Origin of the sequence: Methylobacterium sp. GC_Met_2, from assembly GCF_026540795.1 — a bacterium.
Classification (GTDB): Bacteria; Pseudomonadota; Alphaproteobacteria; order Rhizobiales; family Beijerinckiaceae; genus Methylobacterium.
On sequence record NZ_JALNUM010000037.1, the window covers coordinates 1 to 49,204 of the forward strand.

Annotated in this window: 50 protein-coding genes and 1 tRNA gene; 24 read left to right on the forward strand and 27 right to left on the reverse strand. The window is 69.2% G+C overall.

The window, feature by feature from the left end; genetic code table 11:
- Positions 1-136: 136 nt before the first annotated feature.
- Positions 137-973 (reverse strand): alpha/beta hydrolase, encoded by an 837-nt coding sequence (locus OXS49_RS14515; protein WP_267425149.1) that lies wholly within the window; start codon positions 971-973, stop codon positions 137-139.
- Between the two features lie 72 nt (positions 974-1,045).
- Complete coding sequence (locus OXS49_RS14520; protein WP_243998161.1) at positions 1,046-2,056, reverse strand: SDR family oxidoreductase; 1,011 nt, start codon at positions 2,054-2,056, stop codon at positions 1,046-1,048.
- 328 nt (positions 2,057-2,384) lie between these two features.
- Between OXS49_RS14520 and OXS49_RS14525 the strand changes: the two genes are divergently transcribed.
- Both OXS49_RS14525 and OXS49_RS14530 read left to right on the forward strand, forming a co-directional pair.
- On the forward strand, positions 2,385-2,936 hold the full coding sequence (locus OXS49_RS14525) for a sigma-70 family RNA polymerase sigma factor (protein WP_243998159.1): 552 nt from the start codon (positions 2,385-2,387) through the stop codon (positions 2,934-2,936).
- On the forward strand, positions 2,933-3,634 hold the full coding sequence (locus OXS49_RS14530) for an anti-sigma factor (RefSeq protein WP_267425150.1): 702 nt from the start codon (positions 2,933-2,935) through the stop codon (positions 3,632-3,634). The genes OXS49_RS14525 and OXS49_RS14530 overlap by 4 nt, the downstream gene beginning before the upstream one ends.
- Before the next feature lie 61 nt (positions 3,635-3,695).
- Here the strand turns inward: OXS49_RS14530 and OXS49_RS14535 are convergent, their stop codons facing one another.
- Together OXS49_RS14535 and OXS49_RS14540 are read right to left on the reverse strand one after the other, a co-directional pair.
- Positions 3,696-4,262: a fasciclin domain-containing protein gene (locus OXS49_RS14535; protein WP_267425151.1), complete on the reverse strand. Its 567-nt coding sequence runs from the start codon at positions 4,260-4,262 to the stop codon at positions 3,696-3,698.
- A gap of 148 nt (positions 4,263-4,410) precedes the next feature.
- Positions 4,411-5,841 (reverse strand): mannose-1-phosphate guanylyltransferase/mannose-6-phosphate isomerase, encoded by a 1,431-nt coding sequence (locus tag OXS49_RS14540; RefSeq protein ID WP_267425152.1) that lies wholly within the window; start codon positions 5,839-5,841, stop codon positions 4,411-4,413.
- A gap of 197 nt (positions 5,842-6,038) precedes the next feature.
- Between OXS49_RS14540 and selA the strand changes: the two genes are divergently transcribed.
- The gene (gene selA, locus OXS49_RS14545; RefSeq protein ID WP_267425154.1) at positions 6,039-7,478 is read left to right on the forward strand and encodes an L-seryl-tRNA(Sec) selenium transferase; all 1,440 of its coding nucleotides are present in this window, start codon (positions 6,039-6,041) and stop codon (positions 7,476-7,478) included.
- Between the two features lie 132 nt (positions 7,479-7,610).
- Positions 7,611-8,081, forward strand: coding sequence for a MarR family transcriptional regulator (locus OXS49_RS14550; RefSeq protein WP_243998149.1), 471 nt, complete (start codon positions 7,611-7,613; stop codon positions 8,079-8,081).
- Positions 8,082-8,291: 210 nt separating this feature from the next.
- Here the strand turns inward: OXS49_RS14550 and OXS49_RS14555 are convergent, their stop codons facing one another.
- The 6 genes from OXS49_RS14555 to OXS49_RS14580 all read right to left on the reverse strand — a co-directional run bounded on the left by OXS49_RS14555 (position 8,292) and on the right by OXS49_RS14580 (position 15,063).
- The gene (locus OXS49_RS14555; RefSeq protein WP_243998147.1) at positions 8,292-9,665 is read right to left on the reverse strand and encodes a pentapeptide repeat-containing protein; all 1,374 of its coding nucleotides are present in this window, start codon (positions 9,663-9,665) and stop codon (positions 8,292-8,294) included.
- Positions 9,666-9,715: 50 nt separating this feature from the next.
- Positions 9,716-12,034, reverse strand: coding sequence for an FdhF/YdeP family oxidoreductase (locus tag OXS49_RS14560; protein WP_267425157.1), 2,319 nt, complete (start codon positions 12,032-12,034; stop codon positions 9,716-9,718).
- Positions 12,035-12,137: 103 nt separating this feature from the next.
- On the reverse strand, positions 12,138-12,425 hold the full coding sequence (locus OXS49_RS14565; protein WP_243916216.1) for an MTH1187 family thiamine-binding protein: 288 nt from the start codon (positions 12,423-12,425) through the stop codon (positions 12,138-12,140).
- A gap of 84 nt (positions 12,426-12,509) precedes the next feature.
- Positions 12,510-12,839, reverse strand: coding sequence for a CsbD family protein (locus tag OXS49_RS14570; RefSeq protein ID WP_243998140.1), 330 nt, complete (start codon positions 12,837-12,839; stop codon positions 12,510-12,512).
- A 116-nt stretch (positions 12,840-12,955) separates the two neighbouring features.
- A complete protein-coding gene (locus OXS49_RS14575) occupies positions 12,956-14,314 on the reverse strand; it encodes a CHASE3 domain-containing protein (protein WP_267425159.1) in 1,359 nt (452 codons plus the stop codon).
- Positions 14,315-14,448: 134 nt separating this feature from the next.
- Positions 14,449-15,063, reverse strand: coding sequence for a hypothetical protein (locus OXS49_RS14580; protein ID WP_267425160.1), 615 nt, complete (start codon positions 15,061-15,063; stop codon positions 14,449-14,451).
- A 305-nt stretch (positions 15,064-15,368) separates the two neighbouring features.
- On the opposite strand from OXS49_RS14580, the gene OXS49_RS14585 reads away from it, so the two are divergent.
- Together OXS49_RS14585 and OXS49_RS14590 are read left to right on the forward strand one after the other, a co-directional pair.
- Positions 15,369-16,010, forward strand: coding sequence for a DUF47 family protein (locus OXS49_RS14585; protein WP_243998134.1), 642 nt, complete (start codon positions 15,369-15,371; stop codon positions 16,008-16,010).
- Positions 16,011-16,027: 17 nt separating this feature from the next.
- Positions 16,028-17,017 carry an inorganic phosphate transporter gene (locus OXS49_RS14590; protein ID WP_243998132.1) on the forward strand — a complete coding sequence of 330 codons (990 nt, stop codon included), beginning with the start codon at positions 16,028-16,030 and terminating at the stop codon, positions 17,015-17,017.
- 43 nt (positions 17,018-17,060) lie between these two features.
- On the opposite strand, the gene OXS49_RS14595 is transcribed toward OXS49_RS14590, so the two are convergent.
- From OXS49_RS14595 to OXS49_RS14605, 3 genes are all read right to left on the reverse strand, one after another.
- Positions 17,061-17,279: a hypothetical protein gene (locus OXS49_RS14595; RefSeq protein ID WP_267425163.1), complete on the reverse strand. Its 219-nt coding sequence runs from the start codon at positions 17,277-17,279 to the stop codon at positions 17,061-17,063.
- A gap of 100 nt (positions 17,280-17,379) precedes the next feature.
- Entirely contained in the window at positions 17,380-17,766 is a 387-nt protein-coding gene (locus OXS49_RS14600; RefSeq protein ID WP_267425165.1) for a tautomerase family protein, read from the reverse strand.
- A 159-nt stretch (positions 17,767-17,925) separates the two neighbouring features.
- On the reverse strand, positions 17,926-18,810 hold the full coding sequence (locus OXS49_RS14605) for a LysR substrate-binding domain-containing protein (RefSeq protein ID WP_267425166.1): 885 nt from the start codon (positions 18,808-18,810) through the stop codon (positions 17,926-17,928).
- A 123-nt stretch (positions 18,811-18,933) separates the two neighbouring features.
- On the opposite strand from OXS49_RS14605, the gene OXS49_RS14610 reads away from it, so the two are divergent.
- The 4 genes from OXS49_RS14610 (at position 18,934) to OXS49_RS14625 (ending at position 22,657) form a co-directional block, all read left to right on the forward strand.
- The gene (locus OXS49_RS14610) at positions 18,934-19,329 is read left to right on the forward strand and encodes a tautomerase family protein (protein WP_243998124.1); all 396 of its coding nucleotides are present in this window, start codon (positions 18,934-18,936) and stop codon (positions 19,327-19,329) included.
- A 27-nt stretch (positions 19,330-19,356) separates the two neighbouring features.
- On the forward strand, positions 19,357-20,112 hold the full coding sequence (locus OXS49_RS14615; protein ID WP_267425171.1) for an SDR family NAD(P)-dependent oxidoreductase: 756 nt from the start codon (positions 19,357-19,359) through the stop codon (positions 20,110-20,112).
- Between the two features lie 32 nt (positions 20,113-20,144).
- Entirely contained in the window at positions 20,145-21,428 is a 1,284-nt protein-coding gene (locus OXS49_RS14620; RefSeq protein WP_267425174.1) for a D-serine ammonia-lyase, read from the forward strand.
- A gap of 110 nt (positions 21,429-21,538) precedes the next feature.
- Positions 21,539-22,657 (forward strand): metallophosphoesterase, encoded by a 1,119-nt coding sequence (locus tag OXS49_RS14625; RefSeq protein ID WP_267425175.1) that lies wholly within the window; start codon positions 21,539-21,541, stop codon positions 22,655-22,657.
- Between the two features lie 46 nt (positions 22,658-22,703).
- Here the strand turns inward: OXS49_RS14625 and OXS49_RS14630 are convergent, their stop codons facing one another.
- Positions 22,704-23,351, reverse strand: coding sequence for a TetR/AcrR family transcriptional regulator (locus tag OXS49_RS14630; protein WP_243998116.1), 648 nt, complete (start codon positions 23,349-23,351; stop codon positions 22,704-22,706).
- Positions 23,352-23,406: 55 nt separating this feature from the next.
- On the reverse strand, positions 23,407-24,063 hold the full coding sequence (locus OXS49_RS33640) for a hypothetical protein (protein ID WP_267425176.1): 657 nt from the start codon (positions 24,061-24,063) through the stop codon (positions 23,407-23,409).
- On the opposite strand from OXS49_RS33640, the gene OXS49_RS14640 reads away from it, so the two are divergent.
- From OXS49_RS14640 to OXS49_RS14650, 3 genes are read left to right on the forward strand one after another with little or no spacing between them, the layout of a single operon-like run.
- Complete coding sequence (locus OXS49_RS14640) at positions 24,028-24,900, forward strand: HlyD family secretion protein (RefSeq protein WP_267425177.1); 873 nt, start codon at positions 24,028-24,030, stop codon at positions 24,898-24,900. The two genes, OXS49_RS33640 and OXS49_RS14640, sit on opposite strands and share 36 nt — an antisense overlap.
- Positions 24,897-26,471, forward strand: a complete 1,575-nt coding sequence (locus OXS49_RS14645; RefSeq protein WP_267425178.1) for a DHA2 family efflux MFS transporter permease subunit — start codon at positions 24,897-24,899, stop codon at positions 26,469-26,471. Before OXS49_RS14640 ends, OXS49_RS14645 begins: the two co-directional genes overlap by 4 nt.
- A 1-nt stretch (position 26,472) precedes the next feature.
- On the forward strand, positions 26,473-28,071 hold the full coding sequence (locus OXS49_RS14650; protein ID WP_267425179.1) for an efflux transporter outer membrane subunit: 1,599 nt from the start codon (positions 26,473-26,475) through the stop codon (positions 28,069-28,071).
- A 32-nt stretch (positions 28,072-28,103) separates the two neighbouring features.
- Here OXS49_RS14650 and OXS49_RS14655 read toward each other — a convergent pair whose 3' ends face one another.
- From OXS49_RS14655 to OXS49_RS14665, 3 genes are all read right to left on the reverse strand, one after another.
- The gene (locus OXS49_RS14655) at positions 28,104-28,367 is read right to left on the reverse strand and encodes a hypothetical protein (protein ID WP_346016947.1); all 264 of its coding nucleotides are present in this window, start codon (positions 28,365-28,367) and stop codon (positions 28,104-28,106) included.
- Positions 28,368-28,671: 304 nt separating this feature from the next.
- Positions 28,672-28,745, reverse strand: a tRNA-Gly gene (locus tag OXS49_RS14660).
- A gap of 44 nt (positions 28,746-28,789) precedes the next feature.
- Entirely contained in the window at positions 28,790-29,632 is an 843-nt protein-coding gene (locus tag OXS49_RS14665) for a 3-keto-5-aminohexanoate cleavage protein (RefSeq protein ID WP_243998107.1), read from the reverse strand.
- A 173-nt stretch (positions 29,633-29,805) separates the two neighbouring features.
- Between OXS49_RS14665 and aroQ the strand changes: the two genes are divergently transcribed.
- From aroQ to pyrC, 3 genes are all read left to right on the forward strand, one after another.
- Positions 29,806-30,255: a type II 3-dehydroquinate dehydratase gene (aroQ, locus tag OXS49_RS14670; RefSeq protein ID WP_243998105.1), complete on the forward strand. Its 450-nt coding sequence runs from the start codon at positions 29,806-29,808 to the stop codon at positions 30,253-30,255.
- A gap of 140 nt (positions 30,256-30,395) precedes the next feature.
- The gene (locus OXS49_RS14675) at positions 30,396-31,097 is read left to right on the forward strand and encodes an orotate phosphoribosyltransferase (protein ID WP_243998103.1); all 702 of its coding nucleotides are present in this window, start codon (positions 30,396-30,398) and stop codon (positions 31,095-31,097) included.
- Positions 31,098-31,107: 10 nt separating this feature from the next.
- On the forward strand, positions 31,108-32,187 hold the full coding sequence (gene pyrC / locus OXS49_RS14680; protein WP_267425180.1) for a dihydroorotase: 1,080 nt from the start codon (positions 31,108-31,110) through the stop codon (positions 32,185-32,187).
- A 163-nt stretch (positions 32,188-32,350) separates the two neighbouring features.
- Here the strand turns inward: pyrC and OXS49_RS14685 are convergent, their stop codons facing one another.
- Positions 32,351-33,595 carry a cellulase family glycosylhydrolase gene (locus OXS49_RS14685; protein WP_267425181.1) on the reverse strand — a complete coding sequence of 415 codons (1,245 nt, stop codon included), beginning with the start codon at positions 33,593-33,595 and terminating at the stop codon, positions 32,351-32,353.
- Complete coding sequence (locus OXS49_RS14690; RefSeq protein ID WP_267425182.1) at positions 33,592-34,770, reverse strand: DUF1972 domain-containing protein; 1,179 nt, start codon at positions 34,768-34,770, stop codon at positions 33,592-33,594. The genes OXS49_RS14685 and OXS49_RS14690 overlap by 4 nt, the downstream gene beginning before the upstream one ends.
- A 124-nt stretch (positions 34,771-34,894) precedes the next feature.
- Here OXS49_RS14690 and OXS49_RS14695 point away from each other — a divergent pair, with 124 nt between their 5' ends.
- The 3 genes from OXS49_RS14695 (at position 34,895) to OXS49_RS14705 (ending at position 38,477) form a co-directional block, all read left to right on the forward strand.
- Entirely contained in the window at positions 34,895-36,121 is a 1,227-nt protein-coding gene (locus tag OXS49_RS14695; protein ID WP_267425184.1) for a glycosyltransferase family 4 protein, read from the forward strand.
- A gap of 233 nt (positions 36,122-36,354) precedes the next feature.
- Entirely contained in the window at positions 36,355-37,344 is a 990-nt protein-coding gene (locus OXS49_RS14700; protein WP_267425186.1) for a sterol desaturase family protein, read from the forward strand.
- Between the two features lie 2 nt (positions 37,345-37,346).
- Positions 37,347-38,477 carry a GNAT family N-acetyltransferase gene (locus OXS49_RS14705; RefSeq protein ID WP_267425188.1) on the forward strand — a complete coding sequence of 377 codons (1,131 nt, stop codon included), beginning with the start codon at positions 37,347-37,349 and terminating at the stop codon, positions 38,475-38,477.
- An 8-nt stretch (positions 38,478-38,485) separates the two neighbouring features.
- Here the strand turns inward: OXS49_RS14705 and OXS49_RS14710 are convergent, their stop codons facing one another.
- Complete coding sequence (locus tag OXS49_RS14710) at positions 38,486-39,640, reverse strand: aminotransferase class V-fold PLP-dependent enzyme (RefSeq protein WP_267425189.1); 1,155 nt, start codon at positions 39,638-39,640, stop codon at positions 38,486-38,488.
- A gap of 157 nt (positions 39,641-39,797) precedes the next feature.
- Between OXS49_RS14710 and glp the strand changes: the two genes are divergently transcribed.
- Together glp and OXS49_RS14720 are read left to right on the forward strand one after the other, a co-directional pair.
- On the forward strand, positions 39,798-41,033 hold the full coding sequence (glp, locus tag OXS49_RS14715) for a gephyrin-like molybdotransferase Glp (protein ID WP_267425191.1): 1,236 nt from the start codon (positions 39,798-39,800) through the stop codon (positions 41,031-41,033).
- A 66-nt stretch (positions 41,034-41,099) separates the two neighbouring features.
- The gene (locus OXS49_RS14720; protein ID WP_243998086.1) at positions 41,100-41,972 is read left to right on the forward strand and encodes a 4-(cytidine 5'-diphospho)-2-C-methyl-D-erythritol kinase; all 873 of its coding nucleotides are present in this window, start codon (positions 41,100-41,102) and stop codon (positions 41,970-41,972) included.
- A gap of 12 nt (positions 41,973-41,984) precedes the next feature.
- On the opposite strand, the gene OXS49_RS14725 is transcribed toward OXS49_RS14720, so the two are convergent.
- The gene (locus OXS49_RS14725; protein ID WP_243998084.1) at positions 41,985-42,464 is read right to left on the reverse strand and encodes a hypothetical protein; all 480 of its coding nucleotides are present in this window, start codon (positions 42,462-42,464) and stop codon (positions 41,985-41,987) included.
- Entirely contained in the window at positions 42,461-44,278 is a 1,818-nt protein-coding gene (locus OXS49_RS14730) for a chloride channel protein (RefSeq protein ID WP_267425194.1), read from the reverse strand. The genes OXS49_RS14725 and OXS49_RS14730 overlap by 4 nt, the downstream gene beginning before the upstream one ends.
- A gap of 153 nt (positions 44,279-44,431) precedes the next feature.
- On the opposite strand from OXS49_RS14730, the gene OXS49_RS14735 reads away from it, so the two are divergent.
- Positions 44,432-44,860, forward strand: a complete 429-nt coding sequence (locus OXS49_RS14735; protein WP_243998079.1) for a helix-turn-helix domain-containing protein — start codon at positions 44,432-44,434, stop codon at positions 44,858-44,860.
- A gap of 126 nt (positions 44,861-44,986) precedes the next feature.
- Here OXS49_RS14735 and OXS49_RS14740 read toward each other — a convergent pair whose 3' ends face one another.
- Positions 44,987-46,006: a polyprenyl synthetase family protein gene (locus tag OXS49_RS14740; RefSeq protein WP_267425202.1), complete on the reverse strand. Its 1,020-nt coding sequence runs from the start codon at positions 46,004-46,006 to the stop codon at positions 44,987-44,989.
- A 156-nt stretch (positions 46,007-46,162) separates the two neighbouring features.
- Here OXS49_RS14740 and OXS49_RS14745 point away from each other — a divergent pair, with 156 nt between their 5' ends.
- Positions 46,163-46,387 carry a DUF2007 domain-containing protein gene (locus OXS49_RS14745; protein ID WP_243998077.1) on the forward strand — a complete coding sequence of 75 codons (225 nt, stop codon included), beginning with the start codon at positions 46,163-46,165 and terminating at the stop codon, positions 46,385-46,387.
- On the forward strand, positions 46,384-47,136 hold the full coding sequence (locus OXS49_RS14750) for a methyltransferase (protein WP_267425197.1): 753 nt from the start codon (positions 46,384-46,386) through the stop codon (positions 47,134-47,136). Before OXS49_RS14745 ends, OXS49_RS14750 begins: the two co-directional genes overlap by 4 nt.
- 9 nt (positions 47,137-47,145) lie before the next feature.
- Here OXS49_RS14750 and OXS49_RS14755 read toward each other — a convergent pair whose 3' ends face one another.
- The 3 genes from OXS49_RS14755 to OXS49_RS14765 form a co-directional block, all read right to left on the reverse strand.
- Entirely contained in the window at positions 47,146-47,457 is a 312-nt protein-coding gene (locus tag OXS49_RS14755) for a hypothetical protein (protein WP_243998072.1), read from the reverse strand.
- A gap of 29 nt (positions 47,458-47,486) precedes the next feature.
- On the reverse strand, positions 47,487-48,161 hold the full coding sequence (locus tag OXS49_RS14760; protein ID WP_243998070.1) for a trna delta -isopentenylpyrophosphate transferase: 675 nt from the start codon (positions 48,159-48,161) through the stop codon (positions 47,487-47,489).
- 181 nt (positions 48,162-48,342) lie between these two features.
- Entirely contained in the window at positions 48,343-49,050 is a 708-nt protein-coding gene (locus OXS49_RS14765; protein ID WP_267425200.1) for a class I SAM-dependent methyltransferase, read from the reverse strand.
- Positions 49,051-49,204: the final 154 nt, after the last annotated feature.

Below are 49,204 nucleotides of genomic sequence, written 5' to 3' on the forward strand. Positions count from 1 at the left end.
AGGCGGTCGCCGATCCGGCCGGATGTATCCTGTTTCGCATGAGCGGAGGCCGCCATGCGTCAGGCGGCAGTCACTCAAGCTCTCCAGAAGCCGACTGCGTATTCTTCGCGAGCCGAAGGCATGCAAGCCGCGTCTGCTAGCCCGGTCGGAGTGACAACGCTGCCCGAACGATCGCGTCTCCATGAAAATGGTGAAGCATGTGGCCGGCACCGGGCAGCAGGTCGAGGCGCGCATCGGGAATCATGCGGGCCGCGCGCTGGGCGTTCAGGGCCGTGCTCACCACCAGATCGGGGCTTCCTGCCAGAATGCGTACGGGAACGCGCAGGGTCGGGTAGGCCAGCATGCTGCGGGTCAGCCCAGGCCAGAGCCAGCCGGCATCCTCGCCCTCGGCGGTAATCTGCGCCGGGCGCGCCGCCAGATCGAACGGAAAGTGCCGCGCGACGGTCTCCGGCATCGTTCGCGGGAAGAACATCGCGTTCCAGAGCAGCGGCAGGAGCGCCTTGTCGGTGCTCGCGCCGAGGAGGTGGGACAGCTGATCGCCGCCGAAGGGCAGGGCGCGGGGCCCGAACAGCATCTGTTCCAAACGCGGCTCCGGGAAGCAGATCGGCGCGACCGCGACGATGCCGGCGATCTCCTCCGGATGGAGCATGCCGTACGCCAGCGCGACCGCTCCGCCGAAGGAATGCCCGAGGATGACGGGTTTATGAAGGCCGAGGCGCCGCACCGCCTCCCGGATGCGTGCGGCCTGATCCCAGACGTCGGCGGCACGGCCCCGCGGCCGCACGCTGAAGCCGTGACCGGGGCGATCGACCGCGACCACGCGAAAATGTTCGGCTAGGGCCGGCACCGGCCCGAGCCAGAGATCCTCCAGGCACATCAGCGTCCCGTGGATCGCCACCAGATCGGGACCGGATCCGGTTTCCGCATACGCAATCGTCCGGTCATCCGTCAGCTCGACGATCCGGCGCGGCACGATGCGGGGATCGTGTGGTTCATCCGGGCGCGACCGAGCCGGCCCGGGCAGCGATGTCATTGCGGCGGTCAATTACAGGCGCCGCCTGCGGCCGGACGAACCCATGACGGCCAGCGCGGTGGCCGCGCCGATCCCGAGAAGACCGGCGGCCGCCGCCATCGGGTGCAGCGTCGCGCGCGTGTAGACGCTGGTGCGCATCACGGGCAGGGGCGGATCGCCACGCGTCTCGCCGGCCGGCACGGGCGCGTGCAGGGCGCCGTCCGGATTGCGCGGCGCGCTCGCTCGCTTCTGAAGGGCGATGATTGCGGAGGCGAGATGGTCGTAGGCGCCGGGTGCGAATTCCTTGCCTGCCGTGAAGGCCTTGCCGGCGCCGCCCACGAAGATGTCGCGTTGCGGATGCACAGCCGCGTGCAGGATGGCGTTCGCGACTTCCTCCGGCGGATAGATCGGTGGCGGCAGGCTCGGCTCTCGGTCCATGTAGTTGCGCGCCCGCTGGGGGAGGGGCGTGTCGATCGAGGCGGGCTTGATCAGCGTGACCGAGACCGGAGCGTTCTCGTGCAGTAGCTCCATGCGCAGGGCATCGGTGAAGCCCTTCACCGCGTGCTTCGAGGCCGCGTACATGCCCTGGTACGGGAAGGCGAGGTCCGATGCGATGCTGCCCACGTTGATCAGGGCGCCGCCACTCTGCCGCAGGTGCTCGGTCGACACCAGCGAGCCGAAGACCGTACCCCAGAAATTGGTCTGGATCAGGCGTTCGTGGTCGGCGTCGCTGATCTCGCGGAGCTTTCCATAGATCGAGCCCCCCGCCACGTTCACCCAGGTGTCGAAGCCGCCGAAGGTCGCCACTGCGCGATCCGCGATGGCCTGCACCGCCGCCCTGTTGCCGACATCGGCCACGACATGGAGCGCCTTGCCGCCGACGCCCTCGATCTCGGCCTGGATGCGTGCCAGGGCATCGCCGCTACGCGCGGCCAGCACGACCCGGGCACCGCGTTCGGCCGCCATCCGGGCGGTGGCGAGGCCGATGCCCGACGAGGCGCCGGTGATCACGACGACCTGCTCGCGGAGCGGCTTGTGCTTCATGCAGCGAATCCCCGAACTCCGAACGTGCGCCAGCGCGGTCGATCGCGGCCGCATCCGTCCCACGTCTGGCTATCCACCGGTCGGCCTGCTTTGTTCCGGGAACAGATGCCGGTCGCTGCGTCGCAGGCGCGACCGTCCCACAGTGCCCGAACGCGACGGTCCCAACCATGGGGAGGCCCGCAGGGAACGAATTCCCGCCGGTCGGCTACCGGATCCTTTCGGTGGGGTTGGCGCACGCGAGGTATCGTCACGGTCAGGCAGTTTGCTCTAAAACAGCATCCGGGTGGGCGCTCGATAGAAGGCGCCTCGGAGTTTGTGGGGAGCCCTCTTGGCCGACGACGCCACGCTGCGCCGACTGCTCGCTGAGATTGCCCGGGGCGGGGCGGACCAGCTGGCGGAACTCTATGATCTGACCAGCCCGAAACTTTACGGCCTGATCCTGCGTATCCAGCGAGACCGAGGCTTGGCCGAGGACGTGCTTCAGGACGTCTACCTGCGGATCTGGCAGGCCGCGGGCGCCTACAGGCCCGAGGCCGGGCCGCCGCTGCCATGGCTCTGTACCATCGCCCGCAATCGGGCCATCGACAGCGTGAGGCGGAAGGTCGAGCATCAGGGCCCGGAACTGGATCACGGCGAGGATTGGGTGGCGCGGCTGATCGATCCGCACGACGGGGCGGCGGACTTCCTGGACCGGAACGCCCTTCTGGCCTGCCTCGGCCGCCTCGATCCCATGCATCGGGACTGCGTGGTGCTGGCCTATTGCGAGGGACAATCCCGGGAGGAGCTCGCGCAGCACTTCGACCGGCCGGTCAACACGATCAAGACTTGGCTGCACCGGTCCCTCGCCGGCCTCAAGACCTGCCTGGAGTCTGTCTCGTGAGCGGCGGCCAGCCCGGCCTGGAGCCGACGGCCGAGCGCGACATCCTCGCGGCCGAGTACGCCCTCGGGACGCTCGACGCGCAGGATCGGGCGGCGCTGGAGCGCGAGGCGAGTCACGACCACGCCACGGCCAGCCGCATCGGCCAATGGGAGCGGCGGCTGGCGCCGCTGATGGGGGCCGTGCCATCCGTGCCGCCGCCGCCGCGGGTCCGCGAGGCGCTGCTGCGCGCGCTGCCCGACGTGAGCGGCGGGCCGCGGGGCGAACTGCGTCAGCTGCGGCGGCAGGTGAGGCGCTGGCAGGTCGCCGCGGCGGGATCGGGTCTCCTCGCCGCGGGCCTCGCGCTGTTCGTGGCAGTCGCCCCGTCACGAAGCCCGGCGGGCGGGCGCTATCTGGCGGTCGTGCAGGGCGGCGGGGCGCTGCCCGCGCTCGTCGTGCGGGTCGACACGCAGACCGGCCTCGCGCAGGTCCGCCCCGTCGGCGCCGACGCACCCGCGGGGCGGAGCCTGGAAGTGTGGTACGTCGGCGCGGAGGGTGCCAAGCCCCTCGGCCTTGTCGGTGCAGCGCCCAGTCAGGTGAGGCTGCCGCAGGTCACCGCACCGGACGGCGTGATCGCAGTCTCGGTCGAGCCGCCAGGGGGCTCGCCCAGCGGCCAGCCCACGGGCCCGGTGATCTATACCGGCAAGCTGATCGCCGAATGACGGGACGCGGCGGGCGGGCTTGCCGGAGCCCGCAGCCCTCGCGGGCCGCGGGCGCGACGCCTTACGGCATCAGCACGGCGTTGACGACGTGGATGACACCGTTCGACTGCATCACGTTCGGGATGGTCACCGTGGCGGTGTTGCCCTTCTGGTCGGTAACCAGGACCTTCTTGCCCTGCACCGCGACGGCGAGGGGCTCGCCCTCGACGGTGGTCAGCACGCCCTGGCCGCCGCCCTTCTTGACCAGCGCCATCAGGTCCTTGGCGGTGTAGACGCCCGGGACCACATGGTAGGTCAGGATCTTCGTCAGCGTCGCCTTGTTCTGCGGCTGCACGAGGTTCTCAACCGTACCCGGCGGCAGCTTGGCGAAGGCGGCGTTGGTCGGCGCGAACACCGTGAACGGGCCCGGACCGTTCAGCGTGTCGACCAAGCCAGCAGCCTTCACGGCGGCGACGAGGGTGGTGTGATCCTTCGAGTTGACCGCGTTCTCGACGATGGTCTTCTGGGCGTACATCGGCGCGCCGCCGACTATCGGATTCTTGGCGTAGGCCGCGCCGCTCGCGCCGAGGCCGAGCGCGATCGTCAGGGCGAGCACCTTGGCCGTGCGGCCGGTATTCTTGGTCAGCATCGTGTTTCCTTCCGAGCCCCGATGAGTGGGGAAGCGCGGGCCCTTACGTGCCCCTCGGAAGGAAAGTTTCGCTCGGTGAACGCAAACGCCTGCAGGCGACGGCCTCTGCGCTCACCCCGCCAGAACGCAGGCCGGCCGGGTTCAGGTCTCAGCGTCCGTAGATATCCTCGACGCGGATGATGTCGTCCTCGCCGGTATAGGAGCCGACCTGCACCTCGATCAGCTCCAGCGGGATCTTGCCGGGGTTGGACAGCCGGTGCATCGAGCCGATCGGCAGGTAGATCGCCTCGTTCTCGTGGACCAGCGTCACCCGATCGTCCACCGTCACCTCGGCGGTGCCACGCACCACCACCCAGTGCTCGGCCCGGTGGTAGTGCTTCTGCAGCGACAGCCGCCCGCCCGGCACCACCTGGATCCGCTTCACCTGGAAGCGTTCGCCGATGTCGATCCGCTGGTACCAGCCCCAGGGCCGGTACATCCGCAGATGCGCGTCCGCCTCAGGCTCGCCCTTGGCCCGCAGGGCGTTGACCAGTTCCTTCACCTGACCGGAATGCGCCTTTGAGGCGACCAGCACCGCGTCGGGGGTCGAGACCACCACCACGTCCTCAAGCCCCACCACCGCGGTCAGGCCGCCGCCCTGGCTGTGCACGAGGCTGTTCTTCGTCCCGATCAGCGAGACACGGCCGCGCACCGCGTTGCCGGCCTCATCGTGATCGAGAACCTGCCAGACCGCGTCCCAGGTACCGACATCCGACCACGCGAACGACACCGGCAGCACCCCGGCGGTGGCGGTGCGTTCCATCACGGCGTAGTCGATCGAGATCTTGGGCGCCTTGGCGAAGGCCTCGGCATCGAGGCGCACGAAGTCGAGGTCGGTCACCGCCGCCGCGTAGGCGGCGCGCGCGGCCGCCAGCACGTCGGGCACGAAGGCTTCGAGCTCGGCCAGCATCAGGTCGGCGCGGAACAGGAAGTAGCCGGAGTTCCACAAGGCGCCGTCCGTGATCAGCGCCTCGGCGCCGGCCCGGTCGGGCTTCTCGACGAAGCGGGCGACGCGGGCGGCACCCGGCGCCTCGTGGATCGGCTCGCCGCGGCGGATATAGCCGTAATCGGTGGCCGGCCGGTCGGGCTCGATGCCGAGCGTCATGGTGTAGCCGGCCCGCGCGCCTTCGGCCGCACGCCGCACGGCGTCCACGAAGGCGGCGATGTCGGGCACGACGTGGTCGGCGGCCATGACCAACACGACGGCCTGCGGATCGCTCTCGGCGGCGTGGACCGCGGCGACCGCCACGGCAGCGGCGGAGTCGCGGCCCTGCGGCTCGAGCAGGATGTCGGCGGCAAGACCCATTTGGTCGCGCTGCTCGGCGACGATGAAGCGGGCCTCGGCCGAGGCGATGACGGTCGGCTTGGCGAACACGCCGGTGTCGGCAACCCGTTCCAGGCTGGCCTGGAAGGTCGAGACCTTCGCATCCACCAGCTTGGCGAACTGCTTGGGCATGCTCTCGCGCGAGGCCGGCCACAGGCGTGTCCCCGTTCCCCCGCAGAGGATCATCGGATGGATCGGGGCAGCAGATCGGGACATGCGGCGTCTCCATCGGCGGGTTGCGGTCGTGGCGTGATCGCGCGGTCCAGGCGCAGCCGCAAGGATGCGGAGTGCCGGCGCCCACGGTTTTCAGGGTTTGCCCTTAACGGCGCAGCGAGGATGGAACAACCTGCGCGGATAATCCGCGCTGGATAAGGCTGGCTCAGCACAGCCGGATCGTTATCTCTGGTCCCACCATGAATTCACCCGCCAAGATTCACCCGACACCCGACGACGCGGCGCAGAGCCCGCGGCGGATACCGTCGGTCGAGCGCCTGGTCGGCAGCGCGGCGCCGGAAGATCTCGCCGCCTACGGGCGCACGGCCTTCACGGGTGCCGTTCGGGCCGTGCTGGCCGGTATCCGGGCGGAGGGCGGCCCCGTGCCCGACGCGGCGGCGATCCGGCTGGAGGCGGCTCGGCGGCTCGCCGCCGAGCGACGCCCCTCCCTGCGGCCGGTCTTCAACCTGACCGGCACGGTTCTGCACACCAATCTGGGTCGCGCCCTGTTGCCCCGCTCGGCCGCCGAGGCGGTGGCCGCCGTGATGGTGCAGGCGAGCAATCTCGAATTCGACCTCGGGACCGGCGCCCGCGGCGAGCGGGACGACCATGTCGAGGCCCTGATCTGCCGCCTGACCGGGGCCGAGGCTGCGGTGGTGGTCAACAACAACGCGGCCGCCGTGCTGCTTGTGCTGAACGCCCTGGCCATGCGCAAGGAGGTCGTGGTCTCCCGCGGCGAACTCGTGGAGATCGGCGGCTCGTTCCGGGTGCCGGACGTGATGGTGCGGGCCGGCTGCCGGCTTCGCGAGGTCGGAACCACAAATCGCACCCATCTGCGTGACTACGCGGAGGCGATCGGCCCGCGCACCGGCCTCGTCATGAAGGTGCATCCGAGCAACTACGCCATCGCGGGCTTCACCGCCGCCGCCGACCCCGAGGCGCTTTACGCCCTCTGCCGGGAGCGCGGCGTGCCGCTGGCGGACGATCTCGGCAGCGGCAACCTCGTCGATCTCGCCGCCTACGGCCTGCCGCCGGAGCCGACCGTCCGCGTTGCCCTGGAGCGGGCCGATCTCGTTACCTTCAGCGGCGACAAGCTGCTGGGCGCGGTCCAGTGCGGGATCGTGGCGGGCCGGAAGGATCTCATCGCCCGTGTGCGCAAGAACCCCCTGAAGCGGGCGCTGCGGGTCGACAAGATGACTTATGCGGCGCTCGAAGCGGTGCTGCGGCTCTACCTCCATCCCGAGCGGTTGGCCGAGGAACTGCCGACCCTCCGGCTGCTCACCCGGGACCGGGCGTCGATCGCCGCGCAGGCGGAGCGCCTCGCCCCCGCGGTGGCGGAGTGCCTCGCCGGCTCGGCCACCGTCTCGGTCGCGGCGTGCATCAGCCAGATCGGGTCCGGCGCCCTGCCGGTGGAGACCCTGCCGAGCGCCGCCCTGATGCTGACCCCCGACGCGGATGCGGGATCGCCACGCCGCGGCGCGGGGGGGCGGTGCAAGCGCCTCGCCGAACGGTTGCGAGCTCTGCCGGTGCCGGTGATCGGCCGGATCAGCGGCGACGTCATTCTTCTGGACCTGCGCACGCTGGAAGACGAGGCCGGCCTCCTCGCCAGTCTGAAGTCAGTTGCGCAGCCGGTATCTTGAGCCGAATGGGTTTGTTGAGAGACAAAGATCGCCGGCTGAAGCTCGTGTGCCGGCTTCGCGCGTTGTGGTATCGTGACGGATCCGCGGTCGCGGTCGAGAGGTGCGGTGCCCGGACCGCGATAGGCGAACGATATGGTGCAGAGTGCCGACATGGTGGAGGTTGAGCGCGAGACGGATGCGCTCCTCCTCGACAATCAGCTTTGCTACGCGCTCTACGCGGCCGCGCACCGGATGACGAAATCCTACCGGCCGCTTCTTGAACGCCTGGGGCTGACCTATCCGCAGTACCTTGTGCTCCTCGTGCTGTGGGAGCAGGACGGCGTCACGGTCTCGGAGATCGGCCGGCGACTGCGGCTTGACTCCGGTACGCTGACGCCCGTGCTGAAGCGCCTGGAGAGCGCGGGTTTCCTTCTGCGCACCCGCCGCCAGTCGGATGAGCGCGAGGTCGAGATCGCGCTGACGCCGGAGGGCGCCGCGCTCCGCGCCGAGGCCGTTGCAGTCCGCGAGGCCGTGATGTGCCAGCTCGAACTCAGCGAGCCGGAGATCCGGGCCCTGCGGAAGGATCTGAGCTTGGTGATCGAGCGGCTCAGCGTGACCGAGTGAGGGTGTAGCGTTGACCTGATGAGCCGCTTCGCGGCGCTCCCTGTGCTCGGTCCCGGGTCGCATTCCGCTTTCGCTGCATGCGCCCGGGAAAGGTCGTCGCGCTTCATTCTCGGGCTCCACGTTTTCCCGGACAGGTGGAGCGTTCGCGGAACCTGATCCGGGATCCAGCACAAGAAGCGCCCCGAAGCGGCCCCATAGGTTCCCCAGCCCTCACCGCCGCAGGCGGTTGCCCAAGACGAAGCCGTAGAGCCCCATCAGGATGATGCCGACCGCGCCTTCGAGGCCGACCAGCAGGTTGGTGACGCGGCCGGTGGGCTTGAGGCCGATCTCCGGCGGGTTCGCGGTCATCATGTTGAGGGCGCTGTAGCTCAGGAGATCGAGGGGGTTGTAGGTCGGCCCCGCTTCCGGCCCCTCGAGGATGATCAGGCCACCCGTCAGGCCGTAGAGGCCGCCGAACACCACGATCAGCAGCGCGAACGCACGGGCGATGCGCGACAGGCTCTCGCCGTAATCGCACAGCCACTCGACGAAACGGTCGGCGGTCCAGCGGTAGCCGTGCCGCAGCAATCCGGCCCCGTCCCGCCCGGTCCAGGCGGCGCGCGCCTGCCGACCGGCGTGGAAGCGGCCCATTCGTCGGCCGCGCTTGTAGGCCCAGCTCGCCGCATCGTGGCTGCCGATGCTCTTCCAGTTCTGCTCCAGGGCGAGGTAGCTCGCCTGCGCGGCCTCGAAATCGCCCGCCACCTCCTCGCCGACCGCGCCGCCGAGTTGCTCGACGCTCATCCGCGTCCCGTTGAGCCATGCCCCCGAGAAGCGGGCATGACGTAGTCGGCAGGTGGCAAGGTTCAGCCGTACGAGATCGGTATCCGACAGATCGGCCCCGGAGAGGTCGGCTCCGTCGAGCTTCGCTCCCGAAAAGTTCGCCCCCTGGAGGCGCGAGCCCGCCAGCGTCGCCTTGGCGAGGCTCGCGCCGGCGAAATCCGCATGCGTCAGGTTGGCATCGACGAGCTTGGCCTCGTCGAGCCGAGCGTTGCGGAACACCGTGTCGTCCGCGTCCGCTCCGGTGAAATCCGCGCCCCAGAGGTCAGCGCCCGCGAAGTCCGTGCCGTCGAGCAGCGCGCCGGACAGGTCGGCGAAGCGCATCGCGGCCTGCCCGAAGCGCGCATCCTCCAGCATGGCGCCGGCGAACCGAACCTGACCTGCGACGATGCCGGAAAAGTCTGCCCCCGACAGGTCGGCGTCGGAGAGGTCGGCGGCCTCCAGGATCGCGCCGGTGAATCGCGTGGAGCGCCCGACCGCGCCGGTGAGCGTGGCGCGGCGCAGGTTGGCCGCGGAGAAATCCGATTCCTCCATGCGAGCCCGGGACAGGTCGGCCTCCGCAAGGGGCAGGCCGCCGGATTCGGCATCCACACAACCCGGCCCGTCGAACCCCGCCGCGGCGAGCGCCCCCGGAGACGCGATCAGGTGCGAGAGATCCGAGCCCGGCTCCTGCACCACGGCCCCGGCGGCGATCCGCTCGATAAGCGCGTGCAGCCGGGCATCCGCCTGAATGTCCGGCCGCGCATCCGATGGTGTCGCCTGATCCATGGCCGTTCCATGCCGGAGAGTCTGACCGCGCGCCAGACGCCCCGGCGTGTTCAGGTCGAATGCGTCGATGCGGTCACACGCACCGTGATCGCCTTGGCGGCCGGTGTCTTGGCCTGCTCGTCATGGTGCCAGAGCGGCAGCAGGACGTTCAGCTCTGGATAGTAGCCCCCGCAATTCCCCTCGGGAATGTCATAGGCGATCACCCGGAGGCCGGTTACGCGCCGCTCCACCTGATCATCCGCCTTGGTCTCCACGTCGACGCCCCCGCCATCCTTGAGTCCGAGGCGCGCGATGTCCTGGCGGTTCATGAACAGCACGGAGCGGGTGCCCTTCACGCCGCGGAAACGGTCGTCGTAGCCGTAGACTGTGGTGTTGAACTGGTCGTTCGACCGCAGCGTGATCAAGTCGAGGATGTCGTGCCCGCGGGCCGGCAGGTCTGGATCTGCCTCGAGACCGTCCGGCACCGCGAAATTCGCCCGGCCGGTCTCGGTCTCCCACTTCCGGTCGCGGGCGCCGAGCGGCTTGATCAGCCCCCCGGGCTGGAACATCCGCCCGTTCAGGTCGTGGAACACTTTCGGGTAGGTCGCCTCGATGGCATCGCGCACCCGGCCGTAATCGCCGACCCAGGAATCCCAATCGATCCGCGGATTGGGCGGCAGGGTCGTCTTGGCGATCTCGGCGACGATCCAGGGCTCGGAGCGCACATGCGGCCCGACCGGTTCGGATGCGCCCCGGGACCCGTGGAACTGCGCGGTGGAGCTCTCCATCGAGACCGCCTGCCGGCCGCTCGCCTGCTGGTCGATCTCAATCCGGCCGAGGCAGGGCAGGATATAGGCGACCGCCCCGGTCACGAGGTGCGAGCGGTTGAGCTTGGTCGAAACCTGCACGGTCAGGCGCTGGGTCCTCCAGGCCGGCTCCATCCGGCCGGTATCGGGGATCGCCCGCAGGAAGTTGCCGCCGAGCCCGATGAAGGCCTTCACGCTGCCGTCGAGGATACCCTCGCAGGCCTCGACCGTGTTGCGGCCTTTCTCCCGCGGCGGCTCGAAATCGTAGAGTTCCTTGAGCTTGTCCAGGGGGGCCAATTCCGGCTTCTCGGTGATGCCGACCGTACGTTGGCCCTGAACGTTCGAATGGCCCCGCACCGGGCAGATTCCGGCGCCCGGCTTGCCGATATTGCCGCGCAGGAGCAGCAAGTTGACCAGCATCCGCACGGTCTCGGTGCCCTTGCGATGCTGGGTCAGGCCCATTCCGTAGATGCCAATCACCGCCTTGGCCCGGGCATAAACCGCCGCCGCCGCCTCCAGCCCCTGTCGTTTCAGCCCGGAGCGCCGCTCCAGCGCAGGCCAGTCCTGGCGATCGCAGAATTGCACGAAGTCTTCGAAGCCGTGGGTGTGCTCGGCGATGAAGGCGTGGTCGAGCACCCGGGACTTGCCCGCCGCCTCGGCCTCCCGGTCGAGGGCGAGCAGTGCCTTGCACAGGCCGGTGAGCGCTGCGAGGTCGCCGCCGGCCTTCACCTGATGATACTGGGTCGAGATCCGTGTGGAGGAGCGCGTCAGCATCTCCACGGGCGATTGCGGATCGGTGAAGCGCTCCAAGCCCCGCTCCCGCAGCGGGTTGAAGGTGATGATCTGCGCACCCCGGCGCCGCGCCTCCTGCAGCGGGTGCAGCATCCGGGGTGAATTCGAGCCGACATTCTGACCGAAGAAGAAGATCAGGTCGGTGGTCTCGAAATCCTCCAGCAGGACCGTGCCCACCGGGGCGCCGATCGATTGCGGCAGCGCCACCGAGGTCGGCTCGTGGCACATGTTAGAGGAATCCGGCAGGTTGTTGTTGCCGTAGAGCCGGGCCAGCAGCGCCCACATGTAGCTGGTTTCCAGCGAGGCCCGGCCGGAGGCGTAGAACACCACCGAGCGCGGATCCGCCTCCCGCAGGGCCTTCAGCTCCCGGCCGATCTCGGCCATCGCCTCCTCCCAGGAGACCGGGCGGTAGCGGTCGGTCTCGGGATCATAACGCAGGGGATGGGTGAGGCGGCCCTGCTCCTCCAGGGCGTAGTCGCTCCAGCCGAGCAACTCGGTCACGGTATGGGCGGCAAAGAAATCGGGGGTCGCGCGTCGGCGCGTCTGCTCCCAGGCGGTCGCCTTGGCGCCGTTCTCGCAATACTCGAAGGCCAGCGGCTTGGCGGGCTTCGCCCAGGCGCAGGACGTGCACATGTAGCCGTCCGGCTTGTTCTGCTTCACCAGCAAGGCCGAACCGGTGATCGGTACGCCCTCCCGGGTCAGGATCTCGACCAGCGACCGGGCCGAGCCCCAACCGCCCGCCGGGCCGTCATAGGGCTCGATCCGGATCTCACCGTTCTCCTGCTCGGCCATGCCGTCCTCCCACCCGGCACGTCAGCGACCGGACTAAGGGAACGCGCGAGGGCCACGTCGGATCACAGGCGCGTCACTGCGGCTGCCTCCGCTTCTGCCGCGGTCAGGTCACGGCCGCGAGCTTGTCGGCCATGGACTGGTCCTTGTCCCGCCGTGTCGAGAAGATCAGCGTGAAGAAGGTCCGCTGAACGCCCATCTCGGCAAGCTTCGCCTCGCACCGCTCGGCCAGCGCGCAGATCTCCGACAGCTCACCCTCGATATTGGTGCCGTTAGGATGCATCGTGGCGGTCAGACCGCTCGCCTCGACGATCGCTTTGACCTCGCGGACGTAGGGCGAAACAGACGGGCCGACGCCCATCGGCACGATGCACAGGTCGGCTGAGACTTTCATGGCGGCTCCCCGGAGGCTGATTCTGTCGAGCGGCCCGGATCGCGCCGCCCGCAGAAGCTGGCATTAGGCGCCCGGCGGCGCGGATCAGAGCTTGCTGATCAGCAGGCCGAGGCCCAGCCCGACGAGCCCGGCCACGACAAGCGAGGCGTGGGGCCATTCGACCGACTTCTGGTGGCCCTCCCAGGCGTATTCGCGACCGTGATCGTAGACCTCCTCGGCCTGATGCGACACCGCGTCGGCCGCATGCCGGACTGCATCCTTGGTCTGGCCGTAGAAGTTCTCGGCCGCGCCCCGCACCTCGTGGAGGCGGCCTTCGATCGAGTCGCGGTCCGAGCCGGCGAGGTCACCGACCGCGCTCTGGACCTTGCCGCCGATCTCCCGCGCGGCACCCGTGATCCTGTCCGTATCGACCATGACGTCCTCCGATGCTGTCGTCCCGAACCCGCTTCCGTCCGACAGACGACGCCGAGACGGTCCATGCCGGCTGTCCCAGATAGGTGTCGGCCCGGCCGACGACGAGCGGTGCGGCATCACGGGGCGGCCGGCATCGGCGCGGCCGGATCACCTAATGCCTCGCGTCCCGGCGGTAGGGTAGGCGGAGCCGTTGGCGCAAAGGTGTAGTAGGCCATCGGCTCCCGCCGGCCGCGGAGTGGTTCCCGGCTGATCTCCCGCCACGCCGTCGTGGTCGTGCCCGCCGCACGGCGGACGGCCTCCGAGGCCAGCACCGAGACCCCGTGGGTCTTCGTCGCTTGCTCCAGCCGCGCCGCCACGTTGACCGTGTCGCCGAGCACCGTGAATTCGTAGCGGGCGTCCTCACCGATGATCCCGCTGAACACCTCGCCGCAGTGCAGGCCGATGCCGATGCGCACCGTGGCATCGTGGTCGCCCTTGTCGTTCCAGCGGGCGATGACCTCGACGAGATCGCTGGCGAAGGCCACGGCGCGCGCCGCGTCGTCAGCCGTCGGCTCGGGCAGGCCGAACACCACGAGGGCGCCGTCGCCGATGAACTTGTCGACGACACCGCCGTACAGGCGGGAAATGCGCATCACCCGTCGGCGGAAGGCGGATAGGAAGGCCGACAGTTCCTGCGGGTCGAGATGTTCGGCGATGGTGGTGGAGCCGCGCATGTCGATGAAGGCGATCACCGCCTGCTGGCGCCGGCCGGCTTTAAGGCTGCCGTCATCGTCGGCGAGCCGCGCGACCAGCTCCTGCGGCAGGAAGCGCGACAGGCTCCGGCGGCGCGCCGCCTCGCGCGTGGCCGACATGGCGAACAGAACGAGCGCAATCACCACGGCGGCGAGCAGGCCCCAGATCAGCAGAGCGGCCCGGGAATTCGCGGCCTGACGCTGCTCCATCAGTGCGGCTTCGTGGTCCTCCATCCGGCCGATGATCGCCCGGATCTCGTCCATCACCTGTCGTCCGTGCCCCTGCCGCACCTGCTCCTGACTCGCGTCGATCTCGCCGCTGCGGCGCAGCTCGATGGTGGTGCCGAGTTCGTTCAGCTTGTCCCGGAGCAGCGGGATCAGGGCATCGAGTTCGGCGCGCTGGCTGTCGTCGTTCCGGAGGTGGTCGTGCAGTCGAGCGATCTCGCGGCTGACCTGCGCGCGTCCGTCCCGGAACGGCCGGAGGAACGTGTCGTCCCCCGTCAACAGGTAGCCGCGCTGCCCGGTCTCCGCGTCTTGGACCGCCAACAGCACACGGCCGAGCAGGCCGTCCACCACCATGGCGTGCCGGACGGCCTCGCTGCCGCGCTGCTGATAAGTGAAGGCGCCGACCGCAATGCCGAGCAGCGCCAGGATCACCGCGCAGCTCACGACCATCCGATCGACGGTCCGCGAGCGTGCGGGCAGCCGCTCGATGACGTCCAGGGCGGTGGTCGATGCTTTCATGGGGGGAGCCGGTCTGCGCCAACGATGCGGCGCGAAGCCTGCGAGCTGCCCCTCAAGAAACGATCGGTCGTTTTGTTCCGTGGCCGACCAAATTGCCGACGGCTTTTTAAAGAGTTGGTGGAAAAGCGCCGGTGTTATTCAAGAGGCGTCAAACGTTCGGCATGGTGCACATCTGCTTGGGACGATTGGGCTTCGGCGCGACGCGGTGCGCAAGCGGATTCATACTTCTCCGGCGGATGCCAAAGGTTTGAGGAACGAGCGCGTTTCCCCTCCTGCTTTTGGGTAGGGGTAGGGGTGGGGGTGGTGAAGGATCGAGCGTGATGGTGCCTCCTGCACCACCCCCACCTCGATCTCTTCCCCAAAAGGGAGGAGAGCATGTCGGCGCACGTGTCTGAATATCGTAGCCACAACGAGTAAGGGTTGAAGCTCGCCTCAGCCCTCTTGGCCGCGACCTGCCCGCGGGTGCCGGGCGCTTCGGGCGTGACTCCCCTGCTGTGAACCTGCCCGTTCGAGGTCCTGCGTCCGTCGGTGGGCCGCGGGTTCGCGAGCCGTTCGCCGTCGACCTGGGCGGCCAGCGTGCGCACGATCGCGGCGCGCTTCTTCGGCACCGTCGTCAGGATCTTGTCGAGGAAGGTATCCGCCTCGTCCCCTCTCTGCGCGCAGACCGTCGCGAGCGCCTGCTGGATGTAGCAGAGATCGACGTCGTCCCGCGTGAGCAGGGCGGTCAGCATTGCCGGTGTCAGGATCATGCCCGTGGCCTGCTGCCCTCGCGATGCGCCGAAGCCAGCAAGCCCGCGCAGGATGAAGGCTCAGCCAGGTATCAGACAAAGTTACGCCGGAGGCCTGACACGAGTCGGCTTCCTAAAAACGGGCGACGTGCTGTGTGGGCCGAACACCGTCGGATCGGCCGACCGTTGCGGATGACCAACCCTAGCCGGCTGAAGATCCAGTCTTAGGTTGATGGCAGGATGTCGCAACGCTTCTGACGGTTACGGCGCGTCGCCAGGACCGGCTGCGTGCATAGGACCGTCCGCCCCCCACACAGGGACGCACCATGCTGTCTTGGTTCCGTGCGCTGATGCCGAAGGAGGACCGGTTCTTCGACCTGTTCGAACAGCACGCCGCCACCCTCGTGGACGGCGCGGCGGCCCTGCGGGCGCTGCTCGACGGCACCCAGGATATCCCGGTCGCGTGCCGCGCCATCGCCGAGCACGAGGATAAGGCCGACGCGATCACCCGCGACGCCTTGTTGGCGGTTCGCCGGACCTTCATCACGCCGTTCGACCGCGGCGACATCCAGGCGCTGGTCGGCTCGCTCGATGACGCCATCGACCAGATGCTCAAAACCGCCAAAGCGGTCCAGCTGTTCGAGGTGACGACCTTCGAGCCGTCGATGCGCCAGATGGGGGCGGTGATCCAGGAGGCCGCCGCCGTGGTCGCAGAGGCGCTCCCGAAGCTGCGGTCGCTCGGCGAGAACGCCGCCGCCCTGAATGCGCTGACCGAGCGGGTGATCCAATTGGAGGGGCAGGCCGACGATCTGCACAACGAAGGGGTGAAGATGCTGTTCAGGGCCTCCCGCCAGGATCCAATGGCGTTCCTGGTCGGCTCCGGGCTCTACGATCACTTGGAGAAGGTCATGGATCGGTTCGAGGACGTGGCGAACCAAGTCAGCAGTATCGTGGTCGAGCACGTCTGAGCCGAGGGATCGCCCGCGTGACCCTCCTGATCGCCCTCATCGCCATCGCCCTGGTGTTCGATTTCCTGAACGGCCTGCACGATGCCGCGAACTCGATTGCCACCATCGTCTCGACCCGGGTGCTGGCGCCGCGCTACGCCGTGTTCTGGGCCGCGTTCTTCAACTTCGTGGCGTTCCTCGTGTTCGGTCTGCACGTTGCCGGCACGGTCGGCTCGGGGATCATCGACGTCACGGTCGTGAACGATCGGGTGATCCTCGGCGCGCTCGGCGGCGCGATCGTCTGGAATCTGGTCACGTGGTACGCCGGCATTCCGTCCTCCAGCTCGCACGCGCTCATCGGGGGCCTTCTAGGCGCCGGCATCGCGAAGGCCGGTCTCGGAGCGATCGTCTGGCCGGGCGTCATCGCTACCAGCGCCGCCATCGTGCTCTCGCCGGCGCTGGGCTTCGTGCTCGCCCTGATCCTCGTGCTGGCGGTCTCGTGGATCTTCGTCCGCTCCACGCCGGTCGCCGTCGATCGCATGTTCCGCAGCCTGCAATTCGTTTCGGCCTCGCTCTACTCGCTCGGCCACGGCGGCAACGACGCGCAGAAGACGATGGGCATCATCGCCGTGCTCCTCTACGCCCACGGGGCGGGCAGCGGCGAGTTCCACGTGCCGCTCTGGGTGGTGCTGTCGTGCCAGACCGCGATGGCGCTCGGCACCCTGTTCGGCGGCTGGCGCATCGTGCACACGATGGGATCGAAGATCACGCGCCTGACGCCCGCACAGGGCTTCTGCGCCGAGACCGGCGGGGCGCTGACCCTGTTCGCCGCCACGGCCTTCGGGATCCCGGTCTCCACGACGCACACGATCACGGGGGCGATCATCGGTGTCGGCGCGGCCCGCCGCGTCTCCGCCGTCCGCTGGAACGTGGCGCAGGGGATCGTCGTCGCCTGGGTGGTCACGATGCCGGCCGCCGGTCTGGTGGCGGCGCTGATCTATGCCGCCTCCGGCCTCGTGCTGCCGTGAGGTGAGGGTGGCCCTGGGTCAATCGGTCGAGGGCATCCGCCCTTCAGACCAGACGCATCTCGCCGGGTTTGAGAGCAAGGCGCCGGGCGAGGTCGCGATCCAGGGAGCCCGTCAGTTCCACCTGCATGTCGTCCGTCGCCATCTCGGTGACCTGCGCCAAAGCCGCCGATGCCGAGTGAGCCAGAACCGCGTAGACCCGGACGGCCTCGCGTTTCTGATGGACGGCGATCAGGTGCGCCGTATGCTTCTTCAGTTTCGACACCGACCTGCCTCGATCGGGATGATCCGCCCCTGAATCCGCCAACGAGCGACGGGTCGAGCGGTTGCACGCGCGGTGGAGGCCGACGTCTCCGCGGGCGGGCTCAGCGGTGCTGCGCTCGGTGAGCCTGGGTCAGGCCGTTATAGCCCCAAGAGTCTTTCGGCACGTCGTGGATCACGACATAGGAAGCTTCGGCAAGGCCGGAGCCGAGAACATCCTTCAGGAGGCGGCTCGTCTCGGCAATGAACCGCGCTTTCTCCTCGGATGTGTTTGTCTCTGCACTGATGATGGCATCCACCTGCGCGGCACAGGTCACCGGTTCGCCGCCCACACTCCACCCCGATAATGGACCCTGTTCGACCAAGACGCCGACCAGGGGGCCGACCTTGTGGAGGATCTCGGCCATCAGACCGGTGATGCCCGCCTGGAGCCTTTGGACTTGACTCTGCGGGAGCGGCGCGCCTGCCACCTTGATGTTGATGAAGGGCATCGTTGCCTCTTCTCCCTTTCGCGGATGCCCCACCGGCGATCCATGAGGCGGTCGTACAGACGCTCGAAAGTTCGGTAAAATTGAAAATTCAGGATTCGTTCTTCGATTAAAACGAAGGATCGGTTGCGTGACATGCTCGGAGCGGTGAGCCTTCGCGCGTCACGCGACAGGCTCTCGGATCGTCTCGAGCAGGATATCCGTGAGCCGCGCGACGGCCGGCGACGGTTCGGCTTCCGCCTGATGAAGGCTCAGCGCTGCATCCGGGAGGGCCGGCAATCCGGTCGCGGCCGGATCGAGCACGCGCAGCGTCTTCGGCAGGCTCACGGTGGTGCGCGCCGTGATGCCGAGCCCACCCTCGGCCGCCGCCCAGAGACCCGAGAGGCTCGGGCTCGTGAACACCAGACGCCAGGGCAGACCGCCCCCATCCAGGGCCGCCACGGCCGCGGACCGGAACGTGCATGGCGGCGCGAAGGCCGCGAATGGGATCGGCTCCCGGCCGAGGCTCGCAAGGCCCGGCCAATCGGGCTGCCCGATCCAGTGAATCGGCAGCGCTGCGACCCTCCGGGCGTGGGGGGCATCGCCGCCGTCACCCCAGACCAGCGCGATGTCGAGGTCACCTTTCAGGGTCGCCTCGACAAGCTGCGCGCCGAGGCCGACCTGAACCTCGATGCGCACCCGCGGATAGGCCCGGGCAAACCGCTTGAGCACCGCCGGGAGCCAGCCCTCGGCGAAATCCTGCGCGAGGCCGAGCCGCGCCCAGCCCTCCAGCTCCGTACCGCGCAGCCGGTCGACCGCCTCGTCGTTGAGGTCCAGCAGCCGCTTCGCGTAGCCGAGCATACTCTCCCCGGCGGCCGTAAGGGCGAGGCCGCGGCCGGCCTTCTTCACCAGCGGCTGGCCGACCTGCTCCTCCAGTTTCCGAAGCTGCGTGCTGACCGCCGATTGCGATCGGCCCAGGCGTTCGGCCGCGCGGGCGAAGCTCCCGAGCTCGAACCCGGTCACGAAGGTCCGGAGCACGTCCATGTCGAGGTTGGTGCGGGTCGCCATCGTTCGATCTGGATGATGTATCGGTTAGAAAATTTCGAATTTTCGCAATGATGATCGCGGCGTAGACCAAATTCGTCAAGCCGGAGCGGCGTGCCGCCGTTTGCAAGAGAGGAGACCTCGTCCATGCCCCTCGTTCGGATCTCGCTGATCAAGGGCCAATCGCCAGAGCATATTCGTGCGGTCTCAGATGGCGTCCATCGCGGCCTGATGGCGGCCTTCGGTGCGCCGGCCGACGACCGCTTCCAGCTCGTCCACCAGCACGCACGGGACGAGCTGATCTACGATTCCGGCTATCTCGGCATCCACCGCACCGACGATCTGGTGATCATCAACATCATCGCCGGGAACTGGCGGGACACGGCGCAGAAGAAGGCGCTCTACCGGGCGATCACTGACAACCTCGTGGCGGATCCCGGCCTGCGCCCGGAGGACGTGCTGATCGTCCTCTCGCCGAATGCGCGCGACGAGTGGTCCTTCGGCAACGGGCTTGCGTCCTACGTCAAGGACGACGCAGCCTGACATGCCCAGCACGGGCAGGAGATCGACATGAGCATTCTCGTCACCGGCGCGACCTCGGGCTTCGGCCTCGCGATCGCGCGGCGCTTCGCGCAGGCCGGACAGACGATCGTCGCGGCCGGACGCCGCCGCGACCGACTTCGGGCCTTGGTCGACGAACTCGGCGACCACGCGGTCCACGCCCTCGAACTCGACGTCCGGGACAGGCGGGCGGTCGAGGATGCGGTCGCCGGCTTGCCCGCGGCCTTCGCCGACATCGCCGTGCTCGTGAACAATGCCGGCCTCGCCGTCGGGCTCGAACCCGCGCAGGCGGCCGATCTCGATGGCTGGGAGGCGATGGTCGACACCAACGTCAAGGGCCTGATGTACGTGACCCGCGCGGTGCTGCCCGGGATGGTCGCCCGCGACACCGGCCACGTCGTCAACATCGGATCGACGGCGGCGAGCTATCCCTATCCCGGCGGGAACGTCTACGGGGCCACCAAGGCGTTCGTCCGGCAGTTCTCGCTCAACCTGCGCGCCGATCTCGTCGGCACGCGGGTGCGCGTCACCGAGATCGATCCGGGCCTCGTCGGCGGCACCGAGTTCTCCAACGTTCGGTTCCGCGGCGACGATACCCGTGCCGCAAGCGTCTACGACGGCGCCGATGCGCTGACGCCCGACGACGTTGCCGACACGGTGTTCTGGGCCGCCTCCCGGCCGGCCCGGGTGAACATCAACGTCATCGAGCTCATGCCGGTCTGCCAAGCCTTCGGCCCGCTCGTCGTGCATCGGGGCGGCCGCTGAGCCCCGGGCCCGACACGCGAGAGGACGATGTCATGACCGTCAACGCTATGCCGCGCAGAACCTCCGGTGAGCCGATCATTCCGGCGCCCGTGCGACGGGCCGAGCCGACCGTCTGGCGCAATCCACAGCGTCGGGACGCCGTCTCGGTGCTGGCCGCGTCGGCGTTCTCCGAGGCCGACATGCGCCGGGCGGAGGCGCGCTGGCGCCGCTTCGCCCCGCTCCTGGCGCAGCTGTTCGACGGCACCGAGGACGGGCGGATCGACTCGCCATTGCTGCCCGTCGCGCCCGACCTCGGCCGGACCCTGCTGGGCGACGCCCCGGGCGCCGTCTGGGTCAAGGCCGACCATGATCTGCCGGTCACCGGCTGCATCAAGGCCCGGGGCGGCGTCTACGAGGTCCTGGCCTATGCGGAGACGCTGGCGGAGGCGGCCGGGCTCCTGCGGCCCGGCCTGTCCTACGCGGCGTTCGCGTCCGACGCCTTCCGCGATCTGTTCGCCCGCCACACGGTCGCGGTCGGCAGCACCGGCAATCTCGGCTTCAGCGTCGGCGTGATGGGCCGCGCCCTCGGCTTCGCGGTCGAGGTGCACATGTCCCACGACGCCAAGGCCTGGAAGAAGCAGCGCCTGCGCGAGCTCGGCGCGCGCGTGGTCGAGCATCCGGGGGATTACGGGTTGGCGGTGGCCGCCGCGCGGGAGGCCTTTCAGGACCGCGCCGATGCCCATTTCGTCGACGACGAGGATTCGGTCGACCTGTTCCTCGGCTATGCGGCGGCGGCGCTCGATCTGCAGCGCCAGCTCGCCGAGGCCGGGATCGCCGTCGACGCCGCGCATCCGCTCTACGTCTACCTCCCCTGCGGCGTCGGCGGCGCGCCGGGGGGGGTGACCTTCGGGCTGACGCTGCTGTTCGGCGATGCCGTGCGGCCGGTCTTCGTGGAACCGGTGGCCGCGCCCTGCATGCTCGTGCAGCTCGCCTCCGGGCTCGACCGGTCCGTCAGCGTCTACGAGGCCGGGCTCGACAATCGGACGGCGGCCGATGGGCTGGCGGTGGCGAGCGCCTCCTTGCTGGTCGCTCGCACCGTCGGCGGGCTGATCGACGCGGTGGTGACGGTCCCGGACGCGGATCTGTTCCGCTGGCTGAAGGTGCTGTGGGCGGGCGCGGGGATGCGCCTCGAACCCTCGGCGGCCTCCGGCTTCGCCGCGCTCAGCCGGTTCCTCGCCGATGCGCCCGATGTGGCCTCCGCCACCCACGTGGTCTGGACCACGGGCGGCGCGCATCTGCCGGAGGCGGAGTTCGCGGCGGCCCTGGCTCGCGCCTGATCCGATACTGGGCGTGCATCGCGTCGGCTGCGCCGGCGGAGAGGGGGCGCCGCGCACAACCGGGTCGCAAGCTTTGCCTTCCGGTTGCCGCCTGGTCCATGTAGCCGGCCATGATCCGCCTGATCCCCAGCCTGCCCGCCGTCTACGTCATCGCGCGGGTGGTGTGGCCCCTGCCGTGGCCGCTCGCGCTCAGGCTCGGCCTCGCCGCGATCCTGCTGGTCGCCTCCCAGTACCACCTGTGGAGCCGCCTCTCCTCCGGATCGGTCTTCGCGCCGGAATTCCCGCGCCCGGTGGTGATCCTGTTCAACGGGGTGTTCGGCGCGATCGCGTTGGCGGCGCCCCTGCAGCTCGCCCTCGATCTCGTCGCCCTGGCGTCCCTGGCCCTGCCCGGCGGCGGCTGGGCGATCCCGACCGCGTGGCGCCTTTCTGTCGGCTTCACGGCCGTGCTCCTCGCGGCGGTCGCTGTGCGGCAGGCCGTGCGCGTGCCGCCGTTGAAGGATGTCCCCGTGACGATCCCGGGCCTGCCCCCCGGCTTCGACGGCTACACGATCCTGCACCTGACGGACCTGCATATCAGCCGCCTGTTCCCGGCCGCCTGGGCACGGGCCGTGGTCGCGCGCGCCAACGACCTCAAGGTCGACCTGATCGTCGTGACGGGCGACTTCATCGACGGTTCACTGGAAGCCCGCCAGACCGACGTCGAGCCGTTGCGCGGCCTGCGGGCGCGAGATGGCGTCTGGGCCGTGCCGGGCAACCACGAATACTTCTTCGATTTCGACGGCTGGATGCGCCATCTGGCAGGGCTGGGAATCCGCATCCTCTCCAATGCCCACACGGTCCTGCAGCGCGACGGCGGCGCGCTGGTGTTGGCCGGCGTCACCGATCGCTCGGCGCGCGCAACCGGTCACCCGGGTCCGGACCTCGACGCCGCCCTCGCGGGTGTACCTGCAGGTGCGCCGATCGTACTGCTGGACCACCAGCCGGCGAACGCCGCGCGGAGCGCGGCGCGCGGCGTGGCGTTGCAGCTCTCCGGTCATACCCATGGCGGCATGATCCGTGGCCTGGACCGGCTGGTGGCGCGGGGCAATGCAGGGTTCGTCTCGGGCGCGTACCGGGTCGGGACCATGCTGCTCTACGTCAGCAACGGCACCGGTCTCTGGCCCGGCTTCGCCCTCCGCCTCGGGCGCCCGTCCGAGCTGACGCGGATCACCCTGCGGAGGGCCTCCTGAATCCGCTCCCGCAGTGTCATGATCGTCGCGCCCGGCCGTCGTCGGATCAGGCGGCGTAGCTTGCCGTGAACACCCGGACCACCTCGGTGACGTGGGCTGCAATCTGCGGCGGGTCGATGGCGAAGCTGTTCGGCGTGAACAGCATCACCGGCAGGAACTTGCCAACGATGCTGCCGGTGAAGATCTCCGCCGCCCGGGCCGGATCGTCGCCCGTGAAGGCGCCGCGCGTCCGGGCCTCCGCGAGATAGAGGGTAAGCTTCTGCAGGGTCCGGCCGGGAGCCATCGCGTAGAACGCCTCGCCGAGGGCCGGATGCCTGTGAGTCTCGTTCACGATCATGCGAGCCAGGGCAGCCACGGTCGGGCTGCACATGCATTCGAGCAGTGCAGTGCCCACCGACCGCAAGACGATCGGCATGGGTCCATCGCCCTCCAAACTTGCGTCGAGTACCTGCCGGACCTCATTATTGCGACTGGTCACCACTTCGATGAACAGCTCTTCCTTGCTGCCAAAGTGCCGATAGAGCGTCTCTTTGGAAGACCCGGCCACCCCGGCGACCATCTGCATCGTCGTCTCAGCGAAGCCGTGCTGGAGGAATACCTGCTCGGCGGCCTGGGCGATCTGCGCCCGGCGCCGCGCCCCACGCGGAATCGGACCGCGCGTCGCCCTCGAGTCGACCTCTGCGGCGCTTGACATCGCTCCGTTCGCCCCTGCACATCCGAACCGCCGGGTTCGGTTACGTCAACTGTCCTTACGGCAAGCGAACCGCGCGATCGAGTGTTCCCATCGACCGCGCTCCCGGTAGGGTGTGCGAATTCACGTGATGACCGACGATGATGCGGAAAGCGGCCGTTGCCCCTACGCCCGCCCGCACGAGCGCCGCGACTACATCGAACTCGGATCCGACGCCGACGATCAGGGCCGGCGCGCGGCGCGCGCCTCCGCGTTCGGACAGCGGGGCGGCGATCAACCCGTAGACGACGCGTCCGCCGATCGGCGCCGCTCCAGTGGAACCCGGGACGCGGCCGACGACAGGCCCGAACGCGGGCGTCAGACGGGTCGCCAGGACAAAAGTCGGCAAACGGACGATGAGCCCCGCCCGGCCCGGGGATCGGACAGCCGGAACGGCGACGGTGAGGGTCAAGACAAGGACCAGGATACCGGCAGGAATCCGGGTTCCGGCAAAGATCGGGACGTCGAACGCCGCCGCAACCGCCGGCCGATCGTATTCGGAATCGCCGGCCTCGTCCTTCTGCTGATGATCGGTGGCGGCCTGTATTTCTGGCTGACGACACGCGGAAAGGCGTCGACCGACGACGCCTATACCGACGGCAACATCGTCAGCATCGCACCCCAGGTGGCTGGGCAGGTCGTGTCCCTCGAGGTTACCGACAATCAGTTCGTCCACAAGAGCGACCCGCTGTTCCACATCGACTCCCGCCAATACGTCTACCGGCAGGAGCAGGCCCAGGGTCAGCTCGACGCGAATGCGGCGCAGATCGCCAACCAGAAGCTCGGTGTCGAGATCGCCAGGAAGAACTTCCCGGCCGCGTTGGCGCTCGCGCAGGCGAACCTCGCCTCGGCCAGGGCCAACCTTGCCCTGCAGCAGGCGAATTACGACCGGCAGAAGAGCCTGCCGAGGCTCGCCACCACCCAGCAGGACGTGGACACCACGGCCGCGAACTATCAGCAGGCGAAGGCGCAGGTCGAGCAGGCCGAGGCGCGGGTCACCCAGGCGATGCCGGTCCAGCAGAATATCGGCCAGTCCCAGCAGCAGGTCGATCAGCTCCAGGGGCAGGCCGAGCAGGCGAAGGGCCAGCTCGATCAAGCCATCCTCAACGTCGAATGGAGCGTGGTGCGCGCACCCCAGGACGGCTGGGTGACGAAGCGCAACGTCAATGCCGGCGACTACCTTTCCGCCGGCCAGCAGGTGATGTCGCTGGTCACCACCGACGTGTGGGTCACGGCCAACTACAAGGAGACCGAGCTCGACGGAATGCACCCCGGCCAGCAGGTCACCATCACGGTCGACGCCTATCCGAACCTGGACCTGCACGGCCACGTCGAGTCGATCCAGCGCGGCTCGGGCTCCAAATTCTCCGCCTTCCCGGCCGAGAACGCCACCGGCAACTTCATCAAGATCGTCCAGCGGGTGCCCGTGAAGATCGCGATCGATTCCGGGCTGCGGAAGGACGAGCTTCTGCCGCTTGGCATCAGCGTCGAGCCGACGGTGCTGCTGAAATGAGCGCCGATCCGAACCAGGGCTGGAAGCCCGCCTACAATCCCTGGCTGATCGCCATCACGGTGACGCTCGCCGCCTTCATGGAGATCCTCGACACCACGATCGTCAACGTGGCGTTGCCCTACATCGCCGGCTCGCTCGCCGCCTCCGGCGACGAGGCGACCTACACGCTCACCGCCTACCTCGTCGCCAACGGCATCGTGCTCACCATCGCGGGCTGGCTGTCCGACACGATCGGGCGCAAGCGCTACTTCCTGATCTGCATCGCGATGTTCACGGTGTCGTCGTTCCTGTGCGGCATCTCGCAGAGCCTCGGGCAGATCATCGTGTTCCGCCTGATGCAGGGCTTCTTCGGCGGCGGCCTGCAGCCGAGCCAGCAGGCGATCATCCTCGACACGTTCCCGCCGGCCAAGCGCGGTGCGGCCTTCGGGGTGACCGCGGTGGCGACCGTGGTGGCCCCGGTGCTCGGGCCGACGCTGGGCGGCTACCTGATCGAGCATCTCGACTGGCGCTGGATCTTCTTCGTCAACGTGCCCGTCGGAATCCTGGCGGTGATCGCCAACGGCTTCTTGGTGCAGGACCCGCCCTCCGAGCAGGAGAAGCGCAAGACCAAGCGCGGCATCGACTATATCGGCCTGTCGCTGATCGTGATCGGCATCGGCTGCCTGCAGATCGTGTTCGACCGCGGCGAGGATGACGGCTGGCTCGGCTCGCCGTTCATCCGGATTATGGCGACCCTCGGCGTGCTCGGCGTGTTCGGCGCGATCTGCTGGCTGCTGACCGCGAAGAAGCCGATCATCGACCTCGACGTGTTCAAGGACAAGAACTTCGCCATGGGCTGCGTGCTCATCGGCGCCATGGGCTTCGCGCTCTACGCCAGCGCGGTGGTGATCCCGCAATTCGCACAGACCGTACTCGGCTACACCGCGCTGAAATCCGGCCTGATCCTGTCGCCGGGCGGGCTCGTGGTGATCGTCCTGATCCCGATCGTCGGCCAGATCATGAAGGTCGTGCAGACGCGCTTCATCGTCATGTTCGGCTTCACCCTGATGGGCGCGGCCCTGTTCTATTCGAGCCGGCTCGCCCCCGACATCGACTTCAAGACCCTGGTGCTGATGCGCTCCCTCCAGACGGCGGCGCTCGGCTTCCTGTTCGTGCCGATCTCGACCATCGCCTACCTGACCTTGCCCCAGAAGTACCGCAGCGACGGCGCGGCGCTGTTCTCGATGTTCCGCAACGTGTTCGGCTCGCTCGGGATCTCGCTCTCGACTGCGGCCATCACCGAGCGCACGCAGGCCGACCAGGCGCACCTGGCCGGATTCATGACGCCGCTGCGCTCCGGCTACAACACGCTGATCCAGGAGAGCGAGCACACCCTCCGCTCGCTCGGCCGCGCGGCGTCCGTGGTGCATCAGCAGGCGGTGGCGCACACCTACCAGACCTACATGAAGCAGGCGCAGGTCTTGGCTTACAGCAACGTTTTCCAATACACGGCCATCGTCGCGCTGATGGTCGTGCCGCTCTGCTTCCTGATCTCGGGCAAGACCGCACAGGGCGGTGGGGGCGAACACTGACATGGCCTCCCGCATCATCACCCCGTGGTTGCGCGGCGGCGCGGCCCTCGCGCTTTCCGGATTGGCGGCCTGCACGATCGGCCCGAACTTTCTGCCGCCGGCCGCGCCGCTGACGGAAGCGAGCGACTACCTCGATACCGGCCTGCCGACCCGGACCCCACTGCCGCTGCTCGCCCGCACCAGCGCGGAGGAGCCGGCGGTGGCGTGGTGGCTCGCCTTCCGAGATCCGGTGCTGGCGGCGCTGGAAGAGCGCGTCGCCGCGCAGAACCTCGACGTGCAGACCGCCACGGCGCGGCTGTTCCAGAGCCGGGCCCAGCTCGGCACCGCGGCGGCGGCCGGGCTTCCGACCCTGAACGGCCAGGGCAGCGCCTACCGGCAGCAATTCAGCAAGAACGGCACGATCGGCCTTCTGTCGGGCTCCCTTGGCGGGGTCACGGGGGGCACCGACCCCACGGCGCCGCTGACCAACGGCTTCGAGAGCTACACGCTCGGCTTCGACGCCTCCTGGGAACTCGACCTGTGGGGCAAGGTCCGCCGCTCCGTGGAATCCGCCCAGGCCCAGGCGGATGCCTCCGCGGAGCAGCGGCGCGACGCCCTGGTCTCCAGCCAGGCCGAGCTGGCGCGCGATTACGTGCAGCTGCGCGGGACCCAGGAGCAGATCCGGATCGACCTCGCCAACATCAAGGTCAACGAGCAGATCCTCGACGTGGTGCGGATCCGCCAGCAGCGGGGTCTGGTCACTGGCCTCGACACCGCGAACGCCGCCCAGCAGGTCGAGGCGATCAAGGCGCAGCTGCCCCAGCTCCAGCAGCAGGAGATCCAGCAGATCAACGCCCTCTCGCTGCTGCTGGGCGAGCCGCCGCTCGCTTTGTCGCAGGAGCTGGTGTCCGGCCGCGCGATCCCGCCGGTGCCGCCCCGGATCCCCGTGGGTGTTCCGTCGACGCTCGTCCTGCGCCGCCCCGATATCCGCCGGGCCGACGCCAACCTGCACGCGGCGGTCGCCGAGATCGGCGTCGCGGAGGCGCAGTTCTTCCCGAGCGTGACGCTCTCGGCGAGCCCGGTCGTCAACGCGGTCGATCCGGGCAAGATCTTCCGGGGCTCGTCCCTACAATACATGAATGTCGGGCCGTCGCTCTCCATCCCGCTGTTCGAGGGCGGGCGGCTGAAATCGAACCTCGTGCTCCAGCGCGCCCGCCAACAGGAGGCGGCGATCGCCTACCAGAAGGCGGTGCTCCAAGGCTGGCACGACGTGGTCAACGCGCTGGCCGCCCTGAAGGGTGACGAGGGCCGCCGCGGGCGGCTGGCCCGTCAAGTGGCGGATGCGCGGCAGGCACTGGCTTTGTCCCGGGCTCGCTACACGCAGGGTGTCGAGATCTTCACCACCGTCCTCCAGGCCTCGCAGACCGTGCTGCAGGCCGAAACCAACCTCGTCCAGGCGACGGCGGCGACGTCGACCGACTTCGTGGCGCTGTCGAAGGCCTTGGGCGGTGGCTGGGAAGCGACCTTCCCGGCCGGCCCGACGCCACCGCTCGACCTGTCGCGGGTCTCGATCCCACCGGGCGATCTGACCCCTGTCGGGGCCGGCGCATCGAGCAACTGAGAGTTCGGGGAGATTTTCAGATGGGCGGTGATTCAGGGATTGCGCGATGCCTTGGCATCGGCGCCTGCGATCACGCGTCCGACCGTCGGCACGAGCGGCAGAGGCAGGCCGAAGCGCAGGCCGTCCACCTCGACATCGACGGCGCTCTCGGCGGAACGGTGCATGATCGCCGTGGTGTTGCGCAATCCGTGACGCAGCCCGTCTGGCGCACCCGCTACGTCCAATAGCCGACGCAGGCGGGCATTGTCGGCCTCCAGGGCAGCGAGCCGATCCTCCAAGTCAGCTGGATCGGTCATGCCGACACTCCGCGGCGGTTGAACCAAGCAGACCTACCAGCAGGCGTGCGGGTCGCCGCCGTCGGGGATGTGGCCGGAACGCATGATGATGCGACGGCCCGGAACGGGGGACCCGCCAACCTCCATCCGGACGGCCGCCGAGAGCGGGACGTAGCATTGCAGCTTCCGGGCGAAAGGGTTCGGCATCGCTATCTGACCGACAGGTACAAACGCCGGTCTACGCTCGCAAGCGGTCGATGCGGAGGCCCGGGGCAACGGACCCGCAGCTGATGCGTGGCGCGTCCTTCTCGGGTTGGGATCGGCGTGGAGCGGGTACCGGGAATCGAACCCGGGTATTCAGCTTGGAAGGCTGCTGCTCTACCATTGAGCTACACCCGCGCGGGCGGACCGTTAGCACGCTGGCCCGCGCGTGAGAAGGTGGTTCAGCCCAAACCCAGCGCGGCGCGGGCCTCCGCGGACGTGGCCACGCGGCGGCCATGGCGAGCCACCGCTTCGTCGGCGAGGCCGACGAGCTCGGCGTTGCTGGCCGCCAGCCGGTCCTTCGTCACCCGGATGTTGTCCTCCAGGCCAGTCCGCACTGCGTCGGCGCCGCGGGCGAGCGCCCAGTCCATCACCACCGCCTGGTTGCGGCCGATACCGGCAGCCGTCCAGGTCGCCTCGGGGAGGATCCGGCGGGTCTCGGCGAGCAGGATGTCGAGCAGGTGCTCCTCGGCCGGCATCGCGTTCTGCACGCCCATCACGAACTGCACGTGCGGGCGCGCGTCGATCAGGCCCGCCTCCACCAGCCGCTTGGCGCCATGCAGATGCGAGAGGTCGAAGATCTCGATCTCGGGCCTCACGCCGTATTGCTTCATCTGGCCGGCGAGATCGGTCACGAGGCTCGCGGCATTCTCGTAGACGATCGTCGGGAAATTGACCGAGCCCGTGGACAGGGAGGCCATGTCGGGCCGGTGCTTGAGCGACAGGCCGCGGGCGGCGGGATCGCGGCCGCGCCCGCCCGTGGAGAACTGCACGATCATCCCCGGGCAGTGCTTGCGCAGCCCCTCCTGCACGGCGGCGAATTTTTCCGGATCGGACGAGGGGGATTCGTCATCGTTGCGCACATGGATGTGACACAGGGTGGCGCCGGCCTCGAAGGCCTGATGGGTCGACTCGATCTGCTCAGCCACGGTGACCGGAACGGCCGGATTGTCGGTCTTGCGCGGCACCGAGCCTGTGATCGCCACTGCGATCACAACGGGCGCGTCGCTCCGGAATGCTGCCATCCGTCTGTCCTCCCTGTCCCGTCCCCTCGCCGTCCGGGATAGCGCCGCCGGGCGAGGATCTGAACCGACCGGCGGGCGCACCGGGCCTGTCTGCGGGACATCTCGCGTCGGATGACAGCCTGCCCTTGTGTCTTGCCGACGCTTGCCGCACCTCTCAGGCGGCGAGGCAGACGATGAACGACACGATCCTGGTCCTGAACGGGCCGAACCTGAACCTGCTCGGCAAGCGCCAGCCGGAGATCTACGGGCACGAAACGCTGGCCGATGTCGAAGCCCTGTGCCGCGAGACCGCCGCCGGATTCGGGCTCACGGTCGATTTCCGCCAGAGCAACGCCGAGCACGTGCTGATCGACGCGATTCATGAATTCCGGGTCGGATCGGCCGGCATCGTGATCAACGCCGGGGCCTACACCCACACTTCCGTGGCGATCCTCGACGCGCTCAACACCTGCGAGGTGCCGGTGATCGAGTGCCACATCTCGAACGTCCACCGGCGCGAAACTTTCCGCCACCATTCCTACATCTCGCTCGCCGCCACGGCGGTGCTGGCGGGGTTCGGGACGCACGGCTACGCGCTCGCCATCCGGCATATCGCGCATCTGCGCGCTGGCAGGACTGCGTGAAGCGCGGATAGCGCGCCGCGCAGGGTTGACGCTGGCCGAGACAGGGCGGAGGAGGGCGGTCAGGCCCAATTCAACGCGTTCTCTCCGACCGGACTGGTCTTCAAGCCCCGGAGAGCACCCAAGCGGAGCGCGCACGCCGCATGACCAGCCCCTTCCTGCCCCTCGACCGGGACGTCATCGCCCGCGAGACGGCCAAGATGTTCCTCGAGATCGGCGCGGTTCTCTTCTATAAGGACGAGCCGTTCAAGTTCACCTCCGGCTGGGCGAGCCCGGTCTACACCGACAGCCGAAAAATCATTTCGTTTCCGCGCCTGCGCTCGACGCTGATGGACTTCGCCACCGCCACGATCGTGCGCGAGATCGGCTACGAGAGGCTCACCCACATCGCGGGCGGCGAGACCGCCGGTATCCCCTTCGCGGCCTGGATCGCGGACCGGATGATGCTGCCGATGCAGTACATCCGCAAGAAGCCAAAGGGCTTTGGCCGCAACGCGCAGATCGAGGGCGAGATCGTCGAGGGCGCCCGCACGTTGCTGGTTGAGGACCTCGCCACCGACGGGCGCAGCAAGGTCAATTTCTGCAAGGCCCTGCGCGATTCCGGCGCCCAGGTCGATCACTGCTTCGTGCTGTTCTACTACGACATCTTTCCCGACAGTGCGGCGCTGATGCAGGAGATCGGCATCAAGCTTCATTATCTCACCACGTGGCGGGACGTGCTGACAGTTGCCAAGGAGATGGGCACCTTCGACCCAAAGACGCTGGACGAGGTCGAAAGCTTCCTCAACGCGCCGGCCGCGTGGTCCGCCGCCCATGGCGGCATCTCCGCCTTCGGTCAGTCCTGAAAGGTCCGCGATGAGCGTCGCCGACCTGTTCCCCGCCGAGCGCCAGGACACGAAGACCATCGAGCGGATCACGATCCGCCGCCCGGACGACTGGCACATCCACCTGCGCGACGGCGCGATGCTGAAGGCGGTGCTGCCCTATACGGCGGCGCAGTTCGCCCGGGGTATCATCATGCCGAACCTCGTGCCGCCGGTGACCACGGTCGCGGCCGCGCGGGCCTATCGCGAGCGGATCCTGGCGGCCCTGCCGGCCGACATGGATTTCACGCCGCTGATGACCTGCTACCTGCGGGACGACACCGATCCGGACGAGATCGAGCGCGGCTTCAAGGACAAGGTCTGGATCGCCGCCAAGCTCTATCCAGCGGGCGCGACCACGAATTCGCACGCGGGCGTCACCGACCTTCTCGGGATCGCGCCCGTGCTGGAGCGCATGGAGCGGATCGGCATGCCGCTGCTGATCCACGGCGAGGCGACCGACCCGGAGATCGACATCTTCGACCGCGAGGCCGCCTTCATGGAGGGCAGCCTGATTCCGCTCCTCGCCCGTCATCAGGGCCTCAAGGTCACCGTGGAGCATGCCACCACGGCGGAGATCCTCGACGTGGTCCGGGAGCACGCGAGCCGGTGCGCGGCCACGATCACGCCGCACCATCTCGTGATCAACCGGACCCACATCTTCCAAGGTGGCCTGCGCCCGCACCTGTACTGCCTGCCGGTGGCCAAGCGCGAGCGGCACCGGCTCGCCCTGCGCAAAGCCGCGACCTCGGGCGAGGCCTGCTTCTATCTCGGCACCGACACGGCCCCGCATGTCCGCGGCGCCAAGGAGGCGTCCTGCGGCTGCGCGGGGGTATTCTGTGGGCCTTCCGCGCTCCAGACCTACGTGCAGGTGTTCGACGAGGAAGGGGCGCTCGACCGGTTCGAGGGCTTCGCGTCGCTCAACGGCGCCCGGTTTCACGGGCTGGAGCCGAACGCGGCAACGGTCACGCTGGAACGGCGGGAGAGCCGCGTCGCGGAGGCGGTCGCGGTTGAGGACACGGCGGTCGTGGTGTTCCGTGGCGATGAAACGCTGCCCTGGGCGGTGGCTTAGGCACTCAGGGCAGCAGCGAGAACGACGTATCATATCCGAGCGTCGATGCGTGTGGAGCGAAGCCATCCGGGGCGATCCCACGCTTCCCGATGTAGCGCCACTTTGCATCGCTGGGCTTCGCCCGTGATGGCGGAGCGCTATCGGCCCCCCATCGGAAAGCGTCTTACGGTTCAATCTTGAGGCCCAAAGCTGGTAGCAGCGCAGGATCGACTGCGTGCGCTTTGTCCATCAGGCCGAGCCCGTCGAACAGATTCCAGAACGACCACCCGAAACCCGCTCGCTCCGCCGTCAGCCGCACGTCGCGGAGATAGGCGGCCCGGTCGATGGGCCGCGCAGCGGTGTAGCGGGCGTCGGTGCGCAGGGCGCCGAACTCGCCCATCAGCACGTTCCGGCGCGGGATCCCGTAGAGGTCGGCCCAGGTCGCGACCGGGTCCATGGCGGCGGTAAGGAAGGCCGGTCCTGGCTCGGCATCGCCGTACTCGCGCAGCTTGGCCTCGATCTCCGCACGGTCGCGGGCCTTCTCGGCCTGCGCGACCGACCGGTCGGCCTCCATGCGGGCCGACACCGCCTTCAGCGTCTCTGGCATGCGCGCGCGCGTCCCTGGCCAGGGCACGGCGTTGAGCCAGCGATAGAACGGCTCTTCGATAAGCCAGGTCGCCCCCTGATGCGAGAACAGATACGGCTCGTAGAAGTGGAAAGTGTAGAGCAGGGGCGCAAATCGCGCGAGCGGCGCCGGGTCGAGGGCCGTCAGGCCGGCGACGAGGCTGCCGCATGAGCCCGTCGCCACCAGGGTGAGCGCTGGTGCCGCCGTCCGGGCCGCGGTCAGAAGCCTCTCCTGAACCCGATTCCACGAAAGGGCACCGCAGGCCTGCGGCGGCTCGTTGACCGGCTCCAGCGCGACCCGGTCAACTCCCTTGCGAGCACACAGGCGGGCCAGTTCGGCGATGAGATCCCGGTAGGCCGGAAACAGCGGCGCCCGATCTGTGCCGTAGAACGCCTCCGGCGTGTAATGATGGGTCGCCGCATTCGCCTGAACGTTAAGCACGACGCGGAGGCCGGCCGCCAGCACCGCATCGATTGCCGCTGACAGGTTGCCGAGGAGTTCGGCCCGGCGGGTTCCCGTGAAGGCCACGAACGGGCCGGGATCGAGCGGCAGGCGCGCGAAATCGAAGCCGACGGCGGTGAGTCGCATCAGGTCGGCACGGGTCGGGACAGGGCGATCCGCCTGGAAGGGCGGCCAAGCGTAGTCGATGCGCGGGGCCGGATATTCCGTGGTGAGCGAGAACCAGGGCCAGAGCGAGATGCCCCGGCGCAGCGGAATCGGCGCGACGGCGCTTCGGGCCGGCACCGCCCGTGCGCCCAATGCAGCGAGGCCGCCCGCGAGCAGCCTCCGGCGACTGGCCCTCACCCGCTCGCGCCGGCCGTGGCGCCGATCGGCTCGGCGAACGGCACCTTGACGCGCTCCGCCGGGGGATAACCTCCGACCCGCCGCACCTCGTCTTCATAGGCCGCCAGCACGTCGCCCCACCGGAAGTCCTCGGCACGCCGCCGGGCCGCCGCGCGGGCATGCGCGACCGCCTCCGCCTCGTCGAGAACCTGCTCGATCGCGACGGCACAGGAGTCGACGTCTTTGAAGTAGAACTGCGCGTCGCCGGCGGTTCCCCGGTTGAACGGGTTGGCGTGGGCGATCACCGCGTTGCCCGCCCACAGGGCCTCGACCAGTGACGGGTTGGTGCCGCCCACCGAGTGGCCGTGGAGATAGGCCAGCGCATGGATCCGCAGGGCCTGGACCTGATCGGGCTCGTAGATGGGGCCGGGAAACAGAACCTCCGGGGAGGCGGCTTCCTCGACGGCGCGATGATAGCGGTTGTGCACGCACATGGTCCCGAGAACCACGAGGCGGACACCCCGGGGCCGGCGCGAGAACGCCTCGACGATCGTCAGGATGTTGTTATCGGGTTCGATGCGGGCGATCGAGACGAGGTAGCGCCCGGCCTCCAACCCAAGCGGCGGTGGCGCAATCTCGTCGGACGGCGGGTCGCCCCCGTAGGGAATCGTCGTGATGGCCCGGCGCGGGCGCCGCGTGGCCAAGTGGTCGGCGATGGCTGGATGGTCCGCGACGAGCCGGTGCGAGGACCACGCGGCGATCCACTCGCTGACGTAGAAGTACGCCCGGATGGGCCGCGACCATTTCGGGCGGCGCCATTCGATCCCGTCCATGTTGGTCAGGATCCGGCCGCCGCTGGCGCGCAGATAGGGCAGGAAGGCCGCGCCGTTGTAGCCGAGCACGAGGCAGACGCCGCCACGCCGGGCCGCATCCCAGGCGCAGAACGCGTCGAAGGCCAGGGTCGCGGCCGGGCCCTTCAGCCCTACTTCCACGGTGATCAGCTCGATCCCGTTCCAGACCCGCGACGAGATCCGCGTGCCGACCCGCTTGACCTCCCGCTGGCAATACACGCCAACGCACCAGCCACGAACCGCGAGGTAACGGGCGAACCGCTCGGCAAAAGTTTCGAACCCACCATGTGCAGCCGGGATCCCGCGCGTTCCTAGAATTAGCACTGCGGGTATGCGGTCCGGCATTGTCCTTCCTTCCAACTACGGCGTTTATATTATAAGAGGACATGCCCGCCAAGCGACCCAATGAAATATCAACCATCGGTTTTCCAATTTGCCGACAGTTAATCCAGCGGTAGAGGATTCGATATTGCACACTGTCGCCGCCGCACTGGCTGACGAGCGAGGTGTTCCGGTGGCCGCCGGAGCGCAAGACGCGTCCGCGCTGACGATCACCTGCGTGCATCAGGGTTTCGAGCTCTATGGATCGGACCGCTGCTTCATCGAGACGGTCCGCACTCTCCGTGCTGCCCATCCGTCCGCCCGGATCGATGTGATCCTGCCGCGCCACGGGCCGATCGTGCCGGCTCTGGAACCCTTCGCCAGCCGCGTCGTGATCGCGCCGTTGTGGATCCTGCGGCGCAAGAATCTGGCGCGGCGCTGCATCGTCGCCCCGATAGCTCTGCCGGTCGCAGTTCTGCGCGCGCTGCGGCGGATCCGCGGCAGCGACCTCGTCTACATCAACACGACCGTGGTGGCCGATTACCTGCTCGCCGCGCGGCTTCTTCCTGGGCGGAGCATCGTCCACATCCACGAGATCCCGGAAGGCGCCGTGTTGAAGGTCCTGCGCGGGCTGATCCGCTGGAGCAGGGCCGACGTGGTATTCAACTCGCACGCAACCGCCCGGGCCTACGCGCTGCCGGCGGGGACCGGCGCCCGGGTGGTCTACAACGGCATCGCCGCGCCGGCCGCGATGAACCGGGGCGGGTACGACGGCCGCCGCCCGCTCCGGGTGCTGATGCTGGGGCGCATCAGCCGGATCAAGGGACAGGATGTGCTGATCGAAGCCGTGGCCGCGCTGCCCGAGGCGCTGCGGCGGCGGATCGAACTGCGCATCGTCGGCAGCGCGTTCGAGGACGCGGCGCGCGAACGCGCCCTGATGGAGCAGATCGCGGCAGCCGGCCTGTCGGATCAGGTCACCCGCGAACCGTTCGTGGCCGATCCGGACGCCCTCTACCGTTGGGCCGACGTGGTGACCATGCCGTCGCAGCGCCCGGAATCCCTCGGCCGGGTGGCGATCGAGGCCATGGCGTACGGCGTCCCGCCGCTGGTGACGGCGATCGGCGGGCTGCCGGAGGTCGTCGAACACGGGCGGACGGGGTGGATCGTCCCGCCCGGCGGCCCCGAACCGATCTCGCGGGCGCTCGCCGGCATGATCGCCGACCCGGCGACGTGGCGCGGCTTCGGCCAGGCGGCACGGGCGCGCTACGAGGCTCTGTTCTCGGAAGCGTCCGCGGCCGAGGGCATCGACGCCGCGGTGCGGGCGACCCTGCGGCGATCGAGAGCCGGGTCTCGCCCGGTTCTTCCGATCGGCTGAGCCGGGAAGCCGAATCGAATCGCTGCGGAAACCGGATCGCGCGGTGTGTTGCATGGAGCCCGATGTTCTGGTCCGCAATCAAAACCAATGTTTGACAGACGATTGGCGGGGCAAAATAGTCCGATGCTTACGGATGGTATGCGGAGCAAACGATTGGGGCCAACATTGGTCCGGTTGGATCTGAATGGTGCGGGCGTGGATCGGCGCCGAATGGCCGAAGGAAACGCGTAGACATGGAGGTCGCCGATTTTATCCAGCGAATCGCCGCGAAGCTCTCGGGCGAGAACCTGCTCGCCGCCGGCTTGCTGTTCGCGACGGCGCTGATCTGCGCCCTGATCGCCTACCTGCGCACGGCCGAAAAATACTCGTTCGCCGAGTTCTTCGAATTCACGCTTCCGCGGGAGGTGTTGACCAACCCCTCCGCGCGGGCGGACCTGCTGTTCTACATCACCCGCAGGGCGATCATGCCGTTCCTGCTGATCCCGGCAGGCGTGACCTTCGTGGTCGCGGTCGGCTACGCCACCAACCGGGTGCTGGGCGCGGTGTTCGGGATCGATCAGCCGATCCTCGGCGAGCCCGGGCCGGTCACCGTGGTGGTGTTCACCGCCACGATGCTGCTGGCCTACGACCTGTCCTACTACCTCTACCACACGGCCCAGCACCGCTACCCGTTCCTGTGGGAGCTCCATAAGGTCCACCACTCGGCCGAGGTGATGGTCGGGATCACCAAGGACCGGGTCCATCCCCTGGATGAGCTGATGAACCGCGCCTGGGACGGCGTGATCCCCGGCATCTGCTTCGGGATCTGGAGCCTGCTGGCGCTGAACCCGGTCGAGCTGACCGTGTTCGGCATCAACGTCTACATCATGCGCAACATCCTGATGATGGACTTCGTGCGCCACACGCATTTCAAGATCTCGTTCGGGCGGCTCAACACGATCATCCTATGCCCGCACTGGCACCAGCTCCACCATTCCACGGCGCCGGAACATTACGACAAGAATTTCGGCCTGCTGTTCTCGTTCTGGGACCGGGTGTTCGGAACCCTCTGCATCCCGAAGCCCAATGAGGATTTCAAGTTCGGCCTCGTCGATCGGGACGTGGCAGATTACCAGTCCCTGTCGGGGCTCTACGTGCTGCCGTTGAAGAAGATGGGCCGGCGGATCGCGCGGCAGGTGCGGCGCCTGCGCGGTGTGCCGGCTCGGCCGCGGTCGGGGGCCTGACCATGGCGACCGAGCGTTTCGAGACGGTCCGTACCGCCGGGCGGCTGGCGGAGGTCGGCCCGGCTTGGACCAAACTGTGGGCGGCGAGCGGCGCCCTGGTGTTTCAGAGCCCCGCCTGGATCTCCGCCTGGTGGGCGAGCGCGCCCGACCGGGAGCGCCGGGCGCTCGCCATCGTGCTGGCGTGGCGGGGCGACGATCTCGTCGGCGTGCTGCCGCTCGCCACCGTCCGCCGGAAGGGGTTCCGGGTGCTCGAATGGGCTGCCAAGGACTGCTCGGATTTCGGCGACGCGTTGCTCGCCGACCGGACCGACCGCGACCTCGTTCAGCAGATGTGGCGCTACGCCGGGCAGGCTGGCGGTTTCGATCTGGCCTATCTCAACCGGCTCCTGCCGGATGCCGTGGCCCGCACGCTGCTCCAGCCGGAGGGCGGCGGGGTCCGGCTGCGCCTGAACCACCGCGACGAGGCGAATTGGCGGGTGCGCGGCTCCTGGACGACCGGACAGGCGTGGTTCGATGCACAGTCGAAGAAGACCCGGCAGAACTACCGGCGCGGCCAGAAAGCCTTGAGCGAGCGCGGCCCCCTTGTCTTCCGCCTGCTCGGACCGGAAGAGCCACTGGGGCCGGTGCTCGACCGGCTGACCACTTTCAAGCGCGCTTGGCTCCAGCGCCACGGCCTCGCCTCCACGGCCTTCTACGACGCGGGCTCGGGAGCGTTGCCCGCCATGGTGCAGGTACTGGCCGAGGCAGGCTTGCTGCACGCCTTCGTGCTGGAATGCGGCGGCGCCGACGTGGCCGTGTCGATCAACTTCGTCCAGTCCGGCGCGATGATGGCCTTCGTCACCACCTACGATCCGGAGGTCGAGCGCGCTTCGCCCGGCATGGTGCTGATGATGGACTACATCATGTGGTCGATCGACCGCGGGCTGCACACGGTGGATTTCCTCTGCGGCGACGAGGGGTTCAAGAGCCGGTTCGGCACCGAGGCCCTGACCCTGGCCTCGATGACGGGCGCGCGCACACCACGGGGTACGGCGGCGCAGCTCGTGGACCGGGCGCAGCACGCATGGCGCCGACGCTTCGGCAAGCGGGGGGACGCGGTCAGGCAGGCCCCGGCGGCGGAAATCGCGGCGTGACGGTCGGGCTACGCCGCGCCGCCCCGGCCGCCGAGGCCGTCGCGGATCGCCCCGACGCAGCGGGCAAGGTCGTCGTCGTTCACCCAGACATGGGGGCTCAGTCGCAGAGCTCCGGCGCGTTCGCTCGCGAAGACCCCTTCGCGGCGCAGGCCTTCGACGAAGCCGGCGGGTAGCCCGCCCGGCCGCCGCACGCCGAGAATGTGGGGTGCCCGCAGGTTTCGCGGCGCAATCTCGAGACCGAGCGCATCGAGCGCATCTGCAAGCCGGTCCGTCAGCCCGCGCAGGCGGGCCGCACCGGCCGGCACGCCCCAGCCGGCGAGCAGTTCCAGCCCGGCTGCTGCCATCGGGAGTGCCACGGGATCGTTGAGCTCGCCCCGATCGTAGCGCCGCGCGCCCACGGCCGCCGGACGGTTGCCGACATGCTCGTCGAGCGCCGTGCCGTCCTGCCGGTGCGGCGCCGCGTACAGGAAGGCGAGGCCGTAGGGTCCCAGCGCCCATTTGTAGGTCGGGAACGCCAGAAAATCGGGCCGCCAGCGGGCCACATCCACCGGGATGGCACCGACCGCCTGCGTCGCATCGATCACCAGGGCCGCACCGGTCGCGTGGACCGCCGGCGCGAGGCGGTCGAGGTCGATCAGGCTCCCGTCGGTCCAGTGCAGCGGCGTCAGGGTGGCGAGCGCGAGCGGCGGCGCGCCCGGACGGGCGATCGCGGGCAGCAGCGCCGCGGTCCAGTCACCATCCGGGGGACGCGCGACCTCCTCCACGACGAGCCCCCGCGCGGCAGCCAGCCGGTCGAAGGCGAAGCGCAGGGATGGGAACTCGTCGGCCACCCGCAGCAGGCGGCCGCCGGGGATCGGCCCGAGGTTGCGCGCGGCTATTGCCATGGCGTGGCTGACCGCGCCGACGATCGCGACATCGTCCGGCCCTGCACCGATCAGCCCGGCCGCGGCGGCCCGAGCCCGCTCGACCTGGGCGGGAATCCCCTCGCGCGGATGGTCCCAAGGTCGGCTCTTGGTCAGGAGGCCGGTCTCCCCGGCGGCGCGCACGACCCGCGGCAGCGGCGACCACGCGGCCGCATCGAGGTAGCTGACCGCCTCCGGCACCTCGAACAGGTGGCGCTGGCAGGGGAGTTCCTGGGCTGTCGGGCGAGCGGGATTGGGCATGGCGAACCGGATCGTAGCGGATCGGACCCGTGCGGGCGATGATTCGTGCCGCCGCCCGGGACTTGATCGCGCGATCCCGATGCCGCAAGCCGGCCTACCATCGCCCGCGAGGCCGCCCCGTGCCGACCCGCCTGCCCCAGCCTGATCCCGTGCCATCATGGGTCGCGTGAGTTCCGACTGCTTCGATACGGCGCCCGCACCCCTGCGGGTCGCCGATGCGGTGGCGCTGATCCGGACGCGCCTTCCGGTGCTCGCCGGCATCGAGACCGTGCCGCTGGCGGGCGCAGACGGCCGGATCCTCGCCGAGGACCTGATCGCGCCGCTCGACCTGCCGCCCTTCGACAACGCCGCGGTGGACGGCTACGCCTTCCGGGCCGCCGATCTTGCATCCGGGGCGGACAGCCTGCCCCTCGGCGGCCGGGTGCCGGCGGGCCATGCGCCGGCCGAAACCGGAATGGGCCGCGCGGTGCGGATCTTCACCGGGGCACCGATGCCCCCGGGCACCGATACCGTGGCCATGCAGGAGGATGTCCGGATTGACGGCGACGCCGTACGCCTGCCAGCGGGCCTCGCGCCGGGCGCCAATCGGCGCCGGGCCGGCGAGGACATCGCCCGCGGCAGCCGCGCGATCCCCGCCGGGATCCGGCTCGGGCCGCGGCATCTGGCGCTCGCCGCCGCGCTCGGGCGCGCCGATCTGCGCCTGCGCGCACCTCTGCGAGTCGCGCTGTTCTCCACCGGCGACGAACTGACGCCGCCGGGCGAGCCCCTGCCGCCCGCCGGCATCCACGATGCCAACCGGCCGATGCTCGCCGCGCTCCTGCGGCGGCTCGGCGCCGACCCCCACGATCTCGGCATCCTGCGCGATGTGCCGGGGCAGGTACGCGACCGCCTCGCGGCGGCGGCCGCGGAGCACGACCTGATTCTGACCTCCGGGGGCGTCTCGGTCGGGGAGGAGGATCACGTCCGTGCCGCCGTCGAGACCTCCGGGTCGCTCACGCTCTGGCGCCTCGCGATCAAGCCGGGCCGTCCGGTCGCGCTCGGAACCGTGGCGGGCACGCCGTTCATTGGGCTACCGGGCAACCCGGCCGCCGCCTACGTGACCGCGATCGCCGTGCTCAAGCCCCTGGTCCTGCACCTTTCGGGGACGAAGGATACGACGCTGGCGCTCACCGTGTGCAGCGGTTTCGCCCTGCAGAAACGCGCCGGCCGGCGGGAATACCTGCGGGTGTGCCTGCGCCCCGGCGAGGCCGGAATGCCCGAAGCCGTCCTCGTGCCGGGGGGCGCGCTCACCGGTCTGTCGGCGAGCGACGGGCTGGTCGAACTCGCCGAGGACCTGACCGCGATCCGCGTCGGCGATGCACTGCCTTACCGGCCGCACGGGGATCTCGGCTGAGCTGTTGTTCTCGGCTTCCAAGTTGTAGAGCGTCGCTCCATTCGGCAGCGACCCATTCGAGATCCCGTGCCCCTGCTTGCAGACCGCGCCCCCGCCAAGGTCAATCTGACGCTCCACATCCTCGGGCGGCGGGCGGATGATGGCTACCACGCGTTGGAGAGCCTCGTGGCCTTCGCGGGCACCGCCGACCGGCTGACCCTCGATCCCACTGCTCCCCTCGGGCTGACCGTTTCGGGTCCGACCGCCGGGCCGGCCGGCCCCACCGACGACAACCTCGTCCTGCGCGCGGCGCGTCACCTCGCAGCGCGCGTGCCGGGTCTTCGCACGGGCGCCTTCCACCTGACCAAGCGCCTCCCGGTGGCCGCCGGAATCGGCGGGGGCTCGTCCGACGCCGCTGCGGCTTTGCGCCTGCTCGCGTGCCTCAACGGGCTGTCGCGCGACGATGCGGCCGTTGTCGCGGCGGCGCGGGAGACGGGGGCCGACGTTCCGGTCTGTCTGGATCCGCGGGCTCGCATGATGTGCGGCGTCGGCGAGCAGATCGGCGCTCCGCTCGATCTCGCGCCGCTACCGGCGGTGCTGATCAATCCCGGCGTTCCGGTGCCGACGGCGCCGGTGTTCAAGGCGCTGGGCCTCGCAGTCGGGCAGAGCCTGCCAGGGGCGGAGCATCCCGTGATCGGCCAGGGGCTCGGCGGCGACGCCCTGGTGGCGGCCATCGGCCCGGCGCGCAACGATCTGGAGCCGCCGGCCCTCACGGTGGCACCGGTGATCGGGACCGTGCTGGCCGCTTTGCGCGACCGCGGCTGCCGGCTTGCGCGGATGTCGGGCTCCGGCGCGACGGTGTTCGCGCTATTCGCCGATCGGCGTGGGGCGGTGCGGGCGGCCGCGAGCCTGCGTGCCGCCCATCCGGATTGGTGGGTGGCGCCGACCTTCCTGCGCTGAGCCCCACCGGGTTCAGGCCGGTTCCGCCGCGTAGACAGTGACGACACCGCCCGCCGCCGGCACGACCACGCGCCAGCAGCGAGCATGCGGCAACTCCCCAGGATCGATCACGCTTGCGACACCGCTGACGACATTGAAGGTCGCCGAGCGCCCGGACTCGTCGCGGCCGCACAGATAGGCGCTGCCGTCCCCGATATGGAGCGCCGCCGGAGCATCGGCGACCGGCCCGAAGGCGGTGTCGCCGATCGCCCCGCTGGGCGCCAGGACGGCGCCTTGCAATTCGAGGACGTCGACGTCGCTGGCGAGATCGGACAGGATGGGCAGATCGCCGTTGCCGCCGCGCCGGTTGAGCAGCAGCGCCTCCCGCCGCCCCGCCCGGACGACGACGAGGGCGAGGTCCGGCCCGTCGGTGCCGGCCGCAAGATAGCAGGCGCCGGGCTTGAGCCGATCCAGGCCGATCGTCCGTCCGGCGATACGAATCTCCACACTCATGCTCCTGATCCCGCGCGGCGCTCGCCTCGGCGTCTCCGGAAGAACGCACGGCGCTCGGCCTCGGCCTGCACCACGGTCGCGCGCACCTGCAGCAGGTCCTTGCGGGTCAGCAGGCCGACCAAGCGCCCACTCTGCGGATCGGTGACCGGTAGGCGGCCCTGTCCGGCCGAAAGCATCACGTCGAGCGCATGCGAGACGACGTCGCCCGGATGGACCGTCGCCAGATCGGCGTCCGACACGCGCTCGCCGAGCGTATCCGCCACCGGATCGCTGTCCTGCTCCTCCAGGGTCCATCGCAGGGCGTCGCCGCGCGAGACCAGCCCCACCGGCCGTCCCACCGCATCGACGACCGGGTAGGCATGATGGGCGCCCGCCTCGATGGCGGCGAGTGCCTCCGTCAGCGGCAGCTCGGCGCCCAGGCTGTCCACCGCCTGGGTCATCACGGCCCCGACCCGGGTGAGATCGTAGGGGTCGATCCCGTATTCCCGGGTGATGTGCTGGCCGCGCCGGGCGATCTTCTCCGTGAGGATCGAGCGCTTGAGGAGCAGCACGGTCACCGCGTAGGCCGTCATGGTCGCGGCCAGCAGCGGCGCGAGCGCGGCGACATCGCCGGTCACCTCGACCGCGAAGACCACGCCCGTGAGCGGCGCCGGCAGCGTGCCGCCGAGCATCGCGGCCATGCCGATCAGCGCCCAGAACCCGTGCACCCCCGGCAGCAGGAGGCCGATGAGCCATCCCACGGCACCGCCCAGGATCAGCAGCGGCGCGAGCACGCCCCCGGAGGTGCCCGACGACAGGGCCGCGAGCCAGATCACCGCCTTGACCGCCAGGATCGTCACGACCGCGCCGGCCTGCATATGCCCGGACAGCAGTTCGTGGATGATATCGTAGCCGACGCCGAGCGCCCGGGGCTCGACGAGGCCCCCGAGGCCTACCACGACGGCACCGAGCGCAGGCCACCACATCCAGTGCAGCGGGAGCTTGCCGAACCCGTCCTCCAGCGCATAGAGCGCCCGAGTCAGCACACCCGAGATCAGGCCGCAGGCGATGCCCAGAGCCGCGCAGGCCGGCAGGCCCCACCAGGGCAGCGCCGGGTTGTCGGCGAAGGGAAAGAGCGGGCCCGCCCCGAACAAAGCCGGCCGCCAGCAGGCCGCCGTCACCGCCCCGACCGTGACCGGAACGAGGCTGCGCGGGCGCCACTCGAACAACAGCACCTCGACCGCCAGCAGCACGGCCGCCACCGGCGTCCCGAAGATCGCCGTCATGCCGGCGGCGGCGCCCGCCACCAGGAGCGTCTTCCGCTCTGCGGCGCTCAGGTGGAAGAACTGCGCGAACAGCGAGCCGACCGCGCCCCCCGTGACGATGATCGGTCCTTCGGCGCCGAACGGTCCGCCGGTTCCGATCGCCACCGCGGAGGAGAGCGGCTTGAGCACCGCGACCTTCGGAGACATCCGGCTTCCACCGATCAGGATGGCCTCCATGGCCTCCGGGATGCCATGCCCGCGGATCTTCTCGGAGCCGTAACGCGCCATGGCGCCGACGATCAGGGCGCCGATCACCGGGATCGCCACCATCCAGGGGCCCGGAGCGGCGCCGGCGAGGGAGGTCAGGGCTGTGTCGAAGCGGCCGTACCACGCGACATTGGTTACGAGGCCGATCAGCGTGAGCAGGATCCAGGCGGTGCCGCTCGCCGCGGTGCCGGTCACGATGGCCATCCCGGCCAGGATCACCACGCGCCGATCGGCGCTGAAGTCGCCCAGCGCCCGGCGGTGCGGCCCGCGACCGCCACGCTCGAACTTTTGCCCGCCCCCCATCGAGGCCTCCTCTTCCGTCGCCAGATTATTTGTATCGTAATACGATATATTTTGGGACGGATCTACGGGCGGGTGGAACGGACGGCCGTCGTCCGGCATGGGACGCGCAGGGGGCCATGGGGTTAAGGAGGCGCTGAAAGCTGAGGTGCTGCCATGGACGCCGATTCATCGGGCGCCGAGACGTTGTCATCGGAGCAATATGCGGCCCTGGCGGATTTCCGGTTCCGCCTCCGGCGCTTCCTGGCCTTCAGCGAGGCGGCCGCGGGACGGGCGGGGCTGCCGCCGCAGCAGCATCAGGCCCTGCTCACCCTCGCCGGGCATGTCGGGCGCAACCCTGCCACCGTCGGATTGCTGGCGGAGCAGTTGCTCATCGCGCCCCACAGCGCGGCCGAACTCGTCGCCCGCATGGTGGAGGCCGGGTTGTTGAGCAAGACGCGGGCTGCCGAGGACCGGCGTCGGAGCGAGCTGGCGCTCACACCCCGCGCCGAGGCGCTGCTGCGGACCCTGACAGCGGCTCATCTGGAGGAGCTACGAGGATTGGCCCCCGCTTTGGCCGAGGCACTGGCGTCCGCGGCGCGTTGACACAGAGCATGCCCGTCCCAGTGGCCCTGTCCGGTCTATATGCCGTGGTTCGGGTTGCACCGAACACCCTCTTTGGCGACGCCGGCAGACTTGATCAGTCGATCGGAAACGATGTGGAGCGCCGCCTCAACGCGCCCGCGCCACGCAGAACTCGATCGCCCCGTTGAGCGCCGCCTTCACCGGACCGTCCGGAAAGATATCCAGGGCCGCCCGGGCCTCGACGCCGTACTGGTGGGCGCGGGCCACCGTTTCCTCCAGGGCGCCGTGGCGCTGGAGCAGGTCGAGGGCCGTCTCCTGATCGCCGTCGCGGATCTCGCCCTGCTGAAGGGTCCGCCGCCAGAAACCGCGCTCGCCCTCGCTGCCCCGGCGATAGGCCAGCACGATCGGCAGCGTAATCTTGCCCTCGCGAAAATCGTCGCCGACGTTCTTGCCGAGTTCGGCCGAGGTGCCGCCGTAATCCAGCACGTCGTCGATCAACTGGAAGGCGATGCCGAGGCTCATGCCGTAGGCGCGCGCCGCTGCCTGCTCGACCTCGGGGCGTGCCGCAAGGACGGGCCCGACCTCGCAGGCGGCCGCGAACAACTCGGCGGTCTTGCCGCGGATCACCGCGAGGTAGGCGGCCTCGTCGGTCTCCAGATTCTTGGCGTTGGTGAGCTGCATCACCTCGCCCTCGGCGATAACCGTGGCGGCGGCCGAGAGGATGTCGAGCGCCCGAAGCGAGCCGACTTCCACCATCATCCGGAAGGCTTGGCCAAGCAGGAAATCGCCGACCAGCACCGAGGCCTCGTTGCCCCACTTGATCCGGGCGGCGACCCGGCCGCGGCGCATGTCGCTCTCGTCGACCACGTCGTCGTGCAGGAGCGTGGCGGTGTGCATGAACTCGACGCTGGCGGCGAGCTTCACGTCGCCGTCCGTGTCGCCCGCGTATCCGCAGAGCTTGGCGCAGGCGAGGGTCAGGATCGGGCGCAGGCGCTTGCCGCCGGAGGCGATCAGGTGGTTGGCCACCTCCGGGATCATCGTCACCTCCGAGCCCGTCCGCGACAGGATCGTGGTGTTGACCCGCGCCATGCCGTCCGCCACCAGCGCGACGAGGTCGTTCAACCCCGCCTCGATCTCAGGCTTCGGGTTCTCGATGGAGAGGGCCATACCCAAGATGCGTGACCTCCAGACCGGTTCCGCCCTGGGCGGAGGGCGATCCCTTCGCACGGGCCTCGCGGCGCCGCAACATCGGCTCCCCTGCGATATGGGTCGCCCGGGGCGCGGTGCCGACGCGGCGAAACCGCCGGCCCTCGGGGGACACTGATGGTCGAGCTGATCCGGGCCAACGACGTCGTGCTGATCGGGTTCGCCCGCACGATCCTCGAAGCGGCCGAGATCCCGGTCCTGGTGGCCGACAGTCAGATGAGCCTGATGGAGGGGTCGATCGGCATGTTCGGGCAGCGGCTGCTGGTGCCACGTGACCTCGAAGCCCAGGCGCGGCGCCTGCTCACGGATGCCGGCCTCGCCCATGAGCTGCGCCAGCCGTGACGAAGGCGCCGGACGCCTTCCTGGGCGGGCGCCTGCGGTTGCATCAGCCAGCGCGTGGGGCACACCGGGCGGGGACCGACGCGGTGCTGCTCGCCCGCCTTCTCATCCCGGCCCCCGAGGATCGATTGTGTGATGTCGGAGCCGCAACCGGAGCGGTCGGGCTCGCCTGTGCCGCACTGGTTCCCGGCCTCCGGCCGACCCTGGTCGAGCGCGACCCCGATCTTGCCGCACAGGCTCGGACGAATGCCGCGCTGAACGGGATCGATGCCCGCGTGATCGAAGCCGACGTGCTCGCCCCCGCGACGGATCGCCGCGCCGCCGGTCTGATGCCGGACAGTTTCGACGTGGTGTTGACGAACCCCCCGTACTTCTCGGCCGGCCACCACCGGGCCTCGCCGCATCCTGGCCGGGCTGCGGCGCATACTTTCGCCGGTGATGCCTCCGGGGAGGCGCTGGACGCCTGGATCCGCACCTGCACGGCGATCCTGCGGCCGGGCGGGCGGCTGGGGCTGATCCATCGGGCCGACGTTCTCGCAGAGTGCCTGCAAACCCTTCGGGGCCGCTACGGCGGTCTGGCGATCCGTCCGGTCCATCCCCGCGCCGAGGCGCCGGCGATCCGGATCCTGATCAGCGCCGTCAAGGGAAGCCGCGCCGCGCTGCGCTTACAGCCACCCCTCATCCTGCACGGACCGGATGGCGCCTTCACGCGGGAAGCCGCCGAACTCCACGGGGTACCACCGTGCTGCTGACCCAACCGGTCACGCCGCCAGAGCGGCGGGCTCCACATCCCCGATCCCCAGGAAACGCTCGACCTCCGGGAGATCCGCGAAGGCCAGGAATTCCGGGCGGAGCGGCGCCGGCAAGCCCTCGAAGTTCAGCCCGGGGAATGTGTCAGGATGCGGGTAGAGCTGCCAAGCGGCGCCGGGCTCCACCGGTGGGAAAAGGATCGCGACCTTCTCGTCGCCCAGCCGGACGATCCGGGAGGGGCTGTACGACAGGGTCTCGATGCTCCAGCTTTGGTGGCTGTGTCCACGGGCCTTCATGGTGCGGCGGCGCGTCGCGCGGTGCATGGCGGTCTCCTTGGGTGGGGGGATATGGGTCAGGCGGCGCTGCGTCGGCCGGGGCGCTTCGGCCAGCCGAGCGCCACGAGGCGCGCCTTGGCGTAGTCGCGGACCTCGTCGCGGGTGCCGGGCGGCATCGCGGCGAGGATCGTCTGGGTGGCGCCGTCCAGCATCAGGTCGGTGACTGCGTTGATCGTCCCGGCCGCGTCGATCCGGCGCTTGAGGTCGCCCTCCGCCTCGGTGACCTCGTCGAAGGCGGGTGCCTCCTCGAAGTCCTCGTCGACGGCCCGGATCGGGAGCTGGTGGGCGCGGAACTCGTCGGCCTCCTCTTCCGAGTAGACGAGCCCATGCAGCTCGATGAGCTTGAGGATCACACGGTCCTTCCCGCGTTTCTCCGCCATGGCGTAAACGTAGGCCGCCTGCTTGCCGGAGACGCGGTAGTTCACGTTCACCAGCGCCTCGCCCATCGACCACTCGACCCGCTCGGTCCCCGGCTTCGCGCCCGGCAGGCGGCCGGTGACGAGCATCACCGCCTCGTCGCGCTCGGCCCGGATGACCGTTGGCGGCTCGAACACGATCCCGGCTTGGGCGGCGATCCGCTCGAGCGTCTTGTGGTAGATGACGGCCGTCCCCTGAACCCGCCAGACGTTGCCCCCGAAGGGTTCGCCGTAGCGGACGAGGATGTCGGCGATCTGCTTGTCGGCGGTGCGCATGCGGGGCTCGTTCCGGGAGGATGAGGCCACGTCGTCCACAGCTTTCTCAGGCGACGCTCTTTTGTTCTCTTTTTGTTCGTACCTATATGCGTGCTTGGTCCGTCACGTGCAAGGGGCGTCGGACGATCGCTCCGCGCTTCCGATGATCCCCTCCGCCGTCGACGCGGTGATCCGGCGGACATCAGCCCTTCTGCCATTCCATGACATGAAAGTATGGTGCTCGGCGGTGCTGCCGGATTCTTACCGGGTCGCCACCGGTCGGAAGCGGCTCGTCGAAATGGGTCAAGCGCAGCCCTGAGCCAAGCAGGGGCTTCATGTACGCGCGGAAGGGACGGTGCCAGTTCCGGATTTTGATCCCGCGCCAGCGAACCCACTCGGCGCGCGTGACCATATACTCATCGAGTATGAAAGAGCGCGAGCCGTCATCGCGCTTGTGCCAATCACCGGCCGTGTTGAAGCTATTGAGATTGGCGATCACCAGAGCGCCACTGGGCCTCAGCACGCGGGCCATTTCTGCGATGGCAGCTTCGAGATCGTCGATATCGATCAGTGCTAGATAGCTGACGACGAGATCGAAGGTCTCATTTGCGAACGGAAGGGTCTCGGCCGTGGCAGCGAGGTAAGCGCCTGACGGATCACGGGCAATCGCGGCCTCCCGCAAGGCGCGCGTCGGCTCGACACCGACCGGCACGATACCCTCGGCCCGCAGCATCCGACAGAACCGGCCTTCTCCGCACCCAACATCGAGCGCTGTCCTGAAAGATCGAGCACGAACCCGCTCCAGCATCGGCGCATCGAGCACGTAGCGTCGACCGTAATCTCCATGCTCACCGAGTTCCGATATCCAGGCCGACGCAGATTCCTCCCATCCATTCGCTTGCGCACGCATCGCTATCACTCCGATTCCATGAGTCGTGCGGTACGGACTCTATGAGCTCGGCCTGACCGCCAGAACCCCAGGGGACGCACCATGCGTCATCGTCCCCGCGCGCTCGTCGCGCCGGGGGCATGGCCCAAGAAGCAACACGCGGGACGCCGCGGGA

Coding starts and splice junctions, on each gene's coding strand:
- OXS49_RS14580 (WP_267425160.1), bottom strand. CDS start 15,063: ATGATCCTGACACCGGCAATGCTGACCGCCCTGCTCACGCGGGACGAC.
- OXS49_RS14735 (WP_243998079.1), top strand. CDS start 44,432: ATGGACGCCGATTCATCGGGCGCCGAGACGTTGTCATCGGAGCAATAT.
- OXS49_RS14625 (WP_267425175.1), top strand. CDS start 21,539: ATGATCCGCCTGATCCCCAGCCTGCCCGCCGTCTACGTCATCGCGCGG.
- OXS49_RS14620 (WP_267425174.1), top strand. CDS start 20,145: ATGACCGTCAACGCTATGCCGCGCAGAACCTCCGGTGAGCCGATCATT.
- OXS49_RS14565 (WP_243916216.1), bottom strand. CDS start 12,425: ATGAAAGTCTCAGCCGACCTGTGCATCGTGCCGATGGGCGTCGGCCCG.
- OXS49_RS14540 (WP_267425152.1), bottom strand. CDS start 5,841: ATGTCCCGATCTGCTGCCCCGATCCATCCGATGATCCTCTGCGGGGGA.
- OXS49_RS14615 (WP_267425171.1), top strand. CDS start 19,357: ATGAGCATTCTCGTCACCGGCGCGACCTCGGGCTTCGGCCTCGCGATC.
- OXS49_RS14675 (WP_243998103.1), top strand. CDS start 30,396: ATGACCAGCCCCTTCCTGCCCCTCGACCGGGACGTCATCGCCCGCGAG.
- OXS49_RS14550 (WP_243998149.1), top strand. CDS start 7,611: ATGGTGCAGAGTGCCGACATGGTGGAGGTTGAGCGCGAGACGGATGCG.
- OXS49_RS14740 (WP_267425202.1), bottom strand. CDS start 46,006: ATGGCCCTCTCCATCGAGAACCCGAAGCCTGAGATCGAGGCGGGGTTG.
- OXS49_RS14755 (WP_243998072.1), bottom strand. CDS start 47,457: ATGCACCGCGCGACGCGCCGCCGCACCATGAAGGCCCGTGGACACAGC.
- OXS49_RS14655 (WP_346016947.1), bottom strand. CDS start 28,367: ATGACCGATCCAGCTGACTTGGAGGATCGGCTCGCTGCCCTGGAGGCC.
- OXS49_RS14630 (WP_243998116.1), bottom strand. CDS start 23,351: ATGTCAAGCGCCGCAGAGGTCGACTCGAGGGCGACGCGCGGTCCGATT.
- OXS49_RS14520 (WP_243998161.1), bottom strand. CDS start 2,056: ATGAAGCACAAGCCGCTCCGCGAGCAGGTCGTCGTGATCACCGGCGCC.
- aroQ (WP_243998105.1), top strand. CDS start 29,806: ATGAACGACACGATCCTGGTCCTGAACGGGCCGAACCTGAACCTGCTC.
- OXS49_RS14575 (WP_267425159.1), bottom strand. CDS start 14,314: ATGAAAGCATCGACCACCGCCCTGGACGTCATCGAGCGGCTGCCCGCA.
- OXS49_RS14745 (WP_243998077.1), top strand. CDS start 46,163: ATGGTCGAGCTGATCCGGGCCAACGACGTCGTGCTGATCGGGTTCGCC.
- pyrC (WP_267425180.1), top strand. CDS start 31,108: ATGAGCGTCGCCGACCTGTTCCCCGCCGAGCGCCAGGACACGAAGACC.
- OXS49_RS14665 (WP_243998107.1), bottom strand. CDS start 29,632: ATGGCAGCATTCCGGAGCGACGCGCCCGTTGTGATCGCAGTGGCGATC.
- OXS49_RS14725 (WP_243998084.1), bottom strand. CDS start 42,464: ATGAGTGTGGAGATTCGTATCGCCGGACGGACGATCGGCCTGGATCGG.
- OXS49_RS14570 (WP_243998140.1), bottom strand. CDS start 12,839: ATGGTCGATACGGACAGGATCACGGGTGCCGCGCGGGAGATCGGCGGC.
- OXS49_RS14645 (WP_267425178.1), top strand. CDS start 24,897: ATGAGCGCCGATCCGAACCAGGGCTGGAAGCCCGCCTACAATCCCTGG.
- OXS49_RS14555 (WP_243998147.1), bottom strand. CDS start 9,665: ATGGATCAGGCGACACCATCGGATGCGCGGCCGGACATTCAGGCGGAT.
- OXS49_RS14705 (WP_267425188.1), top strand. CDS start 37,347: ATGGCGACCGAGCGTTTCGAGACGGTCCGTACCGCCGGGCGGCTGGCG.
- OXS49_RS14600 (WP_267425165.1), bottom strand. CDS start 17,766: ATGCCCTTCATCAACATCAAGGTGGCAGGCGCGCCGCTCCCGCAGAGT.
- OXS49_RS14765 (WP_267425200.1), bottom strand. CDS start 49,050: ATGCGTGCGCAAGCGAATGGATGGGAGGAATCTGCGTCGGCCTGGATA.
- OXS49_RS14535 (WP_267425151.1), bottom strand. CDS start 4,262: ATGCTGACCAAGAATACCGGCCGCACGGCCAAGGTGCTCGCCCTGACG.
- OXS49_RS14605 (WP_267425166.1), bottom strand. CDS start 18,810: ATGGCGACCCGCACCAACCTCGACATGGACGTGCTCCGGACCTTCGTG.
- OXS49_RS14585 (WP_243998134.1), top strand. CDS start 15,369: ATGCTGTCTTGGTTCCGTGCGCTGATGCCGAAGGAGGACCGGTTCTTC.
- OXS49_RS14650 (WP_267425179.1), top strand. CDS start 26,473: ATGGCCTCCCGCATCATCACCCCGTGGTTGCGCGGCGGCGCGGCCCTC.
- OXS49_RS14760 (WP_243998070.1), bottom strand. CDS start 48,161: ATGCGCACCGCCGACAAGCAGATCGCCGACATCCTCGTCCGCTACGGC.
- OXS49_RS14690 (WP_267425182.1), bottom strand. CDS start 34,770: ATGCCGGACCGCATACCCGCAGTGCTAATTCTAGGAACGCGCGGGATC.
- OXS49_RS14700 (WP_267425186.1), top strand. CDS start 36,355: ATGGAGGTCGCCGATTTTATCCAGCGAATCGCCGCGAAGCTCTCGGGC.
- OXS49_RS14730 (WP_267425194.1), bottom strand. CDS start 44,278: ATGGGGGGCGGGCAAAAGTTCGAGCGTGGCGGTCGCGGGCCGCACCGC.
- OXS49_RS14610 (WP_243998124.1), top strand. CDS start 18,934: ATGCCCCTCGTTCGGATCTCGCTGATCAAGGGCCAATCGCCAGAGCAT.
- OXS49_RS14710 (WP_267425189.1), bottom strand. CDS start 39,640: ATGCCCAATCCCGCTCGCCCGACAGCCCAGGAACTCCCCTGCCAGCGC.
- OXS49_RS14560 (WP_267425157.1), bottom strand. CDS start 12,034: ATGGCCGAGCAGGAGAACGGTGAGATCCGGATCGAGCCCTATGACGGC.
- selA (WP_267425154.1), top strand. CDS start 6,039: ATGAATTCACCCGCCAAGATTCACCCGACACCCGACGACGCGGCGCAG.
- glp (WP_267425191.1), top strand. CDS start 39,798: ATGGGTCGCGTGAGTTCCGACTGCTTCGATACGGCGCCCGCACCCCTG.